The organism is Streptomyces sp. NPDC050703, from assembly GCF_040654435.1.
In the GTDB taxonomy this organism is placed as follows: domain Bacteria; phylum Actinomycetota; class Actinomycetes; order Streptomycetales; family Streptomycetaceae; genus Streptomyces.
Window position 1 is genome coordinate 112,863 of the sequence record NZ_JBFAHX010000017.1, and the last position, 45,543, is coordinate 158,405.

Annotated in this window: 36 protein-coding genes, 1 tRNA gene and 1 riboswitch (1 of these 38 cut by a window edge); of the genes, 25 read left to right on the forward strand and 12 right to left on the reverse strand. The window is 72.4% G+C overall.

Going from position 1 to position 45,543, the window contains the following annotated elements:
* Window positions 1-399, forward strand: the final stretch of a protein-coding gene (gene ppc / locus AB0I16_RS18250; protein WP_363250407.1) for a phosphoenolpyruvate carboxylase. Its footprint begins 2,346 nt before the window's first position; the window shows 399 of its 2,745 coding nt (coding positions 2,347-2,745); its start codon lies beyond the left edge, outside the window; the stop codon is at window positions 397-399.
* Window positions 400-453: 54 nt separating this feature from the next.
* Here the strand turns inward: ppc and pth are convergent, their stop codons facing one another.
* From pth to AB0I16_RS18280, 6 genes are all read right to left on the reverse strand, one after another.
* On the reverse strand, window positions 454-1,056 hold the full coding sequence (gene pth / locus AB0I16_RS18255) for an aminoacyl-tRNA hydrolase (RefSeq protein WP_363250408.1): 603 nt from the start codon (window positions 1,054-1,056) through the stop codon (window positions 454-456).
* A 73-nt stretch (window positions 1,057-1,129) separates the two neighbouring features.
* Window positions 1,130-1,723, reverse strand: coding sequence for a 50S ribosomal protein L25/general stress protein Ctc (locus AB0I16_RS18260; RefSeq protein ID WP_363250409.1), 594 nt, complete (start codon window positions 1,721-1,723; stop codon window positions 1,130-1,132).
* Window positions 1,724-1,913: 190 nt separating this feature from the next.
* Complete coding sequence (locus tag AB0I16_RS18265) at window positions 1,914-2,888, reverse strand: ribose-phosphate diphosphokinase (RefSeq protein WP_062781571.1); 975 nt, start codon at window positions 2,886-2,888, stop codon at window positions 1,914-1,916.
* Window positions 2,889-3,004: 116 nt separating this feature from the next.
* On the reverse strand, window positions 3,005-4,453 hold the full coding sequence (gene glmU / locus AB0I16_RS18270; protein ID WP_363250411.1) for a bifunctional UDP-N-acetylglucosamine diphosphorylase/glucosamine-1-phosphate N-acetyltransferase GlmU: 1,449 nt from the start codon (window positions 4,451-4,453) through the stop codon (window positions 3,005-3,007).
* Window positions 4,454-4,578: 125 nt separating this feature from the next.
* A tRNA-Gln gene (locus tag AB0I16_RS18275) sits at window positions 4,579-4,653 on the reverse strand.
* A gap of 8 nt (window positions 4,654-4,661) precedes the next feature.
* Entirely contained in the window at window positions 4,662-5,543 is an 882-nt protein-coding gene (locus tag AB0I16_RS18280) for a hypothetical protein (RefSeq protein ID WP_363250412.1), read from the reverse strand.
* A 167-nt stretch (window positions 5,544-5,710) separates the two neighbouring features.
* On the opposite strand from AB0I16_RS18280, the gene AB0I16_RS18285 reads away from it, so the two are divergent.
* A complete protein-coding gene (locus AB0I16_RS18285) occupies window positions 5,711-7,051 on the forward strand; it encodes a histidine kinase (protein WP_363250413.1) in 1,341 nt (446 codons plus the stop codon).
* Between the two features lie 142 nt (window positions 7,052-7,193).
* Here AB0I16_RS18285 and AB0I16_RS18290 read toward each other — a convergent pair whose 3' ends face one another.
* Both AB0I16_RS18290 and AB0I16_RS18295 read right to left on the reverse strand, forming a co-directional pair.
* Window positions 7,194-7,715 carry an SUKH-3 domain-containing protein gene (locus tag AB0I16_RS18290; RefSeq protein ID WP_363250414.1) on the reverse strand — a complete coding sequence of 174 codons (522 nt, stop codon included), beginning with the start codon at window positions 7,713-7,715 and terminating at the stop codon, window positions 7,194-7,196.
* Between the two features lie 88 nt (window positions 7,716-7,803).
* Entirely contained in the window at window positions 7,804-8,451 is a 648-nt protein-coding gene (locus tag AB0I16_RS18295) for a YwqJ-related putative deaminase (protein ID WP_363250415.1), read from the reverse strand.
* Window positions 8,452-8,815: 364 nt separating this feature from the next.
* Between AB0I16_RS18295 and AB0I16_RS18300 the strand changes: the two genes are divergently transcribed.
* The 3 genes from AB0I16_RS18300 (at window position 8,816) to AB0I16_RS18310 (ending at window position 13,933) form a co-directional block, all read left to right on the forward strand.
* Window positions 8,816-9,802, forward strand: coding sequence for an SMI1/KNR4 family protein (locus tag AB0I16_RS18300; protein WP_076685746.1), 987 nt, complete (start codon window positions 8,816-8,818; stop codon window positions 9,800-9,802).
* 7 nt (window positions 9,803-9,809) lie between these two features.
* Window positions 9,810-12,791, forward strand: coding sequence for an SUKH-4 family immunity protein (locus tag AB0I16_RS18305; RefSeq protein WP_363250416.1), 2,982 nt, complete (start codon window positions 9,810-9,812; stop codon window positions 12,789-12,791).
* 248 nt (window positions 12,792-13,039) lie between these two features.
* Window positions 13,040-13,933 (forward strand): cellulose-binding protein, encoded by an 894-nt coding sequence (locus tag AB0I16_RS18310; protein ID WP_363250417.1) that lies wholly within the window; start codon window positions 13,040-13,042, stop codon window positions 13,931-13,933.
* Between the two features lie 46 nt (window positions 13,934-13,979).
* On the opposite strand, the gene AB0I16_RS18315 is transcribed toward AB0I16_RS18310, so the two are convergent.
* Window positions 13,980-15,527 (reverse strand): MDR family MFS transporter, encoded by a 1,548-nt coding sequence (locus tag AB0I16_RS18315; protein ID WP_363250452.1) that lies wholly within the window; start codon window positions 15,525-15,527, stop codon window positions 13,980-13,982.
* A gap of 364 nt (window positions 15,528-15,891) precedes the next feature.
* Here AB0I16_RS18315 and AB0I16_RS18320 point away from each other — a divergent pair, with 364 nt between their 5' ends.
* Both AB0I16_RS18320 and AB0I16_RS18325 read left to right on the forward strand, forming a co-directional pair.
* Window positions 15,892-16,680, forward strand: a complete 789-nt coding sequence (locus tag AB0I16_RS18320) for an ABC transporter ATP-binding protein (protein WP_363250418.1) — start codon at window positions 15,892-15,894, stop codon at window positions 16,678-16,680.
* The gene (locus AB0I16_RS18325) at window positions 16,677-19,256 is read left to right on the forward strand and encodes an FtsX-like permease family protein (protein ID WP_363250419.1); all 2,580 of its coding nucleotides are present in this window, start codon (window positions 16,677-16,679) and stop codon (window positions 19,254-19,256) included. The genes AB0I16_RS18320 and AB0I16_RS18325 overlap by 4 nt, the downstream gene beginning before the upstream one ends.
* Window positions 19,257-19,342: 86 nt before the next feature.
* Here the strand turns inward: AB0I16_RS18325 and AB0I16_RS18330 are convergent, their stop codons facing one another.
* Window positions 19,343-20,797, reverse strand: coding sequence for a DUF2079 domain-containing protein (locus tag AB0I16_RS18330; protein ID WP_363250420.1), 1,455 nt, complete (start codon window positions 20,795-20,797; stop codon window positions 19,343-19,345).
* A 280-nt stretch (window positions 20,798-21,077) separates the two neighbouring features.
* On the opposite strand from AB0I16_RS18330, the gene mfd reads away from it, so the two are divergent.
* The gene (mfd, locus tag AB0I16_RS18335; RefSeq protein WP_363250421.1) at window positions 21,078-24,608 is read left to right on the forward strand and encodes a transcription-repair coupling factor; all 3,531 of its coding nucleotides are present in this window, start codon (window positions 21,078-21,080) and stop codon (window positions 24,606-24,608) included.
* Window positions 24,609-24,622: 14 nt separating this feature from the next.
* On the opposite strand, the gene AB0I16_RS18340 is transcribed toward mfd, so the two are convergent.
* Complete coding sequence (locus AB0I16_RS18340; protein WP_363250422.1) at window positions 24,623-25,045, reverse strand: nuclear transport factor 2 family protein; 423 nt, start codon at window positions 25,043-25,045, stop codon at window positions 24,623-24,625.
* A gap of 160 nt (window positions 25,046-25,205) precedes the next feature.
* On the opposite strand from AB0I16_RS18340, the gene AB0I16_RS18345 reads away from it, so the two are divergent.
* From AB0I16_RS18345 to AB0I16_RS18355, 3 genes are all read left to right on the forward strand, one after another.
* Window positions 25,206-25,910, forward strand: coding sequence for an MOSC N-terminal beta barrel domain-containing protein (locus AB0I16_RS18345; RefSeq protein ID WP_363250423.1), 705 nt, complete (start codon window positions 25,206-25,208; stop codon window positions 25,908-25,910).
* Window positions 25,907-26,626: an HNH endonuclease family protein gene (locus tag AB0I16_RS18350; RefSeq protein WP_363250424.1), complete on the forward strand. Its 720-nt coding sequence runs from the start codon at window positions 25,907-25,909 to the stop codon at window positions 26,624-26,626. Before AB0I16_RS18345 ends, AB0I16_RS18350 begins: the two co-directional genes overlap by 4 nt.
* 66 nt (window positions 26,627-26,692) lie before the next feature.
* Complete coding sequence (locus AB0I16_RS18355) at window positions 26,693-27,442, forward strand: N-acetyltransferase (RefSeq protein ID WP_363250425.1); 750 nt, start codon at window positions 26,693-26,695, stop codon at window positions 27,440-27,442.
* A 44-nt stretch (window positions 27,443-27,486) separates the two neighbouring features.
* Here AB0I16_RS18355 and AB0I16_RS18360 read toward each other — a convergent pair whose 3' ends face one another.
* Window positions 27,487-28,251 (reverse strand): hypothetical protein, encoded by a 765-nt coding sequence (locus AB0I16_RS18360; protein WP_363250453.1) that lies wholly within the window; start codon window positions 28,249-28,251, stop codon window positions 27,487-27,489.
* A gap of 185 nt (window positions 28,252-28,436) precedes the next feature.
* Here AB0I16_RS18360 and AB0I16_RS18365 point away from each other — a divergent pair, with 185 nt between their 5' ends.
* The 14 genes from AB0I16_RS18365 (at window position 28,437) to AB0I16_RS18430 (ending at window position 45,430) form a co-directional block, all read left to right on the forward strand.
* On the forward strand, window positions 28,437-30,485 hold the full coding sequence (locus AB0I16_RS18365; RefSeq protein WP_363250426.1) for an N-6 DNA methylase: 2,049 nt from the start codon (window positions 28,437-28,439) through the stop codon (window positions 30,483-30,485).
* A 163-nt stretch (window positions 30,486-30,648) separates the two neighbouring features.
* Complete coding sequence (locus AB0I16_RS18370; protein ID WP_363250427.1) at window positions 30,649-31,263, forward strand: hypothetical protein; 615 nt, start codon at window positions 30,649-30,651, stop codon at window positions 31,261-31,263.
* A 2-nt stretch (window positions 31,264-31,265) separates the two neighbouring features.
* Window positions 31,266-32,831: a protein kinase gene (locus AB0I16_RS18375; RefSeq protein WP_363250428.1), complete on the forward strand. Its 1,566-nt coding sequence runs from the start codon at window positions 31,266-31,268 to the stop codon at window positions 32,829-32,831.
* Window positions 32,832-32,995: 164 nt separating this feature from the next.
* A complete protein-coding gene (locus AB0I16_RS18380; RefSeq protein WP_363250430.1) occupies window positions 32,996-33,670 on the forward strand; it encodes a SurA N-terminal domain-containing protein in 675 nt (224 codons plus the stop codon).
* Between the two features lie 61 nt (window positions 33,671-33,731).
* A complete protein-coding gene (locus AB0I16_RS18385; protein WP_363250431.1) occupies window positions 33,732-34,718 on the forward strand; it encodes a nucleoside triphosphate pyrophosphohydrolase in 987 nt (328 codons plus the stop codon).
* Window positions 34,715-36,067, forward strand: coding sequence for a cytochrome P450 (locus tag AB0I16_RS18390; RefSeq protein WP_363250432.1), 1,353 nt, complete (start codon window positions 34,715-34,717; stop codon window positions 36,065-36,067). The genes AB0I16_RS18385 and AB0I16_RS18390 overlap by 4 nt, the downstream gene beginning before the upstream one ends.
* A gap of 118 nt (window positions 36,068-36,185) precedes the next feature.
* Window positions 36,186-37,256 carry a transglycosylase family protein gene (locus AB0I16_RS18395; protein ID WP_363250433.1) on the forward strand — a complete coding sequence of 357 codons (1,071 nt, stop codon included), beginning with the start codon at window positions 36,186-36,188 and terminating at the stop codon, window positions 37,254-37,256.
* Between the two features lie 188 nt (window positions 37,257-37,444).
* A riboswitch (cyclic di-AMP (ydaO/yuaA leader) is annotated at window positions 37,445-37,595 on the forward strand.
* 4 nt (window positions 37,596-37,599) lie between these two features.
* Complete coding sequence (locus AB0I16_RS18400; RefSeq protein WP_363250434.1) at window positions 37,600-38,334, forward strand: transglycosylase family protein; 735 nt, start codon at window positions 37,600-37,602, stop codon at window positions 38,332-38,334.
* A 305-nt stretch (window positions 38,335-38,639) separates the two neighbouring features.
* Window positions 38,640-39,920, forward strand: a complete 1,281-nt coding sequence (eno, locus tag AB0I16_RS18405; RefSeq protein ID WP_363250436.1) for a phosphopyruvate hydratase — start codon at window positions 38,640-38,642, stop codon at window positions 39,918-39,920.
* A 107-nt stretch (window positions 39,921-40,027) separates the two neighbouring features.
* Window positions 40,028-40,507, forward strand: coding sequence for a septum formation initiator family protein (locus AB0I16_RS18410; protein ID WP_363250437.1), 480 nt, complete (start codon window positions 40,028-40,030; stop codon window positions 40,505-40,507).
* An 86-nt stretch (window positions 40,508-40,593) separates the two neighbouring features.
* Window positions 40,594-41,142 carry a DUF501 domain-containing protein gene (locus AB0I16_RS18415; RefSeq protein ID WP_363250438.1) on the forward strand — a complete coding sequence of 183 codons (549 nt, stop codon included), beginning with the start codon at window positions 40,594-40,596 and terminating at the stop codon, window positions 41,140-41,142.
* On the forward strand, window positions 41,139-42,080 hold the full coding sequence (locus AB0I16_RS18420; RefSeq protein ID WP_363250439.1) for a Ppx/GppA phosphatase family protein: 942 nt from the start codon (window positions 41,139-41,141) through the stop codon (window positions 42,078-42,080). The genes AB0I16_RS18415 and AB0I16_RS18420 overlap by 4 nt, the downstream gene beginning before the upstream one ends.
* Window positions 42,081-42,478: 398 nt before the next feature.
* Entirely contained in the window at window positions 42,479-43,882 is a 1,404-nt protein-coding gene (locus tag AB0I16_RS18425) for an NAD(P)/FAD-dependent oxidoreductase (protein WP_363250440.1), read from the forward strand.
* 249 nt (window positions 43,883-44,131) lie between these two features.
* Complete coding sequence (locus tag AB0I16_RS18430) at window positions 44,132-45,430, forward strand: cyclopropane-fatty-acyl-phospholipid synthase family protein (protein WP_363250441.1); 1,299 nt, start codon at window positions 44,132-44,134, stop codon at window positions 45,428-45,430.
* Window positions 45,431-45,543 lie beyond the last annotated feature (113 nt).

Genomic DNA, 45,543 nt, shown 5'->3' on the forward strand with positions numbered 1-45,543 from the left:
GAGATGCACGAGCACTGGCACTTCTTCCGCAACTTCATCTCCAACGTCGAGATGACGCTGGCCAAGACGGACCTGCGGATCGCCAGGCACTACGTCGACACCCTCGTCCCCGACGAACTCAAGCACGTCTTCTCCGCCATCGAGGCCGAACACGACCTGACCGTACGGGAGATCCTCCGCATCACCGGCGGCCAGGAACTGCTCGACTCCAACCCGGTGCTCCAGCAGACCTTCGCCATCCGCGACGCCTACCTGGACCCGATCTCCTACCTCCAGGTCGCGCTGCTCAAGCGACAGCGCGACGCCGCGGAGAGCGGCGCCGAGCCCGACCCCCTGCTCGGGCGCGCACTCCTCCTCACCGTCAACGGAGTCGCGGCCGGACTGCGCAACACCGGCTGACCCGGCGCCACGAAGGAGGGGGCGCCCCGCCCGGGGCGCCCCCTCCTTCGCGGTTCAGGAGTTGTACGTGCTCTGCGCCCGCTCAAGCCCCTCCGAGACCAAGGACTCCACCGCGTCGGCCGCCCGGTCCACGAAGTAGTCGAGCTCCTTGCGCTCGGCGGACGAGAAGTCCTTCAGGACGAAGTCCGCCACCTGCATACGGCCCGGCGGACGCCCGATGCCGAACCGCACCCGGTGATAGTCCGGGCCCATCGCCTTCGTCATCGACTTCAGGCCGTTGTGCCCGTTGTCACCGCCGCCCAGCTTCAGCCGCAGCGCGCCGTAGTCGATGTCCAGCTCGTCATGGACCGCCACGATGTGCTCGGTCGGCACCTTGTAGAAGTCGCGCAGCGACGTCACCGGACCCCCGGAGACGTTCATGTACGACATCGGCTTCACCAGGATGACGCGACGGCTCGCGGGACCCGGCGGACCGATCCGGCCCTCGACCACCTGGGCCTGCGCCTTCGCGGCCCGCTTGAACCTGCCGCCCATGCGCTCGGCGAGCAGATCGGCCACCATGAAACCCACGTTGTGCCGGTTCATCGCGTACTCGGGCCCCGGATTGCCCAGACCAGCGATCAGCCACGGCGCACTGGCATCGGTCGTCACCTGCATGTCTCCTTCATACGCGGCAGCCGCCGCCCCCCGAGGGAGCGGCGGCTGCCGTGCCGGATGTACGCCGCGAGGATCAGGCCTCGGCGGACGCGTCGCCCTCGGCGGACTCGGCCGGGGCCTCCTCGGCCTGCGCGGCCAGGACCTGCAGGACCACGGCGTCGCCGTCGATCGCCAGCGTGGAGCCCGACGGCAGCGGGACATCCTTGGCGAGGACCGACGCACCGGCCTCCAGGCCCGCGATGGAGACCGTGACCTCGGTCGGGATGTGGGTGGCCTCGGCCTCGACCGGAAGCGTGTTCAGGACGTGCTCCAGCAGGTTGGAGCCCGGGGCCAGCTCACCCTCGGTCTGGACCGGGATCTCGACCGTGACCTTCTCGCCGCGGTTCACGAGCAGCAGGTCGACGTGGGTCAGGATGCCCTGACGCAGGACGTCACGCTGGACGGCCTTCGGGATGGCGAGCTGGGTCTTGCCGTCCACGTCCAGGGAGATCAGGACGTTCGGCGTACGCAGGGCGAGCAGCAGCTCGTGACCCGGCAGCGCCAGGTGGACCGGGTCGGTGCCGTGACCGTAGAGAACGCCGGGAACCTTGTCCTCACGGCGGATGCGGCGGCTGGCGCCCTTGCCGAACTCCGTACGGGTCTCAGCGGAGATCTTGACCTCGGACATGTGCACTCCTCGTACAACAGGTGTCGGATGGGGTTACCCGGCCATACGACTGGCCTGCTACGAAGAGCGCGTCGATAACGGACCACCGCACCGGAAAAAAGTGCGGCCTCCCTCGCCGAGCAACTCCACGAGTCTACTCGGCCGGGAGGCCACACCCAAAAGGATCTTCAGGAGCCGGGGCTCCGGCGTCCTACTGCTCCTCGAAGAGGCTCGTCACCGAACCGTCCTCGAAGACCTCACGCACCGCGTTGGCGATGGTCGGAGCGATCGACAGGACCGTGATCTTGTCCAGCTCCAGCTCACCCGGCGTCGGCAGCGTGTCCGTGAACACGAACTCGCTCACCTTCGAGTTCTTCAGCCGGTCCGCGGCCGGACCCGACAGCACACCGTGCGTCGCCGTCACGATGACGTCCTCCGCACCGTGCGCGAACAGCGCGTCGGCGGCGGCACAGATCGTGCCACCCGTGTCGATCATGTCGTCCACCAGGACGCAGACACGGCCCTTCACCTCACCGACCACCTCGTGCACGGTGACCTGATTGGCGACGTCCTTGTCACGGCGCTTGTGCACGATCGCCAGCGGCGCGCCCAGACGGTCGCACCAGCGGTCGGCGACCCGCACCCGGCCGGCGTCCGGCGAGACGACCGTCAGCTTCGAACGGTCGACCTTCGCACCCACGTAGTCCGCCAGGATCGGCAGCGCGAACAGGTGGTCCACCGGGCCGTCGAAGAAGCCCTGGATCTGGTCCGTGTGCAGATCCACCGTGAGGATGCGGTCCGCACCCGCCGTCTTCATCATGTCGGCGATCAGACGCGCCGAGATCGGTTCACGGCCACGGTGCTTCTTGTCCTGCCGCGCGTAACCGTAGAACGGCACGATCACCGTGATGGAGCGGGCCGACGCGCGCTTCAACGCGTCGATCATGATCAACTGCTCCATGATCCACTTGTTGATCGGAGCGGTGTGGCTCTGGATCAAGAAGCAGTCCGCGCCACGCGCCGACTCCTGATAACGGACGTAGATCTCACCATTGGCGAAATCGAAGGCCTTCGTCGGCACGATGCCGACACCCAGCTTGTGTGCGACCTCCTCGGCCAACTCGGGGTGGGCGCGGCCGGAGAAGAGCATCAACTTCTTCTCGCCGGTCGTCTTGATCCCGGTCACAGCACTGTCTCCTCAGAGAGTTCTTCCCGCTGCCGTACCCACGCGTCCCGGTGCGTCGAGCCGGCCGAATATGTGCACCTATCACGGTACGCCGTGTCAGACGCACCCGTTTCCGGTCAGCTTGTGCCGTCCGTCTCCCGCGACGCCGCCTCCGCCGCCTTCGCAGCCGCGCTCCCCGGACGCTTACGGGCCACCCAGCCCTCGATATTCCGCTGCTGGCCCCGCGCCACGGCCAGCGAACCCGCCGGCACATCCCTCGTGATCACCGACCCCGCAGCGGTGTAAGCACCGTCCCCGACCGTGACAGGCGCCACAAACATGTTGTCCGAACCGGTACGGACATGCGACCCCACCGTCGTGTGGTGCTTCGCCTGACCGTCGTAGTTCACGAACACACTCGCCGCACCGATATTGGACTGCTCACCGATCGTCGCGTCCCCCACATACGACAGATGCGGCACCTTCGAGCCCTCGCCCAGCGACGCGTTCTTCATCTCCACGAACGTACCCGCCTTGGCCCTCACACCCAGCCGCGTACCGGGCCGCAGATACGCGAACGGGCCGACGACCGCCCCCTCGCCCACCTCCGCGTCGTTCGCCACCGTGTTGTCGACCCGCGCCCCGGCACCCACCTTCGTGTCCGTCAGCCGCGTGTTCGGCCCCACCTCGGCACCCCTGCCCAGACTCGTCGAACCATGGAGCTGCGTCCCCGGATGCACGACCGCGTCACGCTCGAAGACGACCGTCGCGTCCACCCACGTCGAAGCCGGATCGACCACCGTCACACCGGCCAGCATGGCCTCCGTCAGAAGCCGGTCGTTCAGCGTCCTGCGCGCCTGCGCCAACTGCACACGGTTGTTGATGCCGGCGATCTCCTCGTGGTCGTCGGCCACCGCCGCGCCCACCCAGTGACCCGCCTCACGCAGGATGCCGAGAACGTCCGTCAGGTACTCCTCGCCCTGGCTGTTGTCCGTGCGCACCTTGCCGAGCGCCTCCGCGAGGAGCCGCCCGTCGAACGCGAACACCCCCGAGTTGATCTCACGGATCGCACGCTGCGACTCGGAGGCGTCCTTGTGCTCGACGATTGCGGTGACCGCGCCGTTGGCACCGTCGCGCACGATGCGGCCGTAGCCCGTCGCGTCCGGCACCTCGGCGGTGAGCACCGTCACGGCGTTGCCGTCACCGCTGTGCGTCTCGGCCAGCTTGCACAGCGTCGCGCCGGTCAGCAGCGGGGTGTCGCCGCACACCACGACGACCGTGCCGTCGACGGTGCCGCCCAGCTCCTCCAGACCGATGCGGACGGCGTGCCCCGTGCCGTTCTGCTCCGCCTGGTAGGCGGTACGGACCTGGGGGGCGACGGCGGACAGGTGCTCACGGACCTGCTCGCTCTGGAAGCCGACGACGGTGACGAGCTGCTCGGGCGAGAGCGCGTAGGCGGCCTCAAGGACGTGGCCGATGAGGGAACGGCCACAGATCTCGTGCAGGACCTTGGGGAGGTCCGACTTCATACGGGTTCCCTCACCCGCAGCGAGGACGACGACGGCGGCCGGGCAAGTTGCGCTCACGGAGGGTGCCCTTCGGCTTCGGATGGGTTGGGGTTCCTCTGGGGGAGGACATCCGCAGGATACCGGGGCGTAGGGGGGTGGAAACGGGAGCGGGTCCCGACCTGGTGGTCAGGACCCGAACGTTGTGGCTCCGCCGGCTGGATTCGAACCAGCGTCTCAAGGCTCCAAAGGCCTGCGGGATGCCGCTACCCCACGGCGGAACGCCGCGTCAGACCTTACCCGAGGAAGACGAGACGTTGATCGTGGTCGCTGAAACCACCATTCCAGTCCACCACCCCTCGATGCGCCGGTACAACTCGGCTGCCTGTGCCACGCGGATCACGAGGCACCCGCGGTAGTCCTCGCCCACGTTCTTGCGGACGGTCCTGGGGTTGTGCTTCTTGATCGTCGTCTTCTGCAGCGCTCCGGGGTCGACACCGACGAGGTCCGCCCAGTACCGCTCGGCGGCGGGTACGTCGGCCGTCATATGGATCATCACCCGGAACCGCAGCCGCTCCGGCTCCACACCCAGCAGGGCCAGCCAGGCCAGGAACAACCGGATCACGCCCGGGTCGCTGTTGACGAACGTGACGGTCTCTCGGCGGGCGTAGGTCTTGTCCTTGGTGCCCTCCGCCCAGTAGAGCGCGACCCCCGCGGCCCAGAGTTCCCCTTCGGTCATGGTGCGGAACTTCTCGGCGGCCTCCTCCTTGGTCGCCAGGCGCTTTGTGTCCCGCAGGGCGAGCTCGTGCTCCCACCGCTTCCGCGCAGCCAGTCTCGCCTGGTCCGAGGCGTCCCGGCGCTCCGGCTTCGGCAGGTCCCGTACCCACAGGGAGATCGAGCTCTTCGAGCAGCCGAGCTCCAGTTGGATGCGGTCGTACGTCATGCCCTGGAGCCGCAGCTCACGGGCGCGTGCCCTGAGGTCGTCCTTGGCGTTCGGGCGCCTGGTCCATGCCGGTGCCGGCTCGCCGTCCAGGAGGCGGTTGAGGATGTCGTTGTTGTACACGTGGAGCCGGTCGCGGATCTGGCGGCGGCTCAGTCCCGCCCGCCGCAGGGCGACCGCCCGCTCGCGCAGTGCTTCGAAGTCCTCGTGCCCGTCCGTGATCTCCGTCATGGAAAGACCGTCGTCCGGAATGCGTGCCTCCGGCCAGGAATGAGCCTCGGATCAACAGTTCGAGGGATACCGGCACGTTTCGCTTCCGCTCGAACGCCGCGTGTGCTGGATCACCGAGCCGGAAACTCGCCGGAAAACCGCGGCGGAACGCCCGTACGCTGGAAGGCATGACCACGACGGGGGACGACCGCACCACGGCCATGACCGGGCCGTGGTGGTGGGAGCGGTGGCGCGGGGCGGCGCTGGATGTGGGGCTCGCGGCGCTGTCCGCGGCGGAGTGCGGCGCCGAGGGGGTGGCGTTCGCCGCGGACGCGGGACTGCCGGCGCCGGTGGGCGTCGGCTTCGGTGCGCTGGCGGGTGCGGCGCTGCTGATCAGGCGGCGCTGGCCGGTCGCGGTGGTGCTGATCGCGATCGCGATCACGCCTGCCCAGATGGGGGTGCTCCTGACGATCGTCGGCCTGTACACGCTGGCGGCCTCGGAGCTGCCGCGCCGGATCACGGGCGCGCTCGCGGGCATGTCGATGGCGGGGACGTTCATCGTGACGCTGGTGCGGGCCAGTCAGGATCTCGCGGGGGAGGGCGCGCACTCGCCGATCGGGAGTGAGTTCCTGCCGTTCTTCGCGGTGGCGGGGTCGATCGGGGTGACGGCGCCGCCGGTGCTGCTGGGTCTGTACGTGGGGGCGCGGCGGCGGTTGATGGAGTCGTTGCGCGAGCGTGCGGACGATCTGGAGCGGGAGCTGCAGTTGCTGGCCGAGCGCGCGGAGGAGCGTGCGGAGTGGGCGCGGAACGAGGAGCGGACGCGGATCGCGCGTGAGATGCACGACGTGGTGGCCCATCGGGTGAGTCTGATGGTGGTGCACGCGGCGGCGTTGCAGGCGGTGGCTCGTAAGGACCCGGAGAAGGCCGTGCGGAACGCGGCGCTGGTGGGGGACATGGGCCGGCAGGCGCTGACGGAGTTGCGGGAGATGCTCGGGGTGCTGCGGGCGGGGGACGACGGGGTGAAGGGCGCGGGGGGTGCGCGGCCGGTGGAGCCGGTGCCGTTGGCGGCGGTGGGGCATGCCGCGGCTGCGGCGGCCTCGCGTGCGGTGGATGAGGACGGGCCTTCTCTGGCGGAGCTCGACGAGTTGGTGGGGCAGTCGCGTGCGGCGGGGATGGCCGTGGATCTGTCGGTGGAGGGTGAGCCGAGGGATTACGCGGCGGATGTGGAGCAGACGGCGTACCGGGTGGTGCAGGAGGCGTTGACGAACGTCCACAAGCATGCGGCGGGTGCGAAGACGTATGTGCGGCTCGCGCACCGGGGGGCGGAGATCGCGATGCAGGTGGAGAACGGGCCGCCGCCGGAGGCGGGTTCCACGGCGGACGCGCGGTTGCCGAGTGGGGGCAATGGTCTGGTCGGGATGAAGGAGCGTGTGACGGGTCTGGGCGGTGTGTTCGTGTCGGGTCCGACGGATGTCGGTGGTTTCCGTGTCTCGGCGGTGCTTCCCGCGGCGGTTCCGGCGGTGGGTTAGGGCCCTGCCGTCCAGGTCCCGCCCGGGTCCGTCCGGGTCTGTCAAGTCTTGTTCGGGTCTGTCGCGGTCTGTTCGGCTTGGCGGGGTCTGCGTTTGTGTGGGGGTGTGTGGTGTTCGGGCCCTGGGCTGCCGGGGGTGGGGGTCAGCTCGCGGTGAGGCGGGTGGGGTTGGCGCCGGTGAAGAGGGTCGTCAGGGCGTGGTCGATGTGGGCGCCGAGGAACCAGTCGCCGCTGTGGTCGAGGCTGTAGACGCGGCCCTGGGTGTCGATGGCGAGGAGTGCCTGGGTCTCGGTCTCCTCGCCGATGGGGCTCAGCTCGGTGCCGAGGGCGCGGCCGAGGTCGCCGAGGGTGCGGGCGAGGTGGAGTCCGTACATGGGATCGAGGTGGACGGTGGCGGGCGCTATTTCCCGGCCTGTCCCCTGAGGGGTGATGTGGAGTCCGCCGAATTCGGCCCAGGCCTCGACGGCGGCGGGGAAGACGGAGTGCCGGTGTCCGGCGGGTGAGGTGTGGCGGCGGAGGGCGTCGGCCCAGATCTCGGCCTGTTTGATGTCCCAGCGTCCGGGCCGCCAGCCGGCGGCGCGGAGGGCGGCGTCGACGGGAACGGGCAGGGGGGTGCCGCCCGCGCGCGGGGTGTGGGCGGCGGTGGCGGGGTGGTCGGCGTGCATGGGGTGGGCCCTTGTTCGGTCGGGTGGACGGGCGGGCGGACGGTGGTGGTGCGGGTCCGGCCGGGTCCTGTGTGTGCTCCGGTGGGGGTCAGGCTTCGGTGGTCGTCGGGTCGACGACGCGTACGCCGAAGTGCGCGGTGAGGGCGGTGCAGGAGCGGCACGGCGGGGCGAAGGAGCCGTGCAGGGGGTCGCCGTCCTCGCGGATGCGACGGGTGGTCAGTTTGGCGTGTTTGAGCGCTTTGCGGGCTTCGCCGTTGGTCATGGGCTTGCGCTGGGCGCGCTTGGAGCGGCCCGCGTCGGCGGCGGCGATGTGCCGGGAGACGAGGATCGCCTCGGCGCAGCGTCCGGTGAAGCGTTCGCGCTGGCCGCTGGTGAGGGCGTCGAGGAAGTCCTGGACGAGCGGGTGGAGCGCGGGGGGTTCCTCGCCGCGGCCGGGGGTGCAGGTGAGGGTGGTCTGGCCGCGTACGGAGAGGGCGGCGGCGACGGTGGGCAGGATGCCGTCGCGGCGTTGGCGCAGGACGGGTGCGTGGGCCGCGGTGCTGCTCCAGCCGACGCGCGGGTCGCCGAGGGGTCCGGCCGCCGGTGCGGGGGCGGAGTCGCTCGGTGCGGTGGATCCGGCTGTGGTGGCCACGGTGAGTCCTGCCGTCGGGCCCGTGCCGGCCACTGCCGCGGACGCCTTGGTGGGCGCCGTCGTGGACAGCGTGTGGGCGGTCATGTCGCTTGGTGCCGTGTGCATGTGCTGTGTCCCCTCCCCCTGCTCCGCGGTCGTCACCGCGGGTGCCACGCCCCCGCGTTGCGGGGGACAGCCTGCCAAATGGGGCGGGTGGTGCGGTAGCTGGGGCTCTGCGACACGCCTGGCTCTCCGTCGGGTTTCGTCGCACGGTGACCGTCCGGTGGCTGCTGGTCATGGAACCGGAGGCCCGGTGACCGGTGCCGTCCCACCGCATAGGCTGTGTCGACATCCGCCGTGCCGGAGGCCGTGGAAAGCGAACGACCGCGGACCGGAACGCGCAGATCATGACATGCAGAAGACATGCAGAAGACATGCAGAATCAGCAGCAGAACCAGAACCTTTCACAGTGCCGCAGGGGGCAATCGCCATGACGACAGGTCGGCTGGGGCAGCAGTCCGCGCCGCCGAACGCGGCGTACGCCGGGCAGGTCGTGCACTTCCCGGACCCGGTCCGCGCCGCCCGCCATCCCAGAGGTGTGCGGGTGGACGAGCACGGCTATCCGGACTTCTCCTCGTACGCGCGTGCCGCGGCCGAGATCGCCGAGCCGCCTGAGGGTTTCGGCGTCGACGAGCTGCGCCTGACGGATTACGTGTCGGCGAACGCGGCGCTCGCGGCGGACGGTCATGAGCTGTGGGACACGATTCCCGCGGTGGCGACGCCGCACGGCTGGACGTGGCATCACGTGCCGGGCGGCCGTCGGCTCGAACTCGTGCCGGTCGAGGTGAAGGCTCTGCTGCGGCACCACGGTGGTATCGCGACGACGGCCGTGGACCAGGAGAAGCGGGGGACGCGGCCGTTGCAGGAGACGCGGCCCGCGCACTTCGGGCTGCCGAAGGCCGCGGTCGCGGTGACAGAGCAGCAGGTGCAGGGTGTCGAGGAGGACCTCGGCTACCGGCTGCCGGGCGCCTACCGTTCCTTCCTGAAGGCGGCGGGCGGGTGCGCGCCGGTGGGCGCGGCGCTCGACGCGGAGCTGGGTCTCCTGGTGGACCAGCCGTTCTTCACGGTGCGGGACCAGGCGGCGGTGAACGATCTGGTGTACGTCAACAAGTGCCTGCGCGACCATCTGACCAAGGATTACCTGGGGGTCGGGTTCGTGCAGGGCGGTCTGCTGGCCGTGAAGGTCAGGGGTGACCGGGTCGGTTCGGTGTGGTTCTGCGCGTACGACGACGTGCGGGACCAGGACGCGTGGCCGCCCGCGGAGCGGGTGCGGCGGCTGCTGCTGCCGTGCGGCGACGACTTCGACGCCTTCCTGTCGCGGCTCGCGGGCAATCCGCCGGAGCTGGAGACCGTGGCGAACCTGATGGTGGACGGCGGCTTCGCGCGCGCCGTCCCCGTGTCCTCGGCTGGGGAGTGACGCAAGCATGGTGACCTTCGCGCAGGCGCAGGAGCGCGCCGAGGAGTGGATCAACGGTGACGTGCCGGGCTACCAGCACCGCGAGGTGCGGGTCCGGGAGTTCGATCTGGGGTTCGTGGTCTGGGCCGAGGACCGGGAGAACGGTCCCGTCTCCGACGGCGGCGACCAGCGGCTCGTCATCGCCAGGGACAGCGGTGAGGCCACGTTGTGGCCGGGGCTCGCCGTGGGCGAGGTGATCCGTCGGTACGAGGAGGAGTACGGCCTGGCGGCCACGGCGCCGCGGGATGCGGCTCCGCCGCCGCCGGAGCGGGTGGATCTCAATCAGACGTCCTTCTTGTTGAGCCCTCCGGAGTGGCTCCAGGAGGCGGCGGACAAGCTGGGCATTCCGGACCGGCGGTCGGAGGGGTCGTCCTCGGCGGCGGCTTCCGGCTCGGCTTCGGGCTCGGCTTCGGCCGAGGGTGCCCCGGTGGACGCGGAGCCGGCTGACGCTCCGGCTCCGGAAGCGCCCGCGGCGTCCGCCGTGCCGGGGGGCGGTACGCCGTGGCCCGCGGCCGGTGGCTCCGACGGTGACGGCGACGGCGCGCCCGAGCGCGACGACAGCCTGCCCGTGACGTCACCGGGCGTGCCGGCGGGGGCGACCCCGTGGGCCGGTACGGATACCAACGCCGATGGCGGCGAGGACCACTCGGTCCCGCTGCCCGCCACGGTGTTCTCACCGCCGCTCGCCGGTCTGGACGGGAGCGGCACCCCGCCGCCCGGCGTCGCACCCGAGGCCAAGACGGCCCTGATGCACGGCGGCAGCCACCTGCCGGCGACGGCCATCGCCCCGGCCCTGGACGGCCCCGGCACACCGGACTCTCCGCAGCCCGGAGCCCCCAATGCCCCACAGCCGCCCGGTGCGCCTGATGCTGCCGCGTACGGCTATCCGCAGGGTCCGGCTGCTCCGGCCCCTGGTGCGCCGCTGCCGCCCGCCGGTGCTCCGGTGCCGAACGCTCCGCAGCCGCCCGGTGCGCCTGGTGCCGCCGCGTCCGGCTATCCGCAGGGTCCCGGAGCCCAGGGTCCCGGTGCGCCGGTGCCGAATGCCCCGCAGCCGCCCGGGAGGTCGGCGACACCGCCGCCCGGTGCGCCTGATGCCGCCGCGTACGGCTATCCGCAGGGTCCGGCTGCTCCGGCCCCTGGTGCGCCGCTGCCGCCCGCCGGTGCTCCGGTGCCGAACGCTCCGCAGTCGCCCGGGGCTTCGACGACGCCGCCGCCCGGTGCGCCGGGTGCCGCCGCGTACGGCTACCCGCAGGGCCCTGGTGCCCAGGGTCCCGGTGCTTCGGTGCCGAACGCTCCGCAGGCGCCCGCGGCTTCCGCGGGGTCCGGCGTCGGGGACATCGCCGATGCCGCCACCAGCAAGGCGGAGGGGCCGCCGCGCGGGGCGCGGGGAGGCGGTGCCGCGCCGCCGCCTCCCGGCCCGCCGGGTGTGCCCGGAGGTGCGCCGCAGGCTTCGGGGCCCGGTGCTCCCGGTACGCCCGCCGGCGGCTACGTCCCGACCCAGCTCGTCTCCTCGCTCGGCCCCGAGGGGCCGCAGCCGCCCGCGGCTCCCGGCGCGCCGCAACCGCCCGGTCCGCCCGGTCCGCCCGGTGCGCCCGGCGCTCCGGGTACGCCTCCCGGCGGTGTGCACCATGCCGCGACGATGCTCGCCGACCCCAGTCTCGGTGGCGGGGTCAAGCCGCCGGGTGCGCCCGGCGCCCCGCAGCCTCCGGGGCCGCCGCAGCCGCCCGGTCCTCCCGGTGCTCCGGGTACGCCTCCCGGCGGTGTGCACCATGCCGCGACGATGCTCGCCGACCCCAGCCTCGGTGGCGGGGTCAAGCCGCCGGGTGCGCCCCGGCCGCCCGGCGCGCCGCAGCCCCCCGGTGGCTCCGTGCACCATGCCGCGACGATGCTGGCGGGGCCCCCGGTCGGCGGTCCCGGTATGCCGCCGCCGGCCGCGCCCGGTCAGCCGTACGGCTATCCGCAGCCGCCCGCCGGTCAGCCGACCGTCGGCCCCGGCTACCAGGCCGTGCTGCGCTACCGCGCGGCCGACGGTTCAGAGCAGCAGCTCATCCGCCGCTCGGCGCCCGGCACCCCGCACCCGGAGTGGCAGATCCTGCACGAGCTGCGCGGCATGAACGTGCCTCCGCAGCAGGTGCTCGAACTCCACACCGAGCTGGAGTCCTGCGAGCTGCCGGGCGCCTACTGCGCCCGGATGATCCGCGAGACCTGGCCGCAGGCGCGGATCACGTCGATCGCCCCGTACGGCAGGGACCACGCGTCCCGGCAGCAGGGCATGCAGCAGCTCCTCGCCCACCAGGGCGAGCTGCACCAGGTCGCGGACGGCCCGGCCCGCCCGGCGCCGGTGCGCGCCCCGCTGCAGCAGCTGCCGCCGGCCCAGCCGATCCCGCCGGAGGGCATCGCGCAGGAGCTGGCGGGGGCCTTCGGGCCCGGCGTCTTCCGCTTCGACCAGCGGGCGGTGTCGCGCCAGGGCGTGCCGGACATCGTGGCGCACACCCTGGTGGTGGCGGGGCTGCCCCTGGACTTCGGGCCGTTCTTCTGGGCGCAGGCCCAGCCGGGGCGTCCGGTGCCGACGCTGGCGGAGCTGGCGCGGGAGCGGGGTGTGCAGCCGGCGGCCGACGCGGGCTCGTACCTGGTCATGGGCAGTGACTTCGGCCGGGCGCTCTGCGTCCAGTACGGCACGGCGAACATCGTGGCCGTGCCGGTGGAGGCCGGTCCCGGCGGCGCTCCGGTGCCGCCGCAGTTCGTGAACACGGGCCTGCCGGAGTTCGCGCGCTGCATGGCGCTGCTGGGCCGCATGTGGCGGCTGCGCTTCGGTCTGAACCAGGAGCAGGCGGGCCGCTGGACCGTCGACTTCCAGAACCAGCTCGCCGTCCTGGACCCGGCGGCGCTGGGTTCGCCGGAGAGCTGGTGGTCGGTCCTGCTCGAACAGATGTGGGACGGCCTGCTGTAACGGTCGCGCCGGGGTCTGGCCCGGACGTGTGAGATCGGGGCGTTCGACCCGCGTGACGGGTCGGACGCCCCGATCATGCGTTGCGGCACTGAAAAACGACATCCCGATTGCGGCTTCGGGCACGAAGGGGCGCATCCTTGGGCAGGGTGGACTGGGCGGAGTGTCGCGTTATGAGTGCTTCGGTTTGATCCATCAAGATGTGCGCCAATCGTGCGCTACGCGCGTGGTGTGTCGGAGAGGGGTCCAGGATGAGCAGCAGCGGTGTGCCGTCGTCGCACGGGTTCACCACCGTGCGCGGGCGCGGCTACCGTCCCGAGCAGGCCGAGGCGTACGCCGACGGGATCTCCCGGGAGCGGGACGACGCGTGGGAGCGCGCGGCACGGCTGACCGTCCTCGCCAGGGAGATGGAGGCGGAGGCCGAGCGGCTGCGCGAGGTGGTCTCGCGGCTCGCCCCGCAGACGTACGAGGAGCTGGGCGAGCGGGCCCGGCGTCTGCTGGCGCTCGCCGAGGAGGAGGCCGAGGAGGTCCTCGACGCGGGGCGGGCGGACGCGCGGGACGTGAACGAGGCGGCGGAGGCCGGGGCCCGTGAGGCGCGGGAGGCCGCTCGCGCGTACGCGGACTCGGTGGCCGCGGACGCCGACGAGTGGGTCGGGCGGCGGGAGCTGGCCGACCGTACGGCGGCGGACGGGGCGCGGGCCGCCGCCCGGCGTGAGGCGAAGGAGGTGCGCGGGGAGGCGCTGGCGGCGCTGCGGGAGACGCGGCAGCGGTGCGAGGGGCTGCTCGCCGGGCAGGAGAGGGAGCAGGAGGAGCGGCGGGAGGCCCTGGAGCGGGAGATCGCGGAGCGGACGGCCGCGTCGGACGCGGTGGACGCCGAGCGGATCGCCGCGGCCGAGGCGCGCCTGTCGGAGGCGAAGCGGGCCTTCGCCGACGAGGAGGAGGCCGCGCGGCACGGTCAGGAGGACGCGTCGGCCCGCGCGGCGGAGATCGTCGCGGAGGCGCGGCTCCAGGAGGAGCGGATCGGCCGTGAGACGGAGCGGGTGCTGCGGGAGCACGGCGAGGAGTGGGACGAGGTGCGGGGGCACATGGACCATGTGCGGAGCAGCCTCGCCGCGCTGACGGGGCGGGCGTCGGTGGAGTCGTAGGGGCCGGGCCGGGCCGGGCGCGGGCGCCCAGGCGGGGCGCGGGCGCTCAGTCCGCCGTCTGCCGTGTGGGCCGGTCGTCCGGCTGCGGGCCCTGCTGTCCGTCGCGCAGGACGGGGAAGCGGCGCGGGGCCAGGAGCAGCAGGGTGAGCAGGGCCAGGGCGGCAGCGACGGCGGCGCCGGTGTAGACGGCGTCGACGGCGGCGTCCACCGCGCGGCGCAGCCGTTCGGGGTCGGCGACGGAGCCGGGGTCGTCGAGGACGCGGGCCACCGAGTCGAGCGAGCCGGAGCCGCCGAGCCGTGCGCTCAGGACGCCGTTGGCCACCGCGCCGAAGAGGGCGGCGCCCAGGGTCTGGCCGATCTGGCGGCAGAAGAGGATGGAGGCGGTGGCGGTGCCGCGCTCGGCCCAGCCGACGGTGGACTGGACTCCCACGATGAGCGGCAGCTGGAAGAGGCCGAGGGCCGCGCCGAGGAGCAGCATGATCAGGGCGGGCTGCCAGGCCGCGCCGGGGTAGGGGAGCAGGGGGAAGGCCAGCAGGACGAGGCAGGCCGCCGAGATGCCGGCGATCGCGGTGTTCCGGAAGCCGATCCTGCGGTAGACGTGCTGGCTGAGGGCGGCGGAGACCGGCCAGCTCAGGGTCATCACCGAGAGCACGAACCCGGCGGCGACGGGGGCGAGGCCGAGGACGGACTGGGCGTAGGTCGGCAGGAAGACGGTGGGGGCGACCATCAGGAGGCCGAGCGCGCCGAGTGCGAGGTTGACCGCGGCGATGGTGCGGCGCCGCCAGACCCAGCCGGGGATGATGGGCTGCTCGGCGCGGCGTTCGACGAGGACGACGACGGCGACGAGGGCGAGTCCGGTGCCGAACAGGGTGAGGGAGGGCGCGGAGAGCCAGGCCCAGGCGACGCCGCCCTGCACGAGCGCGGTCAGGAGGACGCCGCCGCAGGCGAAGACGGCGAGCGCCCCCGGCCAGTCGACGCGTCCGCGCGGCACGGTCTCGCGTTCCGGCTCGTGGAGGTGGCGTGCGATGAGCCAGAGGGCGAGCGCCCCGACGGGCAGGTTGATGAGGAAGATCCAGCGCCAGTCGGTGTACGAGGTGATGAGGCCGCCGAGCGCGGGCCCCGCGACGGCCGAGGTGGCCCACACGGTGGAGAGCCTGGCCTGGATCTTGGGGCGTTCCTTCAGCGGGTAGAGGTCGGCGGCGAGGGTCTGCACGGTGCCCTGGATGGCGCCGCCGCCCAGGCCCTGGACGACGCGGAAGGCGATGAGCGACTCCATGTCCCAGGCGAGGGCGCAGAGGGCGGAGCCGAGCAGGAAGAGCAGGCAGCCCGTGATGAGGACGGGTTTGCGGCCGAAGGTGTCGGAGAGCTTGCCGTAGACGGGCAGGGTGACCGTGGCCGCGAGCAGGTAGCCGGAGAAGAGCCAGGAGAAGATCGGGAAGCCGCCGAGTGAGCCCACGATCTGGGGGACGGCGGTGGAGACGATGGTGGAGTCGATGGCGGCGAGCGCCATCGACAGCATGAGCGCGGCGACGACCGCGCCCCGGCTCCGGCCCCGTATCGCGCCCTTGGCGCCTTGTCCGCCCCGCCCGTCCACGAAGGTCCTTTCCTGTTGCACCAGTTGCTGCGGGCCACCTTCTCACCAGGTCGGGGGTGGAGGGCAGGGTGTAGTCAACCCTGAGTCCATGTCCACCGACGGGGGGAGTCCCCCTAGGGGAACCTCCGTACTGCGGACCGGGGAGGGTTCGTACCGCCGGAGGATGAGCGGGCCCGTGACCGCTTCTTAGATTGTCCTTACGACGTACCGCACCGACGGGGGCGCCGAACCCCACCCCGAGGGTGGGGTTTTCCCCCCGGGAAGACTGCGCTGAGCACCAGCGCGCCGGAGCCGGTCGTCCCACCAGACTTGAGCGCGCGGCGGACACGCCGACGCACCGCGTGACCGACATAGGAGACTTACCGTGACAACGGCTGTGACCACACCCAGGCACGGGGGCACTGGAGGGCGTACGGCCGTGGCGGCACGGGCGCGCCAGGTCGTGAAGGCGTACGGATCGGGGGAGACCCGCGTCGTCGCGCTCGACCACATCGACGTCGACATCGTCCGCGGCCAGTTCACCGCGATCATGGGCCCCTCGGGCTCCGGCAAGTCCACCCTGATGCACTGCCTCGCGGGCCTCGACACCGTCAGCAGCGGACAGATCCACCTGGACGAGACCGAGATAACCGGCCTGAAGGACAAGAAGCTCACGCAGCTCCGCAGGGACCGCATCGGCTTCATCTTCCAGGCCTTCAACCTGCTCCCGACACTCAACGCCATCGAGAACATCACGCTCCCGATGGACATCGCCGGCCGTAAGCCGGACCGCGGCTGGCTCGACCAGGTCGTGGAGACCGTCGGCCTCGCGGGGCGCCTCAAGCACCGCCCGACCGAACTCTCCGGCGGCCAGCAGCAGCGCGTCGCCGTGGCGCGCGCGCTCGCCTCGCGGCCCGAGATCATCTTCGGTGACGAGCCGACCGGCAACCTCGACTCCCGGGCCGGGGCGGAAGTCCTCGGCTTCCTGCGGCGCTCGGTGACCGAGCTGGGCCAGACCATCGTGATGGTCACGCACGACCCGGTCGCCGCCTCGTACGCGGACCGCGTCCTGTACCTCGCGGACGGCCGGATCGTCGACGAGATGCACCACCCGACCGCCGACCAGGTGCTCGACCGCATGAAGTCCTTCGACGCGCGGGGGCGCACGTCATGACCGTCCTCAAGACGTCGATGCGCAACTTCCTCGCGCACAAGGGCCGCATGGCGCTCTCCGCCGTGGCCGTGATCCTGTCGGTGGCGTTCGTGTGCGGCACGCTCGTCTTCTCCGACACCATGAGCACCACCTTCGACAAGCTCTTCGCGGCGACCTCCGCCGACGTCACGGTCTCCCCCAAGTCCGCCGAGGACGCCGGTCAGGCCCCGGACAGCGGCAAGCCCGAGTCGATGCCCGCATCCGTCGTGAGCCGGGCGCGGCAGGCGGACGGCGTCAAGACCGCCGAGGGCGCGGTCAGCAGCGAGAGCGTGACCGTCGTCGACAGCCGGAACGAGGACGTCGGCCCCACCAGCGGCGGCCCGACCATCGCGGGCAACTGGACGCGCAACGACCTGCGTTCGATGGAGATCACCTCGGGGCACGCGCCGCGCGGCCCCACCGAGGTGATGATCGACGCCGACACCGCCGACAAGCACGGCCTGAGGATCGGCGACGAGCTGCGCACCATCGCCGCCACCGGCGACCACACCGCGAAGATCTCCGGCATAGCCGCCTTCAAGGTGACCAACCCCGGCGCGACCGTCGTCTACCTCGACACGGAGACCGCCCAGCGCGAACTGCTCGGCACCACGGGACGGTTCACCCACGTCAGCGTCACCGCCGCCGCGGGTGTCAGCGACACCGCGCTGAAGGCGAACGTCGCGAAGGACCTGGACAAGGGCGCGTACGACATCAAGACGCAGAAGGAGACCGCGGACGACAACCGGAAGTCCGTCGGCGGCTTCCTGGACGTCATGAAGTACGCGATGCTCGGCTTCGCCGGGATCGCCTTCCTCGTCGGCATCTTCCTCATCATCAACACCTTCTCGATGCTGGTCGCCCAGCGCACCCGCGAGATCGGCCTGATGCGGGCCATCGGTTCGAGCCGCAAGCAGGTCAACCGCTCCGTCCTGGCCGAGGCCGTGCTGCTCGGCGTGGCCGGCTCCGTCATCGGCGTCGGCGCGGGCATCGGACTCGCGGTCGGCCTGATGAAGCTGATGTCCGGCATGGGCATGGAACTGTCCACCGGCGACCTCACCGTCAACTGGACGACCCCCGTGGTCGGCATGGTGCTCGGCGTCGTCGTCACCGTCCTCGCCGCCTACCTCCCGGCACGCCGGGCCGGCAAGGTCTCCCCGATGGCCGCGCTGCGCGACGCGGGGACCCCGGCGGACGGCCGCGCGAGCGTGCTGCGCGCCGTCATCGGCCTGGTCCTGACCGGCGCGGGCGCCTTCGGGCTCTACGCCGCGTCGCAGGCCGACAAGGCATCGGAGGGCTCGCTCCTCCTGGGCGGCGGCGTCGTCCTCACCCTCGTCGGCTTCGTCGTCGTCGGCCCCGTCCTCGCCTCCGGCGTGGTGCGCGTCTTCAGCGCCGTCCTGCTGCGGGCCTTCGGCTCCGTCGGGCGGATGGCCGAGCGCAACGCCCTGCGCAACCCGCGCCGCACCGGCGCGACCGGCGCCGCCCTGATGATCGGCCTCGCCCTGGTCGCCTGCCTCTCCGTGGTCGGCTCCTCGATGGTCGCCTCGGCCACGGACGAGCTCGACAAGTCGGTGGGCGCCGACTTCATCGTCCAGTCCGGCAAGGGCGCCCCGATCACCGCCAAGGCCGCCGAGTCGCTGGAGAAGGCCGAGCACATCGGCCACATCACCCGCCTCAAGGGCATCGAGGCCGACATGACCACGCCCGACGGCAAGACCGTGGACGGCGTCGGCCTGAGCGCCGCCGACCCGACGTACGCCAAGGATCTGCGCCGCGAGACGGTCGCCGGCGAGCTGTCGGCCGCGTACGGGAAGAACGCCATGTCGGTCGGCGACAAGTTCGCCGAGAAGCACGGGCTCGGGGTCGGCGACGAGGTGAAGGTCGCCTTCGAGCACGGCAGAACCGCCGAACTGCGGATCGCCGCCGTCACCAAGGACGACGGCGCCCTCGACAACGGCGCGATGTACCTGAACATCTCGACGCTGGAGAAGTACGTCCCCGCGGACCGGATCACGCAGAACGACATCATGTTCGCCACGGCCGCCGAGGGCCGCGACGAGGCCGCCTACCAGTCGCTCAAGGACGCCCTCGCGAAGTACCCGCAGTACGAGGTGATGGACCAGACCGACTTCAAGGAGACCCTGAAGGACCAGGTCGGCCAGCTCCTCAACATGGTCTACGGCCTGCTCGGCCTCGCCATCATCGTCGCGGTCCTCGGTGTGGTGAACACGCTGGCCCTCTCGGTGGTCGAGCGCACCAGGGAGATCGGCCTGATGCGGGCGATCGGCCTCTCCCGCCGCCAGCTGCGCCGCATGATCCGCCTGGAGTCCGTCGTCATCGCCCTCTTCGGCGCCCTGCTCGGCCTCGGACTCGGCATGGGCTGGGGGGCCACGGCCCAGAAGCTCCTCGCCCTTGAGGGCCTGAAGGTCCTGGAGATCCCGTGGCCGACGATCATCGCGGTCTTCGTCGGATCGGCGTTCGTGGGCCTGTTCGCCGCGCTCGTCCCCGCCTTCCGGGCGGGCCGGATGAACGTCCTGAACGCCATCGCCACCGAATAGCCACCGTCACGGGGGAACGGGGGAGACGGCCCCCGGCGGACGCGCGACACGTCCGCCGGGGGCCGTCCGCCGTCACCGGGCCGCCGTCACCGGGCCCGGCGGAGCAGGACGTACCCGTGGACCTCGGCCTCAAGGACGTACCGGGTGCCCGGGTGCAGCTGCCGGGCGTACGCGACCGGGTCCTTGGCCCAGCCGGAGCGGTTGTCCAGGGCCAGGTACCGCGGCACGACGGGGCGGGCCGCGCCGACCCAGAAGACGCGGGCGCGGGAGGTCAGCCGGCTGACGGGCCCGATGTTCGCCTCCACGGTGGCACCGTCGGGGATGCGGTCGAGCATCCGCTCCACGTCGATGACCTGCCCGCTCTTCTCGTACGTACGGGCCTCGGTGAGGGTGGAGACCGGCAGCGAGGTCGTCAGGGCGAGGGCCGCGGCGGCGGCGCAGGCCGGGAGCAGTTCGGCGTACCGGCGCAGCCACGGCCGCTCGCTGCGGCGGGCGCCGGCGACGGCGTCGGCGAAGGCGAGCAGGAGCACCGGCATCAGGACGGCGCTGTAGTGCCAGTCGGTGCCCCAGTAGTGGTCGTCGGCGGAGAGGAAGCGCCAGCCGATGGTGGGCAGCGTGATCAGGACCAGCGGCGAGCGCAGGGCGAGCAGCCCGGTGGTGGGGATCAGGAGCCAGCCGAGGGTGCGGACCTTGGTCCAGAAGCCGTCGAAGAGGACGGGGAGCCCACCGCCGTCACCGACCTTGTCCCAGTAGTCGTAGGCGCCGACGGAGTTGAAGGCGGGGATGATCAGCGTGAGCGTGGCGGCGGTGGCGAGGGCACCGAAGGCGGCGACGCCGAGCGCGCGGGGCAGGGCCTTGGGGTCGGTGCGGCGGCAGCGGATCGCCACGACGACGGCGATGGCGGCGAGGGTCACCCCCAGGTCCTCCTTGACGAGGACCAGCGGCAGCGCCCAGTACAGCGCGGCCCGCCACCGCAGCCGCAGCAGCGCCTCCAGCGAGAACGCGATCAGCGGCACGGCGAAGCAGATCTCGTGGAAGTCGAAGTCGGCGGCGCGCTGGATGCCCCAGGAGAGTCCGTAGGCGATGCCGACCGCGAGCCCGGAGCCGCGCCCGAGGAGGCGGGTCGCGGCGCGCGTCACGGGGATCGCGGAGACGGCGAAGAGCAGGGCCTGCGCCACGAGGAGCGTGAGGGGCGTGGGGAAGAGGCGGTAGGCGGGCGCGAGCAGGGCGGTGACGGGGCTGAAGTGGTCGCCGAGGATGTTCGCGCCGGGCCCCTTGAGGTCGGCGACGGGCACCTGGAGGTGCGCGTAGGCCCGCACGGCCTGCTCGAATATCCCGAGGTCCCAGGAGCGGCTCTCCATCTGCCGGTACCGCCCGACGGACACCATGGCGTACGCGAGGAAGAGACCGGCGGCGAGGATCAGCGGAGCGCGGTCCCACACCCCGCCGCTCCCCGTGGCGGGGGCGGCGGCACGGTCCCGCCCGGGTATCAGCTCGTCGGCACGCTCCAGGGCGGGGGCGTCGGTCTGTGCTCCGGGCATGACGTGGCTTTCTGATCGACGGCGGTGGTGCGGCGGGCTTCGCGGGGCGTACAGGTTTTCGTACCGGCGTATTCGGGACATTGTGCGGGAAGGACCGGGCGGCACCCGAGGCGGGCACGCCGTGCCGCGGCCCCGGGCGGTGTGGCGCGCGCCGGTCCGAGCCGCGCGTGTCGGTCCCAGGTCGTACGCTGGAGCCCCCCGGCCCGTGCGACGTGCCGGGCGGTTCGCGTTGCCCATCGCAAAGCCCGCTCACACCGGTACCTGGACGGAAAAAGCCCACATGAGCCTGCACGGTCTGCTCGACGCCGTCGTCAAGGACGCCGCACTCGCCGAAGCGGTCGAGGCCGCGGGCGACGGCCACCGCATGCACGTCGACCTGGTCGGTCCGCCCGCGGCCCGCCCGTTCGCGGTGGCGGCGCTCGCCAGGGACGCCGGCCGTCCCGTCCTCGCCGTGACGGCCACGGGACGCGAGGCGGAGGACCTGGCCGCCGCGCTGCGCACGATCCTCCCGCCCGACGGCGTGGTGGACTTCCCCTCCTGGGAGACGCTGCCGCACGAGCGCCTCTCGCCGCGCTCCGACACCGTGGGCCGCCGCCTGGCCGTGCTGCGCCGCCTGACGCACCCGCGGGCGGACGACCCCGAGACGGGCCCGGTCTCCGTCGTCGTCGCCCCGGTCCGCTCGGTCCTCCAGCCGCAGGTCAAGGGCCTGGGCGACCTGGAGCCTGTCGCGCTGCGCGCCGGACAGAGCACCGACCTCAACGAGATCGTCGAGGCGCTCGCGGCAGCCGCGTACGCCCGGGTGGAGCTGGTCGAGAAGCGCGGCGAGTTCGCGGTGCGCGGCGGCATCCTCGACGTCTTCCCGCCGACCGAGGAGCACCCGCTCCGGGTGGAGTTCTGGGGCGACGACGTCGAGGAGATCCGTTACTTCAAGGTCGCCGACCAGCGCTCCCTGGAGGTCGCCGAGCACGGTCTGTGGGCGCCGCCCTGCCGTGAGCTGCTGCTCACCGACGAGGTGCGCGAGAAGGCGGCGGCCCTCGCCGAAGACCACCCCGAACTGGGCGAACTGCTCGGCAAGATCGCCGAGGGCATCGCGGTCGAGGGCATGGAGTCCCTGGCGCCCGTCCTGGTGGACGAGATGGAGCTGCTGATCGACGTCATGCCGAAGGGCTCCATGGCGGTGGTGTGCGACCCGGAGCGGGTGCGTTCGCGCGCGGCCGACCTGGTGGCGACCTCGCAGGAGTTCCTCCAGGCGAGCTGGGCGGCGACGGCGGGCGGCGGCGAGGCCCCGATCGACGTGGACGCGGCGTCCCTGTGGGGCATCGCGGACGTCCGCGACCGCGCCCGTGAGCTGGGCATGATGTGGTGGTCGGTCAGCCCCTTCGCCGCGGATGCTGAGCTCGACGAGGACACCCTGAAGCTCGGCATGCACGCCCCCGAGACCTACCGGGGCGACACCGCGAGGGCGCTCGCGGACACCAAGGGCTGGCTGGCCGACGGCTGGCGCACGGTGTACGTCACCGAGGGCCACGGCCCCGCCGCCCGTACGGTCGAGGTCCTCGGCGGGGAGGGCATCGCGGCCCGCCTCGACGGCGACCTCGGCGAGCTGACGCCCTCGCTCGTGCACGTCTCCTGCGGCTCGATCGACTACGGCTTCGTCGACCCCGCCCTCAAGCTGGCCGTCCTCACCGAGACCGACATCTCGGGGCAGAAGGCGGCCGGCAAGGACGGGCAGCGCATGCCCGCGCGGCGCCGCAAGACGATCGACCCGCTGACCCTGGAGTCCGGGGACTACATCGTCCACGAACAGCACGGCGTCGGCCGGTACATCGAGATGGTGCAGCGCACCGTCCAGGGCGCCACCCGCGAGTACCTGGTGGTGGAGTACGCCCCCGCCAAGCGCGGCCAGCCCGGCGACCGCCTGTACATCCCCACCGACCAGCTGGAGCAGATCACCAAGTACGTGGGCGGCGAGGCCCCCACCCTGCACCGGCTCGGCGGCGCCGACTGGACGAAGACGAAGGCGCGCGCGAAGAAGGCGGTCAAGGAGATCGCCGCCGACCTCATCAAGCTGTACTCCGCCCGCATGGCCGCCCCCGGCCACGCCTTCGGCCCCGACACGCCCTGGCAGCGCGAGCTGGAGGACGCCTTCCCGTACGTGGAGACGCCCGACCAGCTCACCACGATCGCCGAGGTCAAGGACGACATGGAGAAGACGGTCCCGATGGACCGCCTGATCTGCGGCGACGTGGGCTACGGCAAGACGGAGATCGCGGTCCGCGCCGCCTTCAAGGCCGTGCAGGACGGCAAGCAGGTCGCGGTCCTCGTCCCCACGACGCTCCTGGTGCAGCAGCACTTCGGCACGTTCTCCGAGCGGTACTCGCAGTTCCCGGTCAACGTGAGGGCGCTCAGCCGCTTCCAGACGGAGACCGAGTCCAAGGCCACCCTCGAAGGGCTGCGGGACGGCTCGGTGGACATCGTCATCGGCACGCACCGCCTGTTCTCCTCGGAGACCAAGTTCAAGGACCTGGGCCTGGTCATCGTCGACGAGGAGCAGCGCTTCGGCGTCGAGCACAAGGAGCAGCTGAAGAAGCTCCGCGCCAACGTCGACGTCCTGACGATGTCGGCGACCCCCATCCCCCGGACGCTGGAGATGGCGGTCACCGGCATCCGCGAGATGTCCACGATCACCACCCCGCCCGAGGAGCGGCACCCGGTCCTGACCTTCGTCGGGCCGTACGAGGAGAAGCAGATCGGCGCCGCGGTCCGCCGCGAACTGCTCCGCGAGGGCCAGGTCTTCTACATCCACAACCGGGTGGAGTCCATCGACCGGGCGGCGGCCCGCCTGCGGGACATCGTGCCCGAGGCCCGTATCGCCACGGCCCACGGCCAGATGTCGGAGCAGGCCCTCGAACAGGTGGTCGTCGACTTCTGGGAGAAGAAGTTCGACGTGCTCGTCTCGACGACGATCGTCGAGTCCGGCATCGACATCTCCAACGCCAACACCCTCATCGTCGAGCGCGGCGACAACTTCGGCCTCTCCCAGCTGCACCAGCTCAGGGGCCGTGTCGGCCGTGGCCGCGAGCGCGGTTACGCCTACTTCCTCTACCCGCCGGAGAAGCCCCTCACGGAGACCGCCCACGAGCGCCTCGCGACGATCGCCCAGCACACCGAGATGGGCGCGGGCATGTACGTGGCGATGAAGGACCTGGAGATCCGCGGCGCGGGCAATCTGCTCGGCGGCGAGCAGTCGGGACACATCGCGGGCGTCGGCTTCGACCTGTACGTCCGCATGGTCGGCGAGGCGGTGGCCGACTACCGCGCCTCCCTGGAGGGCGGCGTGGAGGAGGAGCCGCCCCTGGAGGTCAAGATCGAGCTGCCGGTCGACGCGCACGTCCCGCACGACTACGCGCCCGGCGAACGGCTGCGCCTCCAGGCGTACCGCGCCATCGCCTCCGCCACCACGGAGGAGGACGTCAAGGCGGTGCGCGAGGAGCTGACCGACCGGTACGGCAAGCTGCCGGAGCCGGTGGAGAACCTGCTCCTCGTCGCGGGCCTGCGGATGCTCGCGCGCGCCTGCGAGGTCGGCGAGATCGTCCTCCAGGGCAACAACATCCGCTTCGCCCCGGTGGAGCTGCGGGAGTCGCAGGAGCTGCGCCTCAAGCGCCTCTACCCCGGCTCGCTCATCAAGGGCAACGCCCACCAGATCCTGGTGCCGCGCCCCAAGACCGCGAAGGTCGGCGGCAAGCCGCTGGTCGGGCGGGAACTGCTCGGCTGGGTGGGGGAGTTCCTGACCTCCATCCTGGGGTCGTAGCGGCGGGCCGGGCGCTACGGCTTGCACGCCTCGGCGATCGACAGGCTGTTCTCGTAGAGGTGGTGGCGGGTGATCCGCCCCTCCTCGACGGTGAGCCGCAGCGCGAAGGGCCCCGCGAAGGACTTGCCGGTGGCGCGGACGGTGCCCGCGAGGTGGCCGAACAGGACCGTGTCGGCGCCGTCCACCAGAAAGGTGTCGAGGGTGGCGCGGGCGTCCTCGGCGACGGTGTGCGCGGCCAGTTCCGCCGACTGGGCGGCGCATTCGGCGCCGGTGGAGCGCGGGCGTATCCACGGCACGCCCGGGTTGTCGGCGAGCAGCCAGTCGACCTCGTCGGCGAACAGCTCCGCCATGCGTGCGGTGTCCCCGGCCAGGCGGGCCTCGATGAACGCCTGCACGACGGCTCGGGTGGCTTCGGGGGCGGGGCGCTGGGTCGTCATGGCGTGCTCCTCGGGGCGCGGCGGGGGCTTCTCCTGCGTGCCCGATCCTGCCGAGGCGGGGCGGGCGGGTCGATTACCCCGGAGGTCATGCCGGTGGCGGGGGCCGGGCTGCGGTTACCGTGGGGGCCGGGAGAGTCCGCCCAGGGGAGGGGAGAGCGCAGTGACGCTCAAGGTCGTGGGTCTGCGCCGGTATCCGGTGAAGTCGATGCTCGGCGAGGAGCACGACCGTCTTGAGTGCGACGCGCGCGGCATCGTCGGCGACCGCCTCTGGGCGCTGCGCCACCCCGACGGCAAGCTCGCCAGCGGCAAGAACCACCAGCGCTTCCGCCGCACCCCGGGCATGCTGGAGCACCGCGTGACCTACGAGGCGGACGGCACGCCCGTCATCACCGCCCCGGACGGCGCGACGCTGCGCCCCGGCGATCCCCGTGTCCCCGAACGCTTCGGCGCGGGCGTCGAGCTGGTCAGGGAGGGCGAGGACAGCCACAAGGACGTGTCGGCCGTCTCGCTCGTCGGCACCGCCTCGCTGCGCGCGCTCGGCGACCTGCTCGGTGACGCGGACCCCGTCGACGTGCGGCGGCTGCGCAAGAACGTGGTCGTGGAGACCGACGAACCCTGGATCGAGGAGGACTGGGTGGGCCGGGAGATCACCATCGGCGCCGGCCGGGAGGCGGAGCCGCTGCGGCTGCGGGTCACCCGGCGCGTCGTGCGCTGCGTCATGGTGACGCAGGCCCAGCCGGGGCTGCCCGTGGACAACCGCGTCCTGAAGACCCTCACCGCCGCCCGCGGCATGTGCGTCGGCGTCCACACGGACGTCGTGACGCCGGCGCCGATGGCCCTCGGCGACACGGTGACCGTCCGATGAGCCGCCGCACCACGTCGGCGTTGCTCGCGCTGGTCGCCGTGCCCGCGCTGCTGACCGGCTGCGAGACCGGCGGCACGGCGGAGGGCGGCGCCGCGGGACGCGACGCGAAGACGGGCTCCGCGCTCGCCGCCGTGGACACGCTCACCGTCAAGGGCCGCGCCCCGAAGACCGGTTACGACCGGGCCCGGTTCGGCACCGCCTGGGCCGACACGGACTCCAACCATTGCCCGACCAGGGACGACATCCTCAAACGGGACCTGAAGGACGTCACGTACCAGGGCGGGGACTGCCGGGTCGCCGCCGGGAGGCTCGCCCCCGACCCGTACACCGGCAAGGACGTGACGTTCCGGCGCGGGCGCAGCCGGGTCGACATAGACCACCTCGTCGCCCTCTCCGACGCCTGGCAGAAGGGCGCAGCCCGGTGGGAGCCGGGCAAGCGGATCGCCTTCGCCAACGACTCGCTCAACCTCCTCGCGGTCGACGCCGGGGCCAACCGCGGCAAGGGCGACGGCGACACCGCGACCTGGCTGCCGCCGAACAAGGGCTACCGCTGTGCGTATGTGGCCGGGCAGGTCGCGGTGAAGAAGAAGTACGGGGTGTGGGTGACCGGCGCCGAGCGCGACGCCATGCGGGAGGTGCTCTCGGCCTGCCCGGAGGAGAAGCTGCCCGAGGGCGGCGCGCCGACCACCGCTCCCGGACGCTTCCGCGCGCGGTGACGCGGGACGGCGCCGGCGACGGAAAACGGGATGCCGGTGCGGGGCCCGCCCGTTAGCGTGCGCCGTATGGACCTCAAGATCACGACGCTCGCCGAGCGGCCCGAACTCGCCGGCCCCCTGTGGAACATGGCCGAGGACTGGCCGGAGTTCATCCTGTACGACCCGGTCGGCTGGTCGTTGATCGGACGCCTCCTCAAGGAGTTCCCCGAGTACGTCCTCGTCGCCACCGACGCCGGGGCCGACGGCAAGGTCGTGGCGCGGGCCTTCAGCGTGCCGCTCGGACTGCGTGCCCGCGCCGAGGGCGGGCTGCCCGACGGCGGCTGGGACCAGGTCATGCTCTGGGCCTTCTCCGACCTGCGGCACGGCAAGGACCCCGACACGGTGAGCGCGATCGAGATAACCGTCGACCGCGCGGCCCAGGGGAAGGGCGTCTCCGGGCTGATGCTCGCGGCGATGCGGGACAACGCGCGGGCGCGCGGCTTCGGTGAACTCGTCGCCCCCGTGCGGCCCAACGCCAAGCACCTCGAACCGGCCGCGCAGATCGACGAGTACGCGTACCGCACGCGCGAGGACGGCCTGCCCCAGGACCCGTGGCTGCGGGTGCACGTCCGCGCGGGCGGCGTGATCGAGAAGGTCGCGCACGCCTCCATGACGGTGTCGGGGTCGACGGCGCAGTGGCGCGAGTGGACGGGCCTGCCCTTCGACGCGGACGGTCCCGTCGAGGTCCCTGGCGCGCTGGTGCCGGTGCACTGCGAGGCGCGGCGGGGCTACGCGGTCTACGTCGAGCCGAACGTCTGGGTGCGGCACACGCTGTGAGCGGGCCGCACCCCTGACGGCGGGGGCGACGTTCCCGCCGCGGGTCAGCCCGCGAGCTTGTCCAGGTCGAGGACGTCCCCGGTGGGCGGGGTCGTCCGCACGGGCTTGTCGTAGTCGCCGAAGCTCAGGGACTCCGGCTTGCCGTCCTTGCCCACCGTGTCGACCCTGAGCAGGTACGGCTTGCCCTCCGTGGCGACGTAGAGCTCGTACTTCTCCTTGCCGTCGCTCTCGCTGAGCTTGATCGCGGGGGTGCCGTCGACCGTGGTGGTGCCGCCCCTGCGGGCCGCCGAGTGGACGTCGGTGAAGTCGGCGAGCACCGTGTCGAGGTCGCAGAAGCCGGCGATCTCCTTGGCGTCGGCGCTCGTCGCCTTCGTCTTCGCCCAGCGGTCGGCGAGCAGGTCCACCGCGGCCCGTACGTCGGCCGCGGGCTCTCCCTTGCTCTGCGAGCGCAGGAACTTCTCGTCGTACTTCATGTAGACGGTGCCGCCCGGGTTGATCAGCTGCATCTCGCCCTGCCCGCCCATGCCGATCGAGCCCGCGCACTTGCCGCCGGTGTCCAGGGCCATGTCCATCGAGATCAGGCCCGTCTCCTCGTCCGTGACCTCGCCCTTGATCCTCAATGACTCGGCGCCGGACGTCGCCTTGAGCGCCTTGTCGGCGATCTCGCCGCCGGTCAGCCCGGCGAAGGGTCCCTTCTTCTCCGCGGTCTGCCGCGCCGAGCCGGCCTTGCCGGTGTCGGTGCCGCACGCGGTGAGTCCGAGGGTCGCCGCGACGGCGAGGCAGGCGGCGGAGACGGCGGTGCGGCGCAGGCGGGTGTGGCGGAGCGTGTGGTGACGCATGGAATGTCCCCCAGGGGTGTCGTTCGTGGTGCCATCACAGCAGAAGGCTGTGAACCGAGTCAACACGACATCGTGTGAACAACGGGTTCACGCCCGTGAAGGAGTCCGTGCGGAGGGCTGGGTATGCTCGACGTCGCGACGAGGGGAGCTTCACCATGACGCCGCCGGACAAGTCGACCGAGGTCACCGCCGCGGGCATCGCCCGGCTCGCCGGCGTGGGCCGGGCCGCCGTCAGCAACTGGCGCCGCAGGCACGGCGACTTCCCCAAGCCCGTCGGCGGCACCGACACCAGCCCCGCCTTCGCCCTCGCCGAGGTCGAGCGGTGGCTGCGCGCCCAGGGCAAGCTCGTCGAGGTGCCCCTGCGGGAACGCGTCTGGCAGCAGCTCGCCGGGCATCCCGCGGGACCCTCCACCGCCCTCACGCACACCGGCCTCGCCCTGCTGCTGCTCCGGGACAGGCCCCCCGCCTGGCTCGCACTGAGCGCGGTCTCCGACGAGCGGCTCGCGGCGCTGCTCCCCGAGGCCCTGGACGAGGCGGTGACCGCGCGGTTCGGCATCCGCCGCAGACGGGCCGTGCGCGTCCCCGAGCCCGCCGAACTCCTGCCGTCCGTGCCGCTGTTGCGCGGCGCGGCCGAACTCGCGGCGGAGCTCGGCGCCCGCCGGACCTATGAGTTCCTGCTCGGCAGGCAGCTCGACGCCAACCCCCGCCAGTACACCCTCACGCCCGAGGGCCCCGCCGCCCTGATGGCGCAGATCGCGGGCCCCGCACGCACCGTCCTCGACCCCGCCTGCGGCACCGGCGCCCTGCTGCGCGCCGCCCCCGCCCGCCCCGACCAGTACCTGTACGGCCAGGACAGCGCGCCCGAACTGGCCGCCCTCACCGCGCTCCGCCTGGCCCTGCACTCGGACGCGACGGTGCGCACCATGGCCGCCGACACCCTGCGCGCCGACGCCTACGACGACCGCAGGGCCGACGCCGTCCTCTGCCACCCGCCGTTCAACGAGCGCAACTGGGGCCACGACGAACTGGCCTACGACCCCCGCTGGACGTACGGCTTCCCGGCCCGCGCCGAGTCCGAACTCGCGTGGGTCCAGCACGCACTCGCCCGCCTCGTCGACGGCGGCACGGCCGTGCTCCTGATGCCGCCCGCCGCCGCGTCCCGCCGCTCCGGCCGCCGCATCCGCGCCGATCTGCTGCGCCGTGGAGCGCTCCGCGCGGTCATCGCCCTGCCCGCGGGCGTCGCCCCGCCGTACAACCTGCCGCTGCACGTCTGGGTGCTGCGCAGGCCGGGGCCCGCCGTGCCGCCCGCGCCCGGACTGCTCCTGGTGGAGGCGGCGGGCGCCCCGGCCGCCGAGGGCCACGACCGGCACTGGCCCGCCGTGCAAGACGCCGTGCTCGACGCCTGGCACGCCTTCGACAAGCACGGCACGGCCGACCGCCCCGGGCTCGCCCGCAGCGTGCCGGTGCTCGAACTCCTCGACGACGAGGTCGACCTGGCCCCCGCGCGCCGCCTCCCGCCCCCGGCCGCGGACGGCGCCACCACCGACCTCGCGGCCGTACGCGACGGCCTCGGCGAGGCCCTGCGCCGGGCCGCCGACCTGAATCCCGCCCTCCCGCCGGGGGACCCCGCGGCGGCGCCGCGCCCGCCGCTGACCACCGTCGGCGAACTCGCCCGCGCCGGCGCCCTGTCCCTGCACACCGGTACCGGCACCGGAACGGGCGGCGTCCCCCTCCTCACCGACCACGACGTCCTGACCGGCGGCGCCCCCTCGGGAACGGCCCCCGAGGCCGCGGCGGACGACACCGCCGTACGCACCGAACCCGGCGACGTCGTCGTCCCCGTCTTCGGCGGCGGCGCGGCGGCCCGCGTCATCGACGGGGCCACCGCGGGCGCGGCGCTCGGCCGCGGCCTCACGCTGCTGCGCCCCGACCCCGCCGCCCTCGACCCGTGGTTCCTCGCGGGCTTCCTGCGCGGCACCGCCAACCACCGCAGGGCCAGCAGCTACGCCTCCACCTCCGCGCGCCTCGACGTCCGCCGACTCGAACTGCCCCGGCTGCCGCTCGCGGGCCAGCGCGGCTACAGCGAGCGGTTCCGCGAACTCGCCGCCTTCGAGGACGCCCTGCGCCGCGCGGCCGGACTCGGCGAGCGGCTGGTGCGCGGCATGCACGACGGACTGACGGAGGGCACGCTTCCGCCGGCGTGAGCACCGGAGCGGGCGGGCCGGCGCGGCAACCGGACGGAACCGGACCGCGGTCCGGCGGCGTGACCAGTACGGCAACGGTTCGGTACATCCCGGGACCGGTTCCCCCTGTCGGCCTATACGCTCGAATCCGCATCCGTTCGTCCTTCAGGTACCAGGAGCAGCCATGCACGGCCCCGGCTTCGCGCCGCAAGTCCAGCCGCCGACGTCCGGCGGCAACCCTGTGACGCTGCGCGTGGTCTTCGTGGCGCTCGCGGTGATGTCCTGCGGGCTGCTCGCGTGGGCGCCGATGCTGCGGATCGCGACCCTGACGCGCAAGTCCCACGACTGGGCGCTGTTCGCCGCGGTGACCGTGCTCGACCTCACGGCGTTCATCCTGATCGGCGTGGACCCCGGCAAGGACGAGTTCCAGCGCCCCGGCAACGCGGGCATGGTGGTGCTGCTCTCCACGATGACGGCCGCCGTCGCCTACTACCTCTTCGCGGACATACGCCACTTCAGCCGGAACCGGCAGCCGCACTTCACCGGCTACGCGCCGCAGCAGCCCGCCTACGGCTACCCCGCCCCGCACACCCCCGCCCCGCACACCCCCGTGCCCGGCCCGGCGCCCACGCACCACACCGCGCCGGCACCCGCCCCGACGCCGCCGCCCGCCTACCCGCGGCCCGACCAGCAGACCGCGCAGCCGCCCGCGCGCCCCGCGCCCGCCCGCATCCACCAGGTCAGGGCCGAACTCGACGAACTCAGCGACTATCTGCGCAAGCAGGAAGGCGGCAACTGACCGTGGCAGCGGGGACGCCGCCGGACGCGGCGGCGGGCGGCCGCGTCGTCGCCGGGCGCTACGAACTCTCCACCCTCATCGGCCAGGGCGGCATGGGCCAGGTCTGGACGGCGTACGACAAGCGCCTCGACCGCCGCGTCGCCGTCAAGCTGCTGCGGCCCGACCGCGTCGCGGGAGCCGAGGCCGAGGAGCTGCGCCGCCGCTTCGTGCGCGAGTGCCGCGTCACGGCGCAGGTCGACCACCCCGGCCTGGTCACCGTGCACGACGCGGGCAGCGAGCCGTCCGAGGACGGGGCCCTCTTCCTCGTCATGCAGTACGTCGACGGCGCGGACCTCGGCGACCACCTCGCCGAGCACGACCCCTACCCCTGGCAGTGGGCCGTCGCCGTCGCCGCGCAGCTCTGCGCCGTCCTCTCCGCGGTGCACGCCGTGCCGATCGTGCACCGCGACCTCAAGCCGCGGAACGTGATGGTCAAGCAGGACGGCACCATCTCCATCCTTGACCTCGGCATCGCCTCGGTGATGGACACCGACACCACCCGCCTCACCCACACCGGCTCACCGATCGGCAGCCCCGCGTACATGGCGCCGGAGCAGGCGATGGGCGGCGCGGTCGGCCCGTACACCGACCTGTACGCGCTCGGCGTGCTGCTGCACGAACTGCTCAGCGGCGACGTGCCGTTCTCCGGCGCCACCGCCCTCGGCGTGCTGCACCGCCACCTCTACGAACCGCCGCTGCCCGTCCGCCGGCTGCGCCCCGAGGTCCCGCAGGCACTGGAGGCGCTCGTCCTGCGCCTGCTCGCCAAGGACCCCCAGCACCGCCACGCCAGCGCCCAGGAGGTCTACGCCGACCTCGAACCGCTGCTGCCCGCGCGCGGCACCCCCTCGGGCGGGCCGCTCGACCCGACGCGGCCCTTCCTGCGCCCGCACGCCCCGTGGCCCGACCGGGCCGCGACACCCGCCGCCACGCCCGACATGCCCGCGCAGCCGGCGGGGGCGCCGCCGCAGCAGGACGTCGCCCGTGCCGTGGACGACGTCAAGCGGCTCCTCGGCGAGGGCCGCATCACCCAGGCCGTGGACATCCTCGGCGCGATCCTGCCCGCCGCCGCCGCGAAGCACGGCGAGCACTCACCCGTCGTACGCACCCTGCGCAAGCAGTACGCGGCCACGCTCATGGACGACGGCCAGTACCGCCGCGCCCTGCCGGAGCTGCGGCGCCTCGCCGACGAGCGGGCCGCCGAGTCCGGCCGGGCCGACCCGCACTCCCTCCAGTTCCGCTACGAGGCCGCCCAGTGCCTCGAACAGCTCGGCGAACCGGCCGCCGCGCTCGCCGAGTACCGCGCGCTGCTCCCCTACTACGAGAACCAGTACGCCACCGACGACCGCCGCCAGTCCCTGGAGATCCGCCGCCGGGTCGGCCATCTGCTGCTCGCCCTCGGCGACCGGCCCGCCGCCCACGACACCCTGGCGCGGCTGCTGCACGACGCGGAGCTGCTGCACGGCCCCGGCCACCCCTTCCCGCAGGAGATCAGGCGGACGCTCCAGTGGCTCGGACAGGTGCGCGGATAGCGTCGGGCGGGGGAGCGGGGCAGGGTGCCCCGGGTGACGCCGGGTGCCCGGAATCCCGGTGAATCGTTGGTCGAATGGCTGGCCGAGAAGACGGCCACTGCCTACCATCGATCACTGCCGGACTTTGTGCACCGAAGCACAAACTCGTAGCAGGGAGGCCCACCTTGCACCGCCGCAACAGCCGCCGCACCGCGCTCGTCCTCTCCACCGCCGCGCTCGCCGCGGCCCCCCTCCTGACCGCCTGCGGGAACGACGCGCATCCGGGCGCGGCCGCCGTCGTCGGCGACGACCGCATCACGGTCGCGCAGCTGGAGAGCCGGGTGAACGAGGTGCGCGACGCGCAGCGGGCCGCCATCCCCGACGACGCGCAGTACTCCCAGGCCATCGCCAAGTCCGGCGGCCTGACGCGCTCCACGCTGCACACGATGGTCCTCGACAGGGTCCTGCACCGCGCCGCGGCCGACGCGGGGGTGAGCGTCACGCGCCGCGACGTCCAGTCCATGCGGGCGGGCCTCGAACAGCAGGCGGGCGGGCGCGAGGCCCTGGAGGAGGGCTGGCTCCAGCAGTACAGCGTGGCGCCGGCCCGCCTCGACGACAGCCTGCGCACGGAGATCGAGGCGCAGAAGCTCGCGAAGGAGCTGGGCGCCGACATGAACGCGCCCGAGGGCCAGAAGCTGTTCTGGAAGTCGCTCACCGCGGCCTCGAAGAAGCTCGACATCGACCTCAACCCGCGGTACGGCACCTGGGACGTCGAGAAGAACAAGCGCGCCGACGCCAGGACCCCGTGGGTGCGCCAGGTGACCGACGCGAGCGCGGGAAGCGCCGACCAGCGGGCATAGCGCGAGGGCCCGGCGGGGCGGTGGCGTCCGCCCGGTCCGCGGGGCGGGTTACGTTCGACGGGTGAACGAGACCGATACCCCGTCCCCGGCGGCGGCCCCCGCGGGCCGCGTCGTCCTGCTGACCACCAGCCACCGCGTCGCGCCCGGCCTGCTGTCCTGGCCCGCCTGGCAGGCCCTGCACGGTGCCGACGCGGTGCTGTGCGCCGACGCGGAGCACCCGCAGCTGCCGTACCTGCGCGAGGCGGGCGTGAGCGTGACGCACGCCTCGCCGACCGCCGAGGAACTGGTCGGCGCCTGCGCGGGCGGCCGTACGGTCCTGGTCGTCGCCACCGCCGAGGGCGACCGCGCCCTCACCGACGGCCTGGCCCGCCTCGCCGGCTCGGGCCGCTTCGCCATGCCGGACCTGGAGCTGCTGCCCGCCTCGTACGACCTGCCGGGCGCGCGCCTGCTCGACCTGGTGCAGGTCATGGACCGCATCCGCGAGGAGTGCCCCTGGTCGTCCCGGCAGACGCACAAGGGCCTGGTGAAGTACGCGCTCGAAGAGGCGTACGAACTGGTCGAGGCGATCGAGGCGGGCGACCGGGAGGAGCTGCGCGAGGAGCTGGGCGACGTACTGCTCCAGGTGGTCTTCCACGCCCGCATCGCCGAGGACGACCCGGAGAGCCCCTTCTCCGTCGACGACGTCGCGGGCACCCTCGTGGAGAAGCTCATCCACCGCCACCCGCACATCTTCGGCGACGACTCCGCGCTGACCCCGGAAGAGGTCAAGGAGCACTGGCGGCGGACCAAGGCCGAGGAGAAGCGGCGCACGTCGGTCACGGAGGGCGTGCCGCTGGACCAGCCGAGCCTGGCCCTCGTGGCGAAACTGGCCGCTCGGGCGCGGACGGCGGGGCTCCGGGTCGAGGTCCCGCGGCAGGACGGCATCGCTCACGAACTCCTCGCGCTCGCCCTGCGCGCCGAGGCCGAGGGCGTGGACCCGGAGTCGGCGCTGCGGGCCGCCGCACGGGCCTACCGGGACGCGGTGCGCGCCGCCGAGGGGCGTCGATGACCCGGCCCGGCGCGGCGAGCGCCCCCGACGCCGCCGCCCCCGACGCCGCCCACGGCTCCCCGGGGCCGGAGCTGTTCACCTGGGAGTTCGCCAGCGACCCCTACCCCGCCTACGCCTGGCTGCGGGAGAACTCCCCCGTGCACAGGGCCACGCTGCCCAGCGGGGTCGAGGCATGGCTGGTGACGCGGTACGCCGACGCCAAGCAGGCCCTCGCCGACCAGCGGCTCAGCAAGAACCCCGCCCATCACGACGAGCCCGCGCACGCCAAGGGCAAGACCGGCATCCCCGGCGAGCGCAAGGCCGAGCTGATGACGCATCTGCTCAACATCGACCCGCCGGACCACACCCGGCTGCGCAGGCTCGTCGCGAAGGCGTTCACGCCGCGCCGCGTGGCGGAGTTCGCGCCGCGGGTGCAGGAGCTGACGGACGCCCTGATCGACGCGATCCTCGCCGGGAACGGTACGGAGCGGGGGGAGGCCGACCTCATCCACGAGTTCGCCTTCCCGCTGCCCATCTACGCCATCTGCGACCTGCTCGGCGTCCCGCGCGAGGACCAGGACGACTTCCGCGACTGGGCGGGCATGATGATGCGGCATGTCAAGCCGGGCCAGGGGGGCGGCCCGCGCGGCGGCGTGGCCCGGTCGGTGAAGAAGATGCGCGGCTACCTCGCCGAGCTGATCCACCGCAAGCGCCTGGAACCAGGCGACGACCTCATCTCCGGCCTGATCCGCGCCTCCGACCACGGCGAGCACCTCATGGAGAACGAGGCCGCCGCCATGGCCTTCATCCTGCTCTTCGCCGGCTTCGAGACCACCGTCAACCTCATCGGCAACGGCGTGTACGCGCTGCTGACCCACCCCGAGCAGCGCGAACGCCTGCAGAAGGCGCTCGCGGAGGGCGACACCGGGCTCCTGGAGACCGGCGTCGAGGAACTCCTCCGCTTCGACGGGCCCGTGGAGCTCGCCACGTGGCGGTTCGCCACCGATGAGCTGACCATCGGCGGACAGCGGATCGCCGCGGGCGACCCCGTCCTCGTCGTCCTCGCGGCGGCCGACCGCGACCCCGAGCGGTTCGAGGACCCCGACACGCTGGACCTGTCGCGCCGCGACAACCAGCACCTCGGGTACGGCCACGGCATCCACTACTGCCTCGGCGCCCCGCTCGCCCGCCTGGAGGGCAGAACGGCCCTCGCGACGCTGCTCAGGCGCCTGCCCGACCTGCAACTCGCGGCCGATCCGGCGGATTTGCGGTGGCGTGGCGGGCTGATCATGCGCGGGCTGCGGACGCTGCCGGTGACGTTCACACCCGCACAGGGACCGGCCGCGGCTGACGAGGCGTCACCATTGTGACTTTCGCGTGATCTCCGCTGCATCGACTTGTGACAAGCGTTCGACTGCGGCTACGTTCACGTCGACTCGGGCACCCCGCTGCCCCGATCGCCGCACCAGTCTCCTGAAAGGCAACCGCATGCTCTCCGGCAATGGTCGTCACCGACGCCCCCGCCAGGCCCCGGCCCTCATCGTCGCGGCAGGAGTCACCGGATCCGCCATCGCCATCCCGCTCCTCGGGGCGACCAGCGCGAGCGCCGCCCCCACGGCGACGTGGGACAAGCTCGCCGAGTGCGAGAGCGGCGGCGCGTGGAGCGCCGATCCGGGCAACGGTTACTACGGAGGTCTCCAGCTCTCCCAGGAGACCTGGGAGGCCAACGGCGGCCTCGCGTACGCGCCCAGCGCCGACGAGGCCTCCAAGTCGCAGCAGATCGCCGTGGCCGAGCGCATCCTCGACGCACAGGGCTCCGACGCCTGGCCGAGCTGCGCCCCGATCGCCGGCCTCACCGAGGACGCCCCCGCGGCCGACGTGGACCCGGGCAACCCGATCGTCCCCGAGTCGTCCGGACCGGCCGGCTCCGGCTCGTCGGGGTCCGAGGGCTCCGGCAAGAAGGACGAGCCGTCCGACGAGGCGTCAGAGGCCGAGAACAAGCCCTCGGACGACGCGAAGGACGGCGAGAAGCCCTCCGGCGACGCGAGCGACACGCCGGAAGCCGGCTCCGACCGGGAGAAGGGCCGCGAAAAGCTTGACAAGTCAGGCAAGCCCGACAAGTCCCCCGAGAAGGGCGAGAAGGGCGGGGCTGGCGACAAGGCCGGGGCGGACGACACGCCCGGGAAGGGCGCGCCGGACGGTTCCGGCAAGTCCGCCGACGACGAGGCGACTTCGCCCGCAGGCCGGGACGAGGAGTCCGCGGGCTCCACCGGCCGCCACCGCGGCGGCAGCGCCGAGGAGACCGCCGAGGACGCCACCGGGGCGGCGGCGGGCGACCGTTCGGGCCGGCACGCCTCACGCGGCGGCGAGCGGACGGACAAGCCGGCCGACGGCACGTACACGGTCCGCTCCGGGGACAACCTCTCGGCGATCGCCGACGACCACGGCATCGACGGCGGTTGGGACACGCTCTACACCGAGAACAAGAAGACCGTGGGGGACGACCCGGACCTCATCCTCCCCGGTCAGAGCCTCGATCTGGGCGAAAAGCAGCGGTAGTTGACGATGCGTCCGCGGGGCACTTCGTGCTGTATGCACCTTTTGGCGCGAGTGAGAGATGGGTCTCAGAAGCCCTGATCGTCTTTGAAATTCCGGTGGTCTCCTGTCTACGGTCGTGACCGCTCGCCACTGGTGGGCCCCGCCGGTCGGTACGCCGAATCCTGCCAACGGCCGGACGGGAACAGTCGTCGCTTCGAGCGCCGTGGGCAGGAGCGGGGGACCCAAGGTAAGCGCCGTGTCATGCGGCTAGGGGTGGAGCCGCACTCGGGAGAGTGCGGCCGGGCAACTTCACTGGCCCGAACCCGACAGCTCACCTCGCAGGCGTCGGTGAGGGGATCAACTCATGCTGTTTTCCGGCAAGGGCAAGCACCGCCGTCCGTCCAAGGCCACCCGTGTCGTCACGCTCGCCGGTGTCACCGGTGCCGCCGTGGCCGCCCCGCTGATGGCCGCCGGTTCGGCCTCGGCCGCCACCAACGCCGAGTGGGACGCCGTCGCCCAGTGCGAGTCCGGCGGCAACTGGTCCATCAACACCGGCAACGGCTACCAGGGCGGCCTGCAGTTCTCGCCGTCCACCTGGGCCGCGTACGGCGGCACGAAGTACGCGCCCAGCGCAGACAAGGCCACCAAGGCCCAGCAGATAGAGATCGCCGAGAAGGTCCTCGCGGGCCAGGGCAAGGGTGCCTGGCCGAGCTGTGGCGTCGGCCTCTCCAACGCCTCCAACGGCGGCGGCGCCCAGCAGCAGGCCCCGCAGCAGCAGGCGCCCCAGCAGCAGGCGCCTCAGCAGCAGAGCAAGCCGCAGCCGCAGCAGACGCAGCAGCAGGCCGCCCCGCAGCAGCAGGCCGCGCCCAAGCCGCAGCCCGCCCCGCGCGCCCAGACCGAGAAGACCGTCGAGACCCCGACCGGCAAGACGGTCGAGAAGGGCGACGGCGAGTACAAGGTCAAGACGGGCGACACCCTGTCGAAGATCGCCGAGGCGCACGACGTCAAGGGCGGCTGGCAGAAGGTCTACAAGCTCAACGGCGACATCATCGACAACGCCGACTTCATCTACCCGGGCCAGCAGCTGCACCTCAGCTGACCCGGCCGGCTCGGCCGTGCCTCGGCGGAGGCACGGCCGCCCCCGTCCCCACGGCCCCCCGCCCCGGTGCGCGTATCCCCCGTACGCACCGGGGCGGGGTCATGTCCGCACCGCCGTGTTCGCCTTCAGCGAGCTACCGGCCAGTAGAAAAGCGGGCTTCCGTCCCGATTCCCTGGTATTTGGGCGCTTGTACGTCCCACGGGGCGGGCGGTCGGCTGGCTGAAGGCTCCGGGCCGGTTAGGCTCAGGAGACGCAGGGCCGAAGCGGCCCCGCGTAAACGCGTCACATCCCAGAAGGAGATGCTCGTGCCGTCCATCGACGTCGTCGTAGCCCGGGAAATCCTGGACTCCCGAGGCAACCCCACGGTCGAGGTCGAGGTCGGCCTCGACGACGGCAGCACGGGTCGTGCAGCCGTTCCGTCCGGTGCCTCCACCGGAGCCTTCGAGGCCATCGAACTCCGTGACGGTGACCCCAACCGTTACCAGGGCAAGGGCGTGGAGAAGGCCGTCCTCGCCGTCATCGAGCAGATCGGCCCGGAGCTCGTCGGCTACGACGCCACCGAGCAGCGCCTGATCGACCAGGCCATGTTCGACCTGGACGCCACCGACAACAAGGGCTCGCTCGGCGCCAACGCCATCCTCGGCGTCTCGCTCGCCGTCGCGCACGCCGCGTCCGAGGCCAGCGACCTGCCGCTCTTCCGCTACCTCGGCGGTCCGAACGCGCACCTGCTGCCCGTCCCGATGATGAACATCCTGAACGGCGGGTCGCACGCCGACTCGAACGTCGACATCCAGGAATTCATGATCGCCCCGATCGGCGCGGAGTCCTTCTCCGAGGCCCTGCGCTGGGGCACCGAGGTCTACCACACGCTGAAGAAGGTCCTGAAGAACAAGGGCCTGGCCACCGGCCTCGGCGACGAGGGCGGCTTCGCGCCGAACCTCGACTCCAACCGCGCCGCCCTGGACCTCATCCTTGAGGCCATCAAGGAGGCGGGCTACGTCCCCGGCGAGCAGATCGCGCTCGCCCTCGACGTCGCCGCGTCCGAGTTCTACAAGGACGGCTCCTACGAGTTCGAGGGCAAGAGCCGCTCGGCCGCCGAGATGACCGAGTACTACGCCGAGCTCGTCGCCTCCTACCCGCTGGTCTCCATCGAGGACCCGCTGTTCGAGGACGACTGGGCCGGCTGGGCCACCATCACCGAGAAGCTCGGCGACAAGGTGCAGCTCGTCGGCGACGACCTGTTCGTCACCAACCCCGAGCGCCTGGCCCGCGGCATCGAGGAGAACTCGGCCAACGCCCTCCTCGTCAAGGTCAACCAGATCGGTTCGCTGACCGAGACCCTGGACGCCGTCGAGATGGCCCAGCGCAACGGCTTCAAGTGCATGATGTCCCACCGCTCCGGCGAGACCGAGGACGTCACCATCGCCGACCTGGCCGTCGCCACCAACTGCGGCCAGATCAAGACCGGCGCCCCGGCCCGCTCCGAGCGCGTCGCCAAGTACAACCAGCTCCTGCGCATCGAGGAGATCCTCGACGACGCCGCCGTGTACGCGGGCCGCAGCGCCTTCCCGCGCTACAAGGGCTGACCCGTGCCCCTGGCGTGAAGCCCGGTTACCTACGTCCCCGCACCCGGTCCCGTACCGTGTGCGGGGACGTAGTCACGTGCACGCGCTGCTTCGGGGAGGCGGAACCCATGGCCAAGGCCGGTACCAAGGACCGGTTCTCCACGGCTACCCGGCTACGGCTGCTCGGCGAGCAGACCGCCGAGCGCGTCTACCGCTCCCAGACCAGGCGCCAGGCCCGCCGCTCCCGGCTCACCGGCCGGGCCGCGCTCCTCGCGCTGGTGCTCTGCTCGCTGGTCGTGGTGCTCGCGTACCCGATAAGGCAGTACGTCTCGCAGCGGGCGGAGATCGACAACCTGCGCAGGCAGCAGAGCGAGCAGCGGGCCGACGTGGAGAAGCTCCGCGACGAGAAGGCCCGCTGGGAGGACGACGCGTACGCCGAGCAGCGCATCCGGGACCGCCTGCACTACGTGATGCCGGGCGAGACCGGCTTCACGGTGATCGACCCGGCGGCGGCCAGGAGCCGGCGCGCGGACCAAGGGGCGGCAGCGCGCCCCTGGTACTCGAACGTCTGGGACGGCGTCGACAAGGCCGACCGCCCCGCGGACTGACGTCGACCGCCCGACGACCGGCCTCGACCGCCCGACGACCGACCCTCGATCGCGCCGCCGATCGAACCACTGATGGAAAGACAGGCATGCACACGCCCCCGCCGACCACCCCGCGCACCGAGCCCACCGACGCCGACGTCGAGGCCTTCAAGCAGCAGCTCGGCCGCCCGCCCCGCGGACTGCGGGCCATCGCGCACCGCTGCCCCTGCGGCCGGCCGGACGTCGTCGAGACGGCGCCGCGCCTCCCCGACGGCACGCCGTTCCCGACGACGTACTACCTCACCTGCCCGCGGGCCGCGTCCGCGATCGGCACGCTGGAGGCCAACGGCGTCATGAAGGAGATGTCGGAGCGGCTCAAGACGGACCCCGACCTCGCCGCCGCGTACCGCAGGGCGCACGAGGACTACATCGCGCGCCGCGACGCCATCGAGGTCCTTGAGGGCTTCCCGAGCGCGGGTGGCATGCCGGACCGCGTGAAGTGCCTGCACGTCCTGGTCGGCCACTCCCTCGCGGCGGGCCCGGGCGTGAACCCGCTGGGCGACGAGGCGCTGGCGATGCTCCCCGAGTGGTGGGCCAAGGGCCCCTGCGTCACGCCGTGCGCCGCCGAGGGTGCCGCCGAAGGGGGCGCCGAGTGACCCGCGTCGCCGCCGTCGACTGCGGCACCAACTCCATCCGGCTGCTCGTCGCCGACGCCGACCCGGCCACCGGGAAGCTGGTCGACCTGGACCGCCGGATGACCGTCGTCCGCCTGGGCCAGGGCGTGGACAGGACGGGCCGCCTCGCGCCGGAGGCCCTTGAGCGCACCTTCGCGGCCTGCCGCGAGTACGCCGCGGTCATCGAGGAGCACGGCGCCGAACGCCTCCGCTTCGTGGCGACCTCCGCGTCCCGCGACGCCGAGAACCGCGACGACTTCGTACGGGGCGTGCGGGACATCCTCGGCGTCGACCCCGAGGTGATCAGCGGCGACCAGGAGGCGGAGTTCTCCTTCACCGGCGCCACCAAGGAGCTGACGGGCCGCGCCGACCTCGCCACGCCCTACCTGGTGGTGGACATCGGCGGCGGCTCGACGGAGTTCGTCGTCGGCACCGACTCCGTGCGCGCGGCCCGCTCGGTCGACATCGGCTGCGTCCGCATGACCGAGCGGCACCTCGTGCGTGACGGGGCGGTCGCGGACCCGCCCTCGCCGGAGCTGTTCGACGCGGTCCGCGCGGACATCGAGGCCGCCCTCGACCTCGCCGGGCGCACGGTGCCGCTCACGGAGGCGCGCACGCTGGTCGGCCTCGCGGGCTCGGTGACGACGGTCGCGGCCATCGCGCTCGGCCTCGACGAGTACGACAGCGAGGCGATCCACCACGCGCGCCTCTCCCACGAGCAGGTGCGCGCCATCACGCACCGCCTGATGACCGCCACCCACGCCGAGAGGGCCGCGATCCCCGCGATGCACCCGGGCCGCGTCGACGTGATCGCCTCGGGCGCCCTGGTGCTCCTGTCGATCATGGAAAGGATCGGCGCCGAGGAGGTCGTGGTGAGCGAACACGACATCCTCGACGGCATCGGCTGGTCGATCGCCTGAGCGCGTCGCGCAGCGTCTGAGCGGGCCGGAGAGGGGTCCGGAGGGGCTTCGGCGACAGTCCGTCGGGAAAGTTCGTGAAGTTCTTCACAAGAGATTCGGTGCGGATGGGCGAGGTTTTCCGGCTCCGGGCCCCCGAAAGGGGCGATCAAAGGCCCTCACGGCCTTCGGTCCAGGGGGTCCGGCGGTCGTCCGGAAGAGGGGGCCGCCCGGTGGTTCGGTCCGCGCCCGGCGGTGGATGGGCAGCTCACGAGGGGTGAGCAACGACTCGCGAGGCGCCGTGGTTCCCCTCGGGCGTCATGACCTCGGTCACGTGGGCGGCGAAGTGTAGCAGAGCCCCTCCCCATCCTTGTGAAGGGGCGCACGAGCGACCCCCCTGTGACAGGTGGATACTCGATGGCATGAGCACCACGGAGCGTCCCAGGATCCTCGTAGTAGGCGGTGGGTACGTAGGCCTGTACGCAGCTCGGCGCATCCTCAAGAAGATGCGCTACGGAGAGGCGACCGTCACGGTCGTCGACCCCCGGTCGTACATGACCTACCAGCCCTTCCTCCCCGAAGCCGCCGCCGGCAGCATCTCGCCGCGGCACGTCGTCGTCCCGCTGCGACGCGTGCTGCCCAAGGCCGAGGTACTCACCGGCCGGGTCACCACCATCGACCAGGACCGCAAGGTCGCCACGATCGCGCCGCTCGTCGGCGAGGCGTACGAGCTGCCCTTCGACTACCTGGTCATCGCGATGGGCGCGGTCTCCCGCACCTTCCCGATCCCCGGCCTCGCCGAGCAGGGCATCGGCATGAAGGGCATCGAGGAGGCCATCGGCCTGCGCAACCACGTCCTCGAACAGCTCGACAAGGCTGACTCCACGACCGACGAGGAGGTCCGCCGCAAGGCGCTGACCTTCGTCTTCGTCGGCGGTGGCTTCGCGGGCGCGGAGACCATCGGCGAGGTCGAGGACATGGCCCGCGACGCGGCCAAGTACTACAACAACGTGAAGCGCGAGGACATGCGCTTCGTGCTGGTCGACGCCGCCGACAAGATCCTCCCCGAGGTCGGCCCGAAGCTCGGCCAGTACGGCAAGGAGCACCTGGAGAGCCGCGGTGTCGAGGTCTACCTCTCGACGTCCATGGACTCCTGCGTCGACGGCCACGTGGTCCTGAAGAACGGCCTGGAGGTCGACTCCAGCACCATCGTGTGGACCGCAGGCGTCAAGCCGAACCCGGCGCTCACCCGCTTCGGTCTGCCGCTCGGCCCCCGCGGCCACGTGGACACCCAGACCACGCTCCAGGTGCAGGGCACCGACTACATCTGGGCCGCGGGCGACAACGCCCAGGTGCCGGACCTCGTCGGCCGCAAGGCGGGCAACGAGAACGCCTGGTGCCCGCCCAACGCCCAGCACGCGCTGCGTCAGGCGAAGGTCCTCGGCGACAACGTCATCTCCGGCATGCGGGGCTTCCCGCAGAAGGAGTACAGCCACGCCAACAAGGGTGCGGTCGCCGGTCTCGGCCTGCACAAGGGCGTCGCGATGATCGTCATGGGCAAGATGAAGATCAAGCTCAAGGGCCGTCTCGCCTGGTACATGCACCGCGCGTACCACGGCATGGCGATGCCGACGTTCAACCGCAAGATCCGCGTCTTCGCGGACTGGACGCTCGGCATGTTCCTCAAGCGCGAGGTCGTCTCCCTCGGTGCTCTGGAAGCCCCGCGCGAGGAGTTCTACGAGGCCGCCAAGCCGGCCCCGAAGCCGCAGGCCGCGGCCGAGCCCGCCCCGGCGGCGAAGGCCGAGGAGAAGGCCAAGGCCTCCTGACCCGGCGTCACTGATCCACCCCGAAGGGGGCCGTCCGCCATCCGTGGTGCGGGCGGCCCCCTTCGGCGTGCCCCGTTCCCCCTTCGGCGCACCCCGCGCGAAATTAGATGCCCCAGGCATCTTTTTTGCCGTTCCGTGACGCGATTGCGGGACTGCGTACCGTGCCCTTCGGTGTTTACGTGGTGTTGGACCGTTCCGGGACACGTCCCCGCGCGCGCGAGGACCCCCCCTTCCACGGAGGTGTGCGCCATGCAGGACGCCGCACTGCGGCTGAAGAACCTCGCCGAGCAGCTCATGAGAGCCCCCCTGCCGGTGCGCATCCGCGCCTGGGACGGTTCGGAGACGGGCCCGCCGGACACCCCCGTCCTCGTCGTACGCAACCGCCGCGCCCTGCGCCGCCTGCTGTGGAAACCCGGCGAACTCGGCCTCGCCCGCGCCTGGGTCTCCGGCGACCTCGACGTCGACGGCGACCTCTACACCGTCCTCGACCGGATGGCCGAGTTCATCTGGGAGCGCGGCGAGGACGCGAGGAGCCTGCGCCAGTCCCTGCGCGACCCCGCCGTGAGGTCCGCGGCCCGCTCCCTGCTCGCCCTCTCCGCGCCCTTCCTGCCGCCCGCGCCGCCCCCGGAGGAGATGCGCAGGCACGGCCGTCCGCACCTGCACACCAAGGGCAGCGACCGGAAGGCCATCAGCCACCACTACGACGTCGGCAACGACTTCTACGAGCTGGTCCTCGGCCCCTCCATGGTCTACTCGTGCGCCTACTGGGAGTCGCCCCGGGCCACCCTGGAGGACGCCCAGCGCGACAAGCTGGAACTCGTCTGCGCCAAGCTCGGCCTGCGGCCCGGCATGCGCCTGCTCGACGTCGGCTGCGGCTGGGGCTCCATGGCGATCCACGCGGCCCGCGAGCACGGCGTCACCGTCGTCGGCGTCACGCTCTCCCAGGAGCAGGCCGCGTACGCCAGGAAGCGGATCGCCGAAGAGGGCCTGACGGACCGCATCGAGATCCGCGTCCAGGACTACCGCGACGTGCGCGACGGCCCCTACGACGCGATCTCCTCCATCGGCATGGCCGAACACGTCGGCTCCGCGCGCTACCTGGAGTACGCCCGGAGCCTGCACGCCCTGCTCAAGCCGGGCGGGCGGCTGCTCAACCACCAGATCGCGCGCCGCCCGCAGGCCGACGAGTCCGCGTACTCCGTGGACGAGTTCATCGACGCCTACGTCTTCCCCGACGGGGAGCTGGCGCCCCTCGGGACCACCGTCGGGCTCCTGGAGCGCGCCGGGTTCGAGGTGCGCGACGTGGAGTCCATCCGCGAGCACTACGCCCTCACCCTGCGCGCCTGGGTCGCGAACCTGGAGGCGCGGTGGGCCGAGGGCGAGCGGCTGACCTCGCCGGGGCGCGCCCGCGTCTGGCGGCTCTACATGGCGGCCTCCGCGCTCGCCTTCGAGCGCAACCGCATAGGGGTCAACCAGGTCCTCGCGGTGAGGACCCCGCGGAGCGGCGCGTCGGGGACGCCGCTGCGGGCCCGCGACTGGCGCGCGTAACCCCCGGGTACGCGGGAGGGGCCCCGGACGGCGATCAGCTGATCAATGTGCCGCATCGGCCCCGGCGAGGGGGCCGTCGCCGGGGCCGGACCGGTCGGGGCGGGGTCCGCGGG

Coding starts and splice junctions, on each gene's coding strand:
- pth (WP_363250408.1), bottom strand. CDS start 1,056: ATGCAGGTGACGACCGATGCCAGTGCGCCGTGGCTGATCGCTGGTCTG.
- AB0I16_RS18260 (WP_363250409.1), bottom strand. CDS start 1,723: ATGTCCGAGGTCAAGATCTCCGCTGAGACCCGTACGGAGTTCGGCAAG.
- AB0I16_RS18280 (WP_363250412.1), bottom strand. CDS start 5,543: ATGACGGAGATCACGGACGGGCACGAGGACTTCGAAGCACTGCGCGAG.
- AB0I16_RS18285 (WP_363250413.1), top strand. CDS start 5,711: ATGACCACGACGGGGGACGACCGCACCACGGCCATGACCGGGCCGTGG.
- AB0I16_RS18290 (WP_363250414.1), bottom strand. CDS start 7,715: ATGCACGCCGACCACCCCGCCACCGCCGCCCACACCCCGCGCGCGGGC.
- AB0I16_RS18295 (WP_363250415.1), bottom strand. CDS start 8,451: ATGCACACGGCACCAAGCGACATGACCGCCCACACGCTGTCCACGACG.
- AB0I16_RS18300 (WP_076685746.1), top strand. CDS start 8,816: ATGACGACAGGTCGGCTGGGGCAGCAGTCCGCGCCGCCGAACGCGGCG.
- AB0I16_RS18305 (WP_363250416.1), top strand. CDS start 9,810: ATGGTGACCTTCGCGCAGGCGCAGGAGCGCGCCGAGGAGTGGATCAAC.
- AB0I16_RS18310 (WP_363250417.1), top strand. CDS start 13,040: ATGAGCAGCAGCGGTGTGCCGTCGTCGCACGGGTTCACCACCGTGCGC.
- AB0I16_RS18325 (WP_363250419.1), top strand. CDS start 16,677: ATGACCGTCCTCAAGACGTCGATGCGCAACTTCCTCGCGCACAAGGGC.
- AB0I16_RS18330 (WP_363250420.1), bottom strand. CDS start 20,797: ATGCCCGGAGCACAGACCGACGCCCCCGCCCTGGAGCGTGCCGACGAG.
- mfd (WP_363250421.1), top strand. CDS start 21,078: ATGAGCCTGCACGGTCTGCTCGACGCCGTCGTCAAGGACGCCGCACTC.
- AB0I16_RS18340 (WP_363250422.1), bottom strand. CDS start 25,045: ATGACGACCCAGCGCCCCGCCCCCGAAGCCACCCGAGCCGTCGTGCAG.
- AB0I16_RS18350 (WP_363250424.1), top strand. CDS start 25,907: ATGAGCCGCCGCACCACGTCGGCGTTGCTCGCGCTGGTCGCCGTGCCC.
- AB0I16_RS18355 (WP_363250425.1), top strand. CDS start 26,693: ATGGACCTCAAGATCACGACGCTCGCCGAGCGGCCCGAACTCGCCGGC.
- AB0I16_RS18365 (WP_363250426.1), top strand. CDS start 28,437: ATGACGCCGCCGGACAAGTCGACCGAGGTCACCGCCGCGGGCATCGCC.
- AB0I16_RS18370 (WP_363250427.1), top strand. CDS start 30,649: ATGCACGGCCCCGGCTTCGCGCCGCAAGTCCAGCCGCCGACGTCCGGC.
- AB0I16_RS18390 (WP_363250432.1), top strand. CDS start 34,715: ATGACCCGGCCCGGCGCGGCGAGCGCCCCCGACGCCGCCGCCCCCGAC.
- AB0I16_RS18395 (WP_363250433.1), top strand. CDS start 36,186: ATGCTCTCCGGCAATGGTCGTCACCGACGCCCCCGCCAGGCCCCGGCC.
- AB0I16_RS18400 (WP_363250434.1), top strand. CDS start 37,600: ATGCTGTTTTCCGGCAAGGGCAAGCACCGCCGTCCGTCCAAGGCCACC.
- AB0I16_RS18410 (WP_363250437.1), top strand. CDS start 40,028: ATGGCCAAGGCCGGTACCAAGGACCGGTTCTCCACGGCTACCCGGCTA.
- AB0I16_RS18415 (WP_363250438.1), top strand. CDS start 40,594: ATGCACACGCCCCCGCCGACCACCCCGCGCACCGAGCCCACCGACGCC.
- AB0I16_RS18425 (WP_363250440.1), top strand. CDS start 42,479: ATGAGCACCACGGAGCGTCCCAGGATCCTCGTAGTAGGCGGTGGGTAC.
- AB0I16_RS18430 (WP_363250441.1), top strand. CDS start 44,132: ATGCAGGACGCCGCACTGCGGCTGAAGAACCTCGCCGAGCAGCTCATG.